Annotated in this window: 57 protein-coding genes, 4 tRNA genes and 1 riboswitch; of the genes, 20 read left to right on the forward strand and 41 right to left on the reverse strand. The window is 38.9% G+C overall.

The features are described 5' to 3' along the window. Nucleotides 1-38: 38 nt before the first annotated feature. On the forward strand, nucleotides 39-917 hold the full coding sequence (locus EV200_RS14325) for a cupin-like domain-containing protein (protein ID WP_132533786.1): 879 nt from the start codon (nucleotides 39-41) through the stop codon (nucleotides 915-917). A gap of 71 nt (nucleotides 918-988) precedes the next feature. After that, nucleotides 989-1,603 carry a sugar O-acetyltransferase gene (locus EV200_RS14330; protein ID WP_132533788.1) on the forward strand — a complete coding sequence of 205 codons (615 nt, stop codon included), beginning with the start codon at nucleotides 989-991 and terminating at the stop codon, nucleotides 1,601-1,603. Nucleotides 1,604-2,021: 418 nt separating this feature from the next. On the opposite strand, the gene EV200_RS14335 is transcribed toward EV200_RS14330, so the two are convergent. Next, nucleotides 2,022-2,450, reverse strand: a complete 429-nt coding sequence (locus EV200_RS14335; protein WP_132533790.1) for a YybH family protein — start codon at nucleotides 2,448-2,450, stop codon at nucleotides 2,022-2,024. A gap of 84 nt (nucleotides 2,451-2,534) precedes the next feature. Between EV200_RS14335 and EV200_RS14340 the strand changes: the two genes are divergently transcribed. Next, nucleotides 2,535-3,401 carry a carbohydrate kinase family protein gene (locus EV200_RS14340; protein ID WP_132533792.1) on the forward strand — a complete coding sequence of 289 codons (867 nt, stop codon included), beginning with the start codon at nucleotides 2,535-2,537 and terminating at the stop codon, nucleotides 3,399-3,401. A gap of 78 nt (nucleotides 3,402-3,479) precedes the next feature. On the opposite strand, the gene EV200_RS14345 is transcribed toward EV200_RS14340, so the two are convergent. Beyond that, nucleotides 3,480-4,433, reverse strand: coding sequence for a Smr/MutS family protein (locus EV200_RS14345; RefSeq protein WP_132533794.1), 954 nt, complete (start codon nucleotides 4,431-4,433; stop codon nucleotides 3,480-3,482). A 130-nt stretch (nucleotides 4,434-4,563) separates the two neighbouring features. Continuing rightward, on the reverse strand, nucleotides 4,564-5,484 hold the full coding sequence (gene rsgA, locus EV200_RS14350; RefSeq protein ID WP_132533796.1) for a ribosome small subunit-dependent GTPase A: 921 nt from the start codon (nucleotides 5,482-5,484) through the stop codon (nucleotides 4,564-4,566). 116 nt (nucleotides 5,485-5,600) lie between these two features. Here rsgA and EV200_RS14355 point away from each other — a divergent pair, with 116 nt between their 5' ends. After that, a complete protein-coding gene (locus EV200_RS14355) occupies nucleotides 5,601-6,050 on the forward strand; it encodes a GyrI-like domain-containing protein (protein ID WP_132533798.1) in 450 nt (149 codons plus the stop codon). 4 nt (nucleotides 6,051-6,054) lie between these two features. On the opposite strand, the gene EV200_RS14360 is transcribed toward EV200_RS14355, so the two are convergent. Continuing rightward, nucleotides 6,055-6,390 carry a hypothetical protein gene (locus EV200_RS14360; RefSeq protein WP_132533800.1) on the reverse strand — a complete coding sequence of 112 codons (336 nt, stop codon included), beginning with the start codon at nucleotides 6,388-6,390 and terminating at the stop codon, nucleotides 6,055-6,057. A gap of 539 nt (nucleotides 6,391-6,929) precedes the next feature. On the opposite strand from EV200_RS14360, the gene thrA reads away from it, so the two are divergent. The 4 genes from thrA to EV200_RS14380 all read left to right on the forward strand — a co-directional run bounded on the left by thrA (nucleotide 6,930) and on the right by EV200_RS14380 (nucleotide 12,508). Next, the gene (thrA, locus tag EV200_RS14365; RefSeq protein WP_132533802.1) at nucleotides 6,930-9,380 is read left to right on the forward strand and encodes a bifunctional aspartate kinase/homoserine dehydrogenase I; all 2,451 of its coding nucleotides are present in this window, start codon (nucleotides 6,930-6,932) and stop codon (nucleotides 9,378-9,380) included. A 91-nt stretch (nucleotides 9,381-9,471) separates the two neighbouring features. Next, complete coding sequence (locus tag EV200_RS14370) at nucleotides 9,472-10,404, forward strand: homoserine kinase (RefSeq protein ID WP_132533804.1); 933 nt, start codon at nucleotides 9,472-9,474, stop codon at nucleotides 10,402-10,404. Between the two features lie 88 nt (nucleotides 10,405-10,492). Next, nucleotides 10,493-11,800: a threonine synthase gene (gene thrC, locus EV200_RS14375; protein ID WP_132533806.1), complete on the forward strand. Its 1,308-nt coding sequence runs from the start codon at nucleotides 10,493-10,495 to the stop codon at nucleotides 11,798-11,800. Nucleotides 11,801-11,965: 165 nt separating this feature from the next. Next, complete coding sequence (locus EV200_RS14380; RefSeq protein ID WP_132533808.1) at nucleotides 11,966-12,508, forward strand: REP-associated tyrosine transposase; 543 nt, start codon at nucleotides 11,966-11,968, stop codon at nucleotides 12,506-12,508. Nucleotides 12,509-12,583: 75 nt separating this feature from the next. Here the strand turns inward: EV200_RS14380 and EV200_RS14385 are convergent, their stop codons facing one another. The 8 genes from EV200_RS14385 to murQ form a co-directional block, all read right to left on the reverse strand. Next, complete coding sequence (locus EV200_RS14385; RefSeq protein ID WP_132533810.1) at nucleotides 12,584-14,008, reverse strand: sugar MFS transporter; 1,425 nt, start codon at nucleotides 14,006-14,008, stop codon at nucleotides 12,584-12,586. A gap of 332 nt (nucleotides 14,009-14,340) precedes the next feature. Next, nucleotides 14,341-14,760 carry a tail fiber domain-containing protein gene (locus tag EV200_RS14390; RefSeq protein ID WP_132533812.1) on the reverse strand — a complete coding sequence of 140 codons (420 nt, stop codon included), beginning with the start codon at nucleotides 14,758-14,760 and terminating at the stop codon, nucleotides 14,341-14,343. 79 nt (nucleotides 14,761-14,839) lie between these two features. Further along, the gene (locus EV200_RS14395; protein ID WP_132533814.1) at nucleotides 14,840-15,142 is read right to left on the reverse strand and encodes a hypothetical protein; all 303 of its coding nucleotides are present in this window, start codon (nucleotides 15,140-15,142) and stop codon (nucleotides 14,840-14,842) included. Nucleotides 15,143-15,228: 86 nt separating this feature from the next. Beyond that, nucleotides 15,229-16,182: a methylenetetrahydrofolate reductase gene (locus EV200_RS14400; protein ID WP_132533816.1), complete on the reverse strand. Its 954-nt coding sequence runs from the start codon at nucleotides 16,180-16,182 to the stop codon at nucleotides 15,229-15,231. A gap of 151 nt (nucleotides 16,183-16,333) precedes the next feature. Then, nucleotides 16,334-20,050, reverse strand: coding sequence for a methionine synthase (gene metH / locus EV200_RS14405; protein ID WP_132533818.1), 3,717 nt, complete (start codon nucleotides 20,048-20,050; stop codon nucleotides 16,334-16,336). A 173-nt stretch (nucleotides 20,051-20,223) separates the two neighbouring features. Beyond that, nucleotides 20,224-20,327: riboswitch (SAM riboswitch) on the reverse strand. Nucleotides 20,328-20,481: 154 nt separating this feature from the next. Next, nucleotides 20,482-21,219, reverse strand: coding sequence for a Bax inhibitor-1/YccA family protein (locus tag EV200_RS14410; RefSeq protein WP_132533820.1), 738 nt, complete (start codon nucleotides 21,217-21,219; stop codon nucleotides 20,482-20,484). 39 nt (nucleotides 21,220-21,258) lie between these two features. Beyond that, complete coding sequence (locus EV200_RS14415; protein ID WP_132533822.1) at nucleotides 21,259-21,825, reverse strand: hypothetical protein; 567 nt, start codon at nucleotides 21,823-21,825, stop codon at nucleotides 21,259-21,261. 199 nt (nucleotides 21,826-22,024) lie between these two features. After that, on the reverse strand, nucleotides 22,025-22,831 hold the full coding sequence (gene murQ, locus EV200_RS14420; RefSeq protein ID WP_132533824.1) for an N-acetylmuramic acid 6-phosphate etherase: 807 nt from the start codon (nucleotides 22,829-22,831) through the stop codon (nucleotides 22,025-22,027). Nucleotides 22,832-23,019: 188 nt separating this feature from the next. Here murQ and EV200_RS14425 point away from each other — a divergent pair, with 188 nt between their 5' ends. Next, the gene (locus EV200_RS14425; protein WP_132533826.1) at nucleotides 23,020-24,627 is read left to right on the forward strand and encodes a S41 family peptidase; all 1,608 of its coding nucleotides are present in this window, start codon (nucleotides 23,020-23,022) and stop codon (nucleotides 24,625-24,627) included. Between the two features lie 18 nt (nucleotides 24,628-24,645). Here EV200_RS14425 and EV200_RS22110 read toward each other — a convergent pair whose 3' ends face one another. The 4 genes from EV200_RS22110 to era all read right to left on the reverse strand — a co-directional run bounded on the left by EV200_RS22110 (nucleotide 24,646) and on the right by era (nucleotide 27,598). Further along, entirely contained in the window at nucleotides 24,646-24,936 is a 291-nt protein-coding gene (locus tag EV200_RS22110; RefSeq protein WP_208864555.1) for a GNAT family N-acetyltransferase, read from the reverse strand. A 17-nt stretch (nucleotides 24,937-24,953) separates the two neighbouring features. After that, the gene (locus tag EV200_RS21900) at nucleotides 24,954-25,154 is read right to left on the reverse strand and encodes a hypothetical protein (RefSeq protein ID WP_208864552.1); all 201 of its coding nucleotides are present in this window, start codon (nucleotides 25,152-25,154) and stop codon (nucleotides 24,954-24,956) included. A gap of 115 nt (nucleotides 25,155-25,269) precedes the next feature. Next, nucleotides 25,270-26,571: a ribosome biogenesis GTPase Der gene (gene der / locus EV200_RS14435; protein ID WP_132533828.1), complete on the reverse strand. Its 1,302-nt coding sequence runs from the start codon at nucleotides 26,569-26,571 to the stop codon at nucleotides 25,270-25,272. A 130-nt stretch (nucleotides 26,572-26,701) separates the two neighbouring features. Further along, complete coding sequence (gene era, locus EV200_RS14440; protein WP_029287490.1) at nucleotides 26,702-27,598, reverse strand: GTPase Era; 897 nt, start codon at nucleotides 27,596-27,598, stop codon at nucleotides 26,702-26,704. Between the two features lie 113 nt (nucleotides 27,599-27,711). On the opposite strand from era, the gene EV200_RS14445 reads away from it, so the two are divergent. From EV200_RS14445 to EV200_RS14470, 6 genes are all read left to right on the forward strand, one after another. Beyond that, a tRNA-Met gene (locus EV200_RS14445) sits at nucleotides 27,712-27,787 on the forward strand. An 83-nt stretch (nucleotides 27,788-27,870) separates the two neighbouring features. Beyond that, nucleotides 27,871-27,942 (forward strand) — tRNA-Glu (locus EV200_RS14450). A gap of 653 nt (nucleotides 27,943-28,595) precedes the next feature. After that, nucleotides 28,596-28,671, forward strand: a tRNA-Met gene (locus EV200_RS14455). Between the two features lie 83 nt (nucleotides 28,672-28,754). Then, nucleotides 28,755-28,826: transfer RNA gene (locus tag EV200_RS14460), tRNA-Glu, on the forward strand. 982 nt (nucleotides 28,827-29,808) lie between these two features. Then, the gene (locus EV200_RS14465) at nucleotides 29,809-33,513 is read left to right on the forward strand and encodes a YobI family P-loop NTPase (protein WP_132533830.1); all 3,705 of its coding nucleotides are present in this window, start codon (nucleotides 29,809-29,811) and stop codon (nucleotides 33,511-33,513) included. 26 nt (nucleotides 33,514-33,539) lie between these two features. Further along, on the forward strand, nucleotides 33,540-35,000 hold the full coding sequence (locus EV200_RS14470) for an RES family NAD+ phosphorylase (protein WP_132533832.1): 1,461 nt from the start codon (nucleotides 33,540-33,542) through the stop codon (nucleotides 34,998-35,000). 686 nt (nucleotides 35,001-35,686) lie between these two features. On the opposite strand, the gene EV200_RS14475 is transcribed toward EV200_RS14470, so the two are convergent. The 17 genes from EV200_RS14475 to EV200_RS14555 all read right to left on the reverse strand — a co-directional run bounded on the left by EV200_RS14475 (nucleotide 35,687) and on the right by EV200_RS14555 (nucleotide 44,486). Further along, on the reverse strand, nucleotides 35,687-36,541 hold the full coding sequence (locus EV200_RS14475; RefSeq protein ID WP_132533834.1) for a GH25 family lysozyme: 855 nt from the start codon (nucleotides 36,539-36,541) through the stop codon (nucleotides 35,687-35,689). 53 nt (nucleotides 36,542-36,594) lie between these two features. After that, complete coding sequence (locus EV200_RS14480) at nucleotides 36,595-37,359, reverse strand: hypothetical protein (protein WP_132533836.1); 765 nt, start codon at nucleotides 37,357-37,359, stop codon at nucleotides 36,595-36,597. Nucleotides 37,360-37,458: 99 nt separating this feature from the next. Next, nucleotides 37,459-38,166 carry a hypothetical protein gene (locus EV200_RS14485; protein WP_132533838.1) on the reverse strand — a complete coding sequence of 236 codons (708 nt, stop codon included), beginning with the start codon at nucleotides 38,164-38,166 and terminating at the stop codon, nucleotides 37,459-37,461. Nucleotides 38,167-38,291: 125 nt separating this feature from the next. Further along, nucleotides 38,292-38,966 carry a hypothetical protein gene (locus EV200_RS14490; protein WP_132533840.1) on the reverse strand — a complete coding sequence of 225 codons (675 nt, stop codon included), beginning with the start codon at nucleotides 38,964-38,966 and terminating at the stop codon, nucleotides 38,292-38,294. Nucleotides 38,967-38,977: 11 nt separating this feature from the next. Beyond that, nucleotides 38,978-39,202, reverse strand: coding sequence for a DUF2158 domain-containing protein (locus tag EV200_RS14495; protein WP_132533842.1), 225 nt, complete (start codon nucleotides 39,200-39,202; stop codon nucleotides 38,978-38,980). Nucleotides 39,203-39,235: 33 nt separating this feature from the next. Further along, nucleotides 39,236-39,646, reverse strand: a complete 411-nt coding sequence (locus EV200_RS14500; RefSeq protein ID WP_132533844.1) for a hypothetical protein — start codon at nucleotides 39,644-39,646, stop codon at nucleotides 39,236-39,238. 99 nt (nucleotides 39,647-39,745) lie between these two features. Further along, nucleotides 39,746-40,015 (reverse strand): RebB family R body protein, encoded by a 270-nt coding sequence (locus EV200_RS14505; protein ID WP_029287502.1) that lies wholly within the window; start codon nucleotides 40,013-40,015, stop codon nucleotides 39,746-39,748. Between the two features lie 36 nt (nucleotides 40,016-40,051). Continuing rightward, the gene (locus EV200_RS14510; protein WP_197285555.1) at nucleotides 40,052-40,297 is read right to left on the reverse strand and encodes a RebB family R body protein; all 246 of its coding nucleotides are present in this window, start codon (nucleotides 40,295-40,297) and stop codon (nucleotides 40,052-40,054) included. Between the two features lie 65 nt (nucleotides 40,298-40,362). Beyond that, the gene (locus EV200_RS14515) at nucleotides 40,363-40,629 is read right to left on the reverse strand and encodes a RebB family R body protein (RefSeq protein ID WP_029287505.1); all 267 of its coding nucleotides are present in this window, start codon (nucleotides 40,627-40,629) and stop codon (nucleotides 40,363-40,365) included. Nucleotides 40,630-40,659: 30 nt separating this feature from the next. Continuing rightward, complete coding sequence (locus tag EV200_RS14520; RefSeq protein WP_029287508.1) at nucleotides 40,660-40,926, reverse strand: RebB family R body protein; 267 nt, start codon at nucleotides 40,924-40,926, stop codon at nucleotides 40,660-40,662. A gap of 40 nt (nucleotides 40,927-40,966) precedes the next feature. Then, a complete protein-coding gene (locus EV200_RS14525; protein ID WP_132533846.1) occupies nucleotides 40,967-41,233 on the reverse strand; it encodes a RebB family R body protein in 267 nt (88 codons plus the stop codon). A gap of 28 nt (nucleotides 41,234-41,261) precedes the next feature. Next, the gene (locus EV200_RS14530) at nucleotides 41,262-41,486 is read right to left on the reverse strand and encodes a RebB family R body protein (RefSeq protein ID WP_029287512.1); all 225 of its coding nucleotides are present in this window, start codon (nucleotides 41,484-41,486) and stop codon (nucleotides 41,262-41,264) included. 26 nt (nucleotides 41,487-41,512) lie between these two features. Beyond that, nucleotides 41,513-41,959 (reverse strand): RebB family R body protein, encoded by a 447-nt coding sequence (locus tag EV200_RS14535; protein WP_132533848.1) that lies wholly within the window; start codon nucleotides 41,957-41,959, stop codon nucleotides 41,513-41,515. A gap of 7 nt (nucleotides 41,960-41,966) precedes the next feature. Further along, complete coding sequence (locus EV200_RS14540; protein ID WP_132533850.1) at nucleotides 41,967-42,995, reverse strand: hypothetical protein; 1,029 nt, start codon at nucleotides 42,993-42,995, stop codon at nucleotides 41,967-41,969. A gap of 25 nt (nucleotides 42,996-43,020) precedes the next feature. Then, nucleotides 43,021-43,347, reverse strand: a complete 327-nt coding sequence (locus tag EV200_RS14545) for a hypothetical protein (RefSeq protein WP_132533852.1) — start codon at nucleotides 43,345-43,347, stop codon at nucleotides 43,021-43,023. Between the two features lie 72 nt (nucleotides 43,348-43,419). Then, nucleotides 43,420-43,575, reverse strand: coding sequence for a RebB family R body protein (locus EV200_RS14550; RefSeq protein ID WP_132533854.1), 156 nt, complete (start codon nucleotides 43,573-43,575; stop codon nucleotides 43,420-43,422). A gap of 62 nt (nucleotides 43,576-43,637) precedes the next feature. Then, nucleotides 43,638-44,486, reverse strand: coding sequence for a helix-turn-helix domain-containing protein (locus EV200_RS14555; protein WP_132533856.1), 849 nt, complete (start codon nucleotides 44,484-44,486; stop codon nucleotides 43,638-43,640). A gap of 359 nt (nucleotides 44,487-44,845) precedes the next feature. Here EV200_RS14555 and EV200_RS14560 point away from each other — a divergent pair, with 359 nt between their 5' ends. From EV200_RS14560 to EV200_RS14575, 4 genes are all read left to right on the forward strand, one after another. Continuing rightward, nucleotides 44,846-45,646, forward strand: a complete 801-nt coding sequence (locus EV200_RS14560; RefSeq protein ID WP_132533858.1) for a hypothetical protein — start codon at nucleotides 44,846-44,848, stop codon at nucleotides 45,644-45,646. A 175-nt stretch (nucleotides 45,647-45,821) separates the two neighbouring features. Next, a complete protein-coding gene (locus tag EV200_RS14565; protein ID WP_132533860.1) occupies nucleotides 45,822-46,391 on the forward strand; it encodes a hypothetical protein in 570 nt (189 codons plus the stop codon). Then, nucleotides 46,355-47,161 carry a sensor histidine kinase gene (locus EV200_RS14570; protein ID WP_132533862.1) on the forward strand — a complete coding sequence of 269 codons (807 nt, stop codon included), beginning with the start codon at nucleotides 46,355-46,357 and terminating at the stop codon, nucleotides 47,159-47,161. Before EV200_RS14565 ends, EV200_RS14570 begins: the two co-directional genes overlap by 37 nt. After that, complete coding sequence (locus EV200_RS14575; protein ID WP_132533864.1) at nucleotides 47,142-47,837, forward strand: response regulator transcription factor; 696 nt, start codon at nucleotides 47,142-47,144, stop codon at nucleotides 47,835-47,837. Before EV200_RS14570 ends, EV200_RS14575 begins: the two co-directional genes overlap by 20 nt. Nucleotides 47,838-48,443: 606 nt before the next feature. On the opposite strand, the gene EV200_RS14580 is transcribed toward EV200_RS14575, so the two are convergent. The 8 genes from EV200_RS14580 to EV200_RS14615 form a co-directional block, all read right to left on the reverse strand. Next, complete coding sequence (locus EV200_RS14580) at nucleotides 48,444-49,607, reverse strand: AMP-binding protein (RefSeq protein ID WP_132533866.1); 1,164 nt, start codon at nucleotides 49,605-49,607, stop codon at nucleotides 48,444-48,446. Next, nucleotides 49,604-50,533 carry a glycosyltransferase family 2 protein gene (locus EV200_RS14585; protein ID WP_132533868.1) on the reverse strand — a complete coding sequence of 310 codons (930 nt, stop codon included), beginning with the start codon at nucleotides 50,531-50,533 and terminating at the stop codon, nucleotides 49,604-49,606. Before EV200_RS14585 ends, EV200_RS14580 begins: the two co-directional genes overlap by 4 nt. 1 nt (nucleotide 50,534) lies before the next feature. After that, complete coding sequence (locus EV200_RS14590) at nucleotides 50,535-51,776, reverse strand: hypothetical protein (protein WP_132533870.1); 1,242 nt, start codon at nucleotides 51,774-51,776, stop codon at nucleotides 50,535-50,537. A 2-nt stretch (nucleotides 51,777-51,778) separates the two neighbouring features. After that, nucleotides 51,779-52,606 (reverse strand): class II glutamine amidotransferase domain-containing protein, encoded by an 828-nt coding sequence (locus tag EV200_RS14595; RefSeq protein ID WP_132533872.1) that lies wholly within the window; start codon nucleotides 52,604-52,606, stop codon nucleotides 51,779-51,781. A gap of 449 nt (nucleotides 52,607-53,055) precedes the next feature. Beyond that, a complete protein-coding gene (locus EV200_RS14600; RefSeq protein WP_132533874.1) occupies nucleotides 53,056-54,186 on the reverse strand; it encodes a TIGR03364 family FAD-dependent oxidoreductase in 1,131 nt (376 codons plus the stop codon). Continuing rightward, nucleotides 54,183-55,496, reverse strand: a complete 1,314-nt coding sequence (locus EV200_RS14605) for a DUF5690 family protein (RefSeq protein ID WP_132533876.1) — start codon at nucleotides 55,494-55,496, stop codon at nucleotides 54,183-54,185. The genes EV200_RS14600 and EV200_RS14605 overlap by 4 nt, the downstream gene beginning before the upstream one ends. A gap of 5 nt (nucleotides 55,497-55,501) precedes the next feature. After that, complete coding sequence (locus tag EV200_RS14610) at nucleotides 55,502-56,188, reverse strand: HAD-IA family hydrolase (RefSeq protein ID WP_132533878.1); 687 nt, start codon at nucleotides 56,186-56,188, stop codon at nucleotides 55,502-55,504. Nucleotides 56,189-56,265: 77 nt separating this feature from the next. Further along, on the reverse strand, nucleotides 56,266-56,844 hold the full coding sequence (locus EV200_RS14615) for a helix-turn-helix domain-containing protein (RefSeq protein ID WP_132533880.1): 579 nt from the start codon (nucleotides 56,842-56,844) through the stop codon (nucleotides 56,266-56,268). 147 nt (nucleotides 56,845-56,991) lie between these two features. On the opposite strand from EV200_RS14615, the gene EV200_RS14620 reads away from it, so the two are divergent. Further along, nucleotides 56,992-57,573 (forward strand): HD domain-containing protein, encoded by a 582-nt coding sequence (locus tag EV200_RS14620; protein WP_229676845.1) that lies wholly within the window; start codon nucleotides 56,992-56,994, stop codon nucleotides 57,571-57,573. Nucleotides 57,574-57,671: the final 98 nt, after the last annotated feature.

Consider the following 57,671-nt stretch of genomic DNA (forward strand, 5'->3'; position numbering starts at 1 on the left):
ATTTTTGTTGTTCGGCACAAATATCCGATTTTAAACGCATGAGTTTCATTCTAAAACCTGTTGATATCGTGGAGAGCATAACTCCTGAAGATTTCAAAAAAAATTATTTGAAAACGAAACGTCCGCTTGTCATTAAAGGCCTTACCAAAGACTGGCCGGCAAGAGAAAAATGGACGACAGAATACTTAAAAGAAATTGGTGGGGAACTTGAAGTTCCATTGTACGACAACTCCAAAGCAGATCCGTCTAAACCGATAAATGCGGCAACTGCCCATATGAAGTTTGGTGATTACCTTGATTTAATAAAACGTGAACCAACAGAATTAAGGATCTTTTTCTTTAATTTATTTAAGAAAGTTCCCAGCTTAATCAACGATATAAAAATTCCGAAAGATTTAATGGGTGGTTTTATAGAAAGCATGCCTGCAATGTTTTTTGGTGGATCAAATTCGGTTACCTTTTTACATTACGACATTGATTTACCTCATATTTTCCACACCCATTTTGGTGGTAGAAAGCACATTGTGCTTTTCGATAATAAATGGAAAGACAGATTGTATTGCCTGCCGAATGCCACTTATGCTTTAGAAGATTATCAGGTAGATAATCCTGATTTTGAAAAATTTCCTGCTTTAAAAGGAATTGAAGGCTACGAAGTATTCTTAGAGCACGGCGACACCTTATTTATGCCAACCGGAATGTGGCATTGGATGAAATATCTTGATGGTTCATTCTCTTTAAGCTTACGTGCATGGGATCAATCCATTACCCGGAAAGTAGCCAGTGTTTGGAGCTTATTTACGCATGGCGCTATTGATAGTTTAATTAAAATGACTTTCAAAGAGAAATACGCCAATTGGAGAGAGAAAAAAGCCGTAAAGATTGCTGAACGTGCTTTAGCCAAAGGCAGGCCATAACATATTAATAAATGCATTTCAGCGGGGCGTCGGTTACGATTAGCCCCGTATTTTTTTTAAAAATAAATTTTATGGATATCAACCTACTAATCGAGAAACAAAAAATGCTGGCAGGTAAAGCTTACCAGGCTGGCGATGGAGAATTATCAAAAGAAAGATTAAGGGCCCGGGAGGTTGTATTTGAATTTAATAACCTTGCTCCGAAGTTTGTTAAGCAGCGTAAAGAGTTGATCAAAAAGCTCTTTGGTAAAACAGAGCGGATGTTTTACATCGAACCTCCATTCCGTTGTGATTATGGTTACAACATAGAAATTGGCGATAATTTTTATGCAAACTTTAATCTGGTTATTTTAGATTGCGCCAAGGTATCCATCGGGAACAGTGTTTTTATTGCGCCCAACGTAGCCATTTATACTGCCGGGCATCCTTTACATGCGCATCTCCGAGATCAGGAATATGAGTGGGCACAAGAAATTTCCATTGGAAACAGTGTTTGGATTGGCGGAAATGTAGTGATTAATCCAGGCGTGAAAATTGGCTCAAACGTAGTTATTGGTTCAGGAAGTATTGTTACCCGTGATATTCCTGATAACGTTTTCGCAGCTGGAAACCCTTGCAGGATAATCCGCCAACTTACCGATGAGGATAAGGATTATTATTATAAAGATTTTAAGCTTGGAGAATAGTTTTTAACCCAATAAGTTACCTTAGATCGTCATTTCGACTGAAGTGGAGAAATCTTTGTAACGGGATGAGCTTTGTGTTCAAATATGATCCAATATAAATAAATATTTATCACAGAACGTCATTTGCAGCAAAGCAGAAAATGATGTTTAATAGTTCAAAGATTTCTCCATTACGCTGCGCTCCAGTCGAAATGACGATGTATCGCTTAAACGTCATTTCGACCGAAGTGGAGAAATCCTTGTAACAGAATTAGAATATTGTTCAATAAGCTCTCTGTTCAGCTGCAATCTATTGAAGCAATAACTTATCATTGAACATCTTTTCGAGCAACGCGGAGAAATGATGTTATATTATTTCAAAGATTTCTCCATTACGCCGCGCTCCAGTCGAAATGACGATAAACACGATATTTATTTTTTAGCTTGAATGATCTACAAAGATTTTCCACTCCCCATTCAACTTCTTAAATAATAAGGTAAAATATCCTTGTGGTTCGTCCTTTTCTCTTTTTAAATGCCAGCTTCCCAACACGAATGCGACATCCTGATTTAAAAAATCTACCTTTTTAATTCCGAAGGTAAGCGTACCCATCCCCGCTTTACCTGAATAAGTTTTCTTATAATTATCCAATGTTTTTTGCCAGCCATAAGTGGGCCCGCTACTTCCAACAAAAAGCAAGCTATCACTTTTAACATAGCCTTGCATAAAAGTTTCCAAATTACCTTTATTCCACTCCGTTCGTTGTTTTTCCAACACATCAAGAATAGCTTGTTTATCTTTTGGCGACTGTGCAAATGCACTTACCGAGCATATTAGTAGCGTAATTAATATTTTTATCTTCATCATTTTCTGGTCTTATGGTAAAGATATGAAACAAATTATTCCGTTCCATGTATAAAAACTGTTTCTTTACATCACAAATAATCAGGCATGAAAAAAACAGTAATTTCAATAGGCGAAATTTTGTGGGATGTTTTTCCAGAGGGGAAAAAAGCAGGTGGCTCAAGTATGAATGTGGCTTTAAATCTTCACAAGCAAGGGATCAACAGTAAATTCATCAGTGCGGTTGGAGATGATGAATCAGGAAAAGAATTGATTGAATTTTTAAAAGCTCAAAACTTCGAATCAGATTTAATTCAAATCAATGACCTCCCAACCAGTACTGTTGAAGTAAAACTTGATGAATCTCATCAGGCGACTTACACCATTGTAGAACCTGTGGCCTGGGATGCAATAAACCTAAACGACCATGCGCTTGAAGCGGTAAAACAAGGAGATGCCTTTGTTTACTGCAGCTTAACATGTCGAAATGAAAAAAGCAAAGACACCATTCTGGCTTTACTGAAACAGGCTAAACTCAAGATCTTCGACATTAATCTTCGTCCGCCGTTTTATACCATAGAAACCTTAAAAACCTTATTAGGCGAGGCTAATATTTTAAAGGTAAATGAACACGAATTGGTTTATCTGAAAGATGAACTGGCTTTAACAGGCAATACAGATGAACAATTATTAAAGCAACTCAGCCTCAACTTCAATATTGAAATTATTTGCTTAACCGTAGGTGAGAAAGGTGCATACGTACTTCAGGATGGTCATTTATATCATCACAAAGGCTACCAGGTTGAAGTTGCAGACACAGTTGGTGCCGGCGATTCATTCTTAGCTACCTTTATTTCTAGCTATCTCAACGGCTACCCAATTAATACAGTTTTAGACAGGGCCTGCAAAGTTGGTGCCTTTGTCGCCTCGCAACATGGAGCAAACCCTGACTATGGAGATGAGGTTTTCAGTTAACATTTTTAAGTTTGCAATTTTCAGTATTAAGTTCATAGGTAACAAATGAACCAATGACTATTGAACTAATGAACCGATTTATTTAAAAACTACTTCAGTTGCACCGTAGCCGAACTTTTCCTTCCTGGCATCCATATATGTTTTGATGTGCGGGTTTTTGCTTATCAGCTTATGAATTTTATCCCTTAGCGTTCCATTTCCTGACCCATGAATAAAAATCATTTTGTCGAAATGGTGTACGATAGCGGCATCAAGGGAGTTTTGAAAATGATTTATCTGAATCTGAAGAATTTCATCTGGTTCTAAAAAGTGGTGATCATCCCTTAACTTTTCGATATGAAGATCAATTTCTTTAGCCGGGGCATCTACTGTTTTCTTTTCTGCAGGCGATTTAAAAAAACTTTCCCTTAACTTTTGGGCATCGATAGTTATAGGCACCAAATCATCCAGACGAATTAACCAGCCTTTATTTTTAGCCATTGGTAATTCCTTTTGTTCGGAAGAAAAATCTTTCGCCCTGAATTTCTTACGGATCACCAAGGGATCAACTGGCTTTGCATCCGTCTTACCAGAAATTAAAATCTGGAAGGTAAATTCTGGCCATAAATCAAGGTCTGCTAATGAAGCAGAATATACCAATGCAGATTGATAAGCTTCAATAATGCCATGAAAGGCACCAGTATATTTCTCTTTCCTTTCAGTGGTCAAACTCATCAGAAGAACACTGGATGATTGATTTTGCAAATGAAAGTGAACCACGTTACCAGCCTTGTTATCCGTGGCAACAGCAACGTAAATTCCATTTTCAATTTTACTGATTGTTGGAACACTTACCTGAATAGGCTTAGGTGCATCCTGTTCCTCTGCAGTTATACCGTGGCCATGTACAGAGGTTAAATTACTGATGGCTACAGGAATTTCAAAACCATCCTCATCCGTTACCCCCAATGTTTGTGCATCAATTATCTTCGTAACATAACCCTCACGTTTTTCATCAACAAAACGAACAAAATCTCCTAATTTGAATTTCATATTTACCCCCAACCCCCTGAAGGGGGCTTTTGACTTTCTATAGTTTAAACAAAACGTTATTATTTCTTTTTTACTTTACGCCCTGCCTATCCACCTTGCCTTTCAACTCCCCCTTCAGGGTGTTGGGGGGCTAATGCCGCGTATCGTTACCATGATAAATACTCAGGTAACTTTCATATCTTGAAATGGCAATTTCATCATTATTCACAGCTTCGATTACAGCACAACCCGGCTCATTCACATGGCGACAGTTATTGAAACGGCATTGGTGGGAAGTTTTAAAAATCTCCCTGAAGAAATGCCCTAATTCTTCCTTTTCGATATCGATTACGCCAAGCTCTCGAATGCCAGGAGTGTCTACAATAAAACCGCCCTGAGGCAATTCAAACATTTCTGCAAAGGTTGTGGTATGCTGTCCTTTATCGCTCCAATCAGAAACTTCACCTGTACGTAAATCCCGGTCAGGCAAAAGCGCATTGATTAAACTTGATTTCCCTACTCCTGAGTGACCAGATATTAAGGTGATTTTATCAGTAATTAATTCCTGAATAATTGGAATATTGATGCCCTTCAAAGCAGAAACTTCATAAGTAGCATAGCCTATATTTTCATAAATATCTTTAAACTCCTGAAGAATCTCGAGGCCTTCTTTACTGAATAGATCTAATTTATTAAATACGAGAACAGTGGGCACATCATAAGCTTCGGCAGTTACCAAAAACCGATCAATAAATCCTAAGGAAGTTCTTGGTGAGGCTAGTGTAACGACCAAAATAGCCATATCTAGGTTGGCGGCCAATATCTGGGCTTGTTTACTCAGGTTAATTGATTTACGGATAATATAGTTTTTCCGAGGTAAAAGTTCATCAATAATTCCTTGATTGCTGTCACGCTCGAGATCAAACTTCACACGGTCACCAACGGCAATTGGGTTCGTGGTTTTGATTCCCTTCATCCTGAACTTACCCACAATACGACAGTCGTAACGTTCGCCATTATCGCCTAACACACTGTACCAGCTCCCTGTAGATTTTATAACTAATCCTTGCATACTTTGATGCAAAGGTAAGCATAAGGGATGGGAAAATGGATAATCGAGGCTTATGCATTTTCTAAAAATAGAAGCTAAAAGTTATTCAACAAACAATATCTTCGTTTAAAATCTAAATGATGGAAAACTTCAAGATAATCGGGATATCGGTTCAAACAACTAATCAAAACAATCAGGCTGCTGCAGATTTAGGGCAGCTCTGGGCCAGGTTTTACCAAGAAGAAATAGGCAAACTAATCCCCAGCAAAGAATCTGATGATGTTTATGCCATCTATACTGATTATGAAAGTGATTATACCGGAAAATACACCACCATTATCGGCCATCGGGTAAGTACTTTGGATATTATCCCTGATGGTTTAACAGGACGGGAAGTTAAAAACGAAAAACTGTTAAGGTATATTGCCAAAGGCGAAATGCCCAATGCCGTTGTAGAAACCTGGAAAGAAATCTGGGCCAATGATATTGCCTTATACCGCACTTATCATGCTGATTTTGAAGTTTATGGCAAAAAATCTCAGCAAGGTGTAGATTCGGAAGTAGAGATTTATATTGGCGTGAGGTAGTTAATTATAACTTTTCCAAATATGGCTTTAGCCGCTTAAATTCTCCTCTTGCAAACTTTTTCATGATCCTGATGGTCACAACACCGTAAGCTCCCCTGATACCATAAATTGCGGCTTCTGCATCATTCTTTGTTACATTTATTGCTTCAATTGTATTTGGATTAATTGCTTTTGTATATTCCTTCTTTAAAACAAAAGTTTTATTCCTGAATACCATAATCCATAGCGGCATCTGACCCATCGGAGTTACCCCGCATTTGAGTGTTATTTTAGTATTGTTTTGTGAATAGACATTAGCACAAAAGGCCATCAGAATTAAAACTGTAATAAAGAATTTCATGCGGTTTGTTTCAATGATGATTCTAAATCATTCAAGATTCCATAAGTATTTGCCGTATTAATATATAACCTAAACTTTTAAACTACAAATTACCGAATGATGCCAGGAACACATATAACATGAATGGTAAAGCAACACATCATAATAATCGTTGATGAACATTAAAATTTAAGCATTAAAATCCAACTTAGTTTCCAGTTCAAAAAATGCCTTTATTTCATCCACTTAAACGTTTTATTAAAAATTCAGAAAGAAAATTTAAAAAACATTTGCATTTTAAAAAAATAATCTTCTACTTTACGGTGTACAAAGTACACGAAGAAGACATGAATTTTACATCATCAATTATTACAACGATTATTATTACCATCGGGATAAACCAGCGGGGCTAATTTGTTGTAAATTGAATTAACATAAAAAACACAGAAAGCGTCCCGACAAAAATCGGGACGCTTTTTTTTTTAAACCCAAACCATTTAAACTGTACTCAACCAAAATAATTAACAAGCAAAGGTGCAGTTTAGCTAAAACCAGAACTAATGAAAGTACTCAAATTCGGTGGCACATCCGTAGGTTCGGCCGAGAACATTAAAACGCTACTTAATATAGTAGCCAAAGAAAAATTACAAAGCAATCCGGTAGTTGTATTATCGGCAATGAGTGGTGTAACCAACCTGCTTACTGATATGGCAGAGCGGGCTGAACGCGGAGAAGATTATGATGCTTCTTTAAAAGAAATAGAAGCGAAACATTTTGCGGTGATCCGTTCGCTTTTACCAGCAGCAGCGCAAAACCCGGTATTTACCCGTTTAAAGATCTTCTTTAATGAATTGGAAGATTTATTACAAGCGGTTAGCAATTTGCGAGAATTGAGTTTGCAAACCAAAGATCAGATTCTGAGTTATGGCGAACGTTGTTCTTCATTTATGATTGCACATATTGCTGCTCAAAATATCAGCAATGCAGTTTACGTAAACGGTGCAGAGTTAATTAAAACCGACAGTAATTTCGGGCAGGCTAAGGTAGACACCGATTTAACAGAGATATTAATCAATGATTTCTATCAGAACAATAAGGAAAAGGTACTTTTTGTTACCGGATTCATTGCCAGCAATGCAGCAGGAAGAGTAACCACTTTAGGCCGTGGCGGTTCTGATTATACGGCTGCAGTTTGGGGCTCAGCTTTAAATGCTGAAGAAATTGAAATCTGGACTGATGTAAACGGCATGATGACTGCTGATCCTCGTATTGTTAAAAAAGCATTCTCGCTACCAGAACTGAGTTATACTGAAGCAATGGAATTGAGTTATTTTGGCGCAAAGGTGATTTATCCGCCAACGATGATTCCTGCTTTCATGAAGAAAATTCCTATTGTTATTAAAAATACCTTCGAGCCTGATTTCGGTGGAACTTATATTAAAAGTGATGTCAAAACATCCAGCCTTCCTATAAAAGGCATTTCATCTATTGATCACATCAGCATCATCAACCTTACGGGAAGCGGTATGGTTGGAAAAGCTGGCTTTAGTGGACGATTATTTTCCTTGCTTTCCCGAGAACAGATTAATGTGGTGTTGATTACCCAATCTTCATCAGAACATAGTATCACTTTTGCTGTTAAACCAACTGATGCCGGACAAGCAATTGCTTTAATTAAAAAAGAGTTTGAACTGGAATTAGATGCCAATAAACTGGCTTTACCAGAGGTGGAAAACAACCTGGCAGTTTTGGCCATTGTAGGTGAAAACATGAAACATACGCCAGGAATGAGTGGACGTTTATTTGGTGCTTTAGGCCGTAACGGAATCAACGTGAGGGCAATTGCACAAGGGTCTTCAGAATACAATATTTCTGTAATCATCAGTGCCGCTGATTTATCTAAAGCAGTTAATGCCGTTCACGATGCCTTTTTTACAGATTTAAAAAGAACGCTGAATATCTTCTGCCTCGGAACTGGAAATATCGGCAAAACGCTGTTTAACCAGCTGAAAGAACAAATGCCTTTTCTTGCCGAGAATAATGATTTACAGGTAAAAGTAACCGGCATTTGTAATACCCGTAAAATGGTGTTTAATGCAGATGGTTTATCGCTGGAAAATTGGGAAACCGTTTTAAATGAAAATGGCGAACAGGCAGATCTGGCTGGCTTCGTTGCTAAAATGAAGGCGATGAATTTGCCAAACTGTGTATTTGTAGATAATACCGCAGCAGAAACACCTATTGAATTTTATCAGGGTGTTTTTGAAAGTAGCATTTCTGTAGTTACCTGCAATAAGAAAGGAAATTCTGCAGATTTCGCCCAATACAAATCATTTAAAGATACTGCCCGTAAGTTTGGCGTAGATTTTTATTATGAAACAAACGTTGGTGCAGGCTTACCAATCATCCGGACGCTAAAAGAATTGATGATGAGTGGCGATAAAGTAGCACGTATTGAAGCCATATTATCGGGTACAATCTCTTACATCTTTAATAATTTTAAAGATGAGGCTGGTTTTTATGAAACTGTTAAAGAAGCACAGAAGTTAGGTTATACTGAGCCCGATCCAAGGGATGATTTGAATGGAAAAGATTTTATGCGTAAAATGTTAATTCTTGCCCGTGATGCAGGTTATCCATTAGAAGCAGCCGATGTAAAAATTGATAATATTTTACCTGAGGCTTGTCTAAATGCTACATCTGTAGAAGATTTTTATGCTGAATTACAAAAGAACGCAGCCTATTTTGAAGATTTAAAAAATCAGGCGGCCAACACTGGGAAGGTTTTACGTTACATCGGAAAACTGGAAGATGGAAATGTTGAAATCAGTTTGCAGATGGTAGATGACAGTCACCCTTTCTACATGCTTTCCGGAAGCGATAATATCATTTCGTTCACCACAGATCGGTATAAATCCCGTCCATTAGTGGTGAAAGGTCCGGGAGCTGGCGCAGAAGTGACCGCAGCAGGGGTTTTTGCAGATATTATAAATGTGGGTTCAGTAAACTAGCAGAAATTTAGTTGATTATTAACAAAAAATAAATTCAAGTGATTGCAAGTTTTGACTCAGATCTTGATAATCACTAGCTGATTCATTAAAAATGAAAGATAGTATAAAAGTTTTCGCTCCCGCCACTGTAGCCAATGTTGTTTGTGGTTTCGACGTATTGGGTTTCGCTGTAAATCAACCTGGAGATGAAGTTGAAATGCGTCTAACTAATACTCCAGGTGTAGTAATCAAAAGTATTAGCGGTGATGATGGACGTTTACCATTGGATGCTGCAAAAAATACTGTAAGTGCCAGTGTGCAACATTACCTGCAACATGTAAACCGTTTAGATGTTGGTGTTGAAATTGAATTGCACAAAAAAATGCCCATTGGTAGTGGGTTGGGCTCTAGCTCAGCCAGTACTGTTGCTGGTTTATATGCCATCAATAAATTAATGGGTGATTTGCTAACTGCAAAAGAACTGGTTCCTTTTGCCATGAAGGGTGAAGAACTTGCCTGCGGCTATGGCCATGCAGATAATGTTGCACCAGCCATTTTGGGTGGCTTTGTTTTGATTAGAAGTTACGAGCCTCTTGATGTAATTTCATTGCCAACCCCAGCCGGAATGTATGCCGCAATTGTTTATCCGGAGGTTGATGTTCCAACAAAAGATGCCCGTCAGATGATTCGCAGTAAGGTACTTTTAAAAGATGCCGTAACCCAATGGGGAAATGTAGCAGGTTTAGTGAGTGGCTTATTTATGAATGATTTTGACTTAATCGGTCGCAGTATGAAGGATGTTCTTGTTGAGCCTACCCGCTCCATTCTAATCCCTGGATTCGAAGAAATGAGAGCCATTGCAATGGAAAATGGTGCAATAGGTTTTGGCATTTCGGGTTCTGGTCCTTCTGTATTTGCTTTAACAAAAGATGAAGAAACCGCAAAGAAAATCACCAAAGCACAACAACAATATCTACATAAAATTAACATCAATAGCAAAGCCTACGTTTCTTCGGTTAATGCCGAGGGGCCAAGAGTATTGTGAACGAAGAATGAAAAGGATTAGAAGATTACTTCAGCAACCTAGCAACCATACAACTTACCAGCTCATCGACCACACAACTTAACCAACCATGATATTATATTCAACCAATAATAAAGATTTACGTGTTTCCTTTAAAGAAGCTGTTTTTAATAGCATGCCTAAGGATAAAGGTTTATACATGCCCGTAGAAATACCAACATTAGATGCAGATTTTATTCAAAATATTGAGCAATATTCTTTACCAGAGATTGCTTACAAAGTTGCCTCTACCCTACTAAAGGATGAAATTCCAGCCGAAGATTTAAAGGCTTTAATTGAAGACGCCATTAATTTTGATGCACCTGCGGTAAAACTTGATGATCAAACCTTTGTGTTGGAACTTTTCCATGGTCCATCATTAGCTTTTAAAGATTTTGGTGCCCGTTTTATGAGCCGGATAATGGCCTATTTTCTGAAAGATGGCGAACAGCTATTGGATGTTTTAGTGGCTACCTCTGGCGATACTGGCGGCGCAGTAGCTTTAGGCTTTTTAGGCGTACCCAATACCAGAGTGACTATTCTTTATCCAGAGGGAAAAGTGAGTCCGATACAAGAGCTACAACTGACCACAAATGGAAACAACATCAGGGCTATTGAAGTAAAAGGTACTTTTGATGATTGCCAAGCTTTGGTTAAACAAGCCTTTGCTGATCCGGAACTCAATAGTAAATTCAGATTAACTTCTGCCAACTCCATTAATATTTCAAGGTTAATTCCACAAACCTTTTATTATTTCAATACTTATGCACAATTGAAAAAACAAGGTATCCAAGATGTGATCTTTTCTGTTCCAAGTGGAAATTTTGGCAATATTGGCGCAGGCTTACTGGCTTACAAACTTGGTTTGCCCGTAAAACAATTTATCGCAGCAACTAACATCAATGATACCGTTCCCCGTTTTCTGGAAAGTGGGATCTATCAAACGCGACCATCTTCACAAACCTATTCTAATGCCATGGATGTGGGTGCCCCAAGTAACTGGATTCGCATCATGGATTTATTTAATCAGGATGTAGATACCTTGAAAAAAGTGGTTACTTCTTATCGTTTTAATGATGAGGAAACGCTCGAAGGCATTAAAGATCTAGATGAGAGACTAAATTATGTTGCTTGTCCCCACACTGCGATTGCTTATTTAGCTGTTGAAAAATATAGAAAAGAAAATCCAGCAGAAAATAGTGCTGCCGTATTCTTATCTACTGCTCATGCCTGTAAGTTTCCTGATATTTTCCCTGCAGATATTGCTGCTAAAATTGATATCCCTGAACAGGTTACGGCTTTGGAAAGTCTCCCTAAGCATGCCGATCAATTGGAGGCAGATTTTGATGGATTTAAAAAATATTTATTGAATAACTAATTCTTAGTTGGTCGGGATTTATAATCCCAATCTATTTTCATTAAGTTTTATAAAACTTAAAAAGTGGATTTGAAATCCACAGTGTTATAAGTCCGGAAAAAATTTCCGGACTAGCCCATCTAAAGAAAAGTTTTAAATCCTTTAATCAATATCTTATATTTATTAATGGGTTTCAAATATAAGGTAGCCGATGATAACGGCATTTATTTCATTACAACTACGGTTGTCAATTGGATTGATGTTTTCACCAGAAAAGAACTTGCAGAAGTAGTCATAGAAAGTCTTAAATACTGCCAGAAAGATAAAGGATTAATTATTTACGCATGGTGTTTAATGCCTAGTCATTTACACATGATGGTCAGTGCTGATGAAGGAAATAAACTTCCGGATATTATACGTGACTTCAAAAAATTTACCTCCCGAAAAATTACATCAACGATTAAAGACATCAATGAAAACAGAGATTGGATGCTTAACAAATTTTCATTTGCTGCCAAAATTCATGCTAAAAGCGACGAATTTAAGTTTTGGCAAGATGGCTACCATCCAATCTCCGTAGAAACCAATCTTTTTAAAGAACAAAAACTAGATTATATTCATAACAATCCTGTGAAAGCAGGAATTGTATATGAACCAGAACATTATATTTATAGCTCTGCTATTAACTATAGTAACGGAATGGGCCTGATTGAAGTTGTTTATTTATAGGCTTAATATAAGAAAGTCCGGAAAAAACTCCCGGACTTTCTTATAAATATTTAGATTTATAGGCTTTCAGCAACATTAATGTCCGCCCTTAACACTAGTCTGCTCAATTCCTTTAAGGTGTTTTGTACAATAAATACCAAAGTATAAAATAAACAAATAACAAACCAAAGGAAGGATAAAAGAGTGATGCACCCCGATCTGATCTGCAACAGCTCCCTGAACCAATGGTAGAACTGCTCCACCAAGAATTGCCATGACCAATAATGAAGATCCCTGACTTGTATAAACACCTAATTTCGCAATCGACAGTGTGTAGATGTTAGAAAACATAATGGAGTTGAAAATTCCAATCCCTAAAACACTATACATGGCCAGTTCGCCTTTATTTACCATCACTGAAATTAAAAGCAGTACATTAATGGTAGAGAAGATTGCCAAAGTTCTTGCTGGAGCTGATTTACCCACCAGGAATCCAATAAAGTTTAATCCAATAAAAACAAGAAAGAAACTGATCTGTGCGAAGGTTAAATCTACAATGCTAAAAATTAGGGCAAAAACTAATATTGCCGTACCTAACATATATATAATTTTTTTCGCCTGACTTAATGAATGGTTTAGAGAGATGGAACCTACAAATCGCCCAATCATTGCGCCACCCCAGTATAGCGATAAATAATTTTTACTGATTGCTTCCTCTAATCCACTGATTTCCGGTAGATGTAAGAAACTGATGATAAAACTACCAACAGCAACCTCAGCACCAACGTAACAAAAAAGCGCAACGATACCTCTGGTTAAATGTGGAAATTTTAAAACCCCTAAACCTTTGGCTTGCTCTTCCTCTTCAGGCTTAAATGAAGGTAATTTTACATAGAAAATTAATAAACCTACCAGAAGTAATATGCCTGCGAAGATTAAATAGGGAATTCTTGTGGCGGAAGCACTGAAGCTCCCATCAGACGCAGAAAAGAATTCAAAGATAAGGTGACCACCTAAAATCGGTGCAATAGTGGTCCCAAAGGCATTAAAAGCTTGTGTTAAATTTAATCTGCTTGAAGCACTATCTTCTGGACCTAACAACGAAACATAGGCATTTGCAGTAATCTGCAATACGGTAAAACCAAGCCCTAAAACAAATAATGCACCCAAAAATAAGGGATAGATAGAATAAGTTGCCGCCGGGAAAAAGAGTGCACAACCTATAGCAGCAAGCACAATTCCAAAGAGTATTCCTTTCTTATATCCCACTTTATTAATGGGATCACCTTTGACGTATGAAATTAAAAAATAAATTAATGAGCCAACAAAATATGCGCCGAAGAAGCTGAACTGTACCAGCATTGATTCAAAAAAAGTCAGACTAAAAAGCTTCTTTAAGTAGGGAATCAGAATATCGTTCATGCAGGTGATAAATCCCCACATAAAAAACAAAAGGGTAATGGTAATGAGCGGAACGGTGTAATTAGATTTTGGTTTCGTTTCTGAAAATTTGGTGTCCATTGTGTATATAAAAATTAAACAACTTAAAATCCAGACACAATTGTAGTATGTCCAATTTTAATTGACCAAAGAAACGGTTTTTTCGGTTTTTAGAGCGGTGTATCATATAAAAGTTATAACAGTCATCAAGACGCATATTATTCACCAGAAGACATCAAACAAACTATATATCAATGCCTTAAAGTAAAACGATTTATGAATAGTACTTTGCAGATAAAAAAGGTAGATTTAAAATATGACTTTCATATTTCATACAATAAGAGGTATTTGAAAATATAGACGTTAACAAAACAAGAAAGGCTGGATTTTGGATCCAGCCTTTTACTCATTTTTTACTTTGCACTTCGAGATTTTAATGATTGGATCTCCTGTCTTAATGCCTCAATCTGCAGTTGCTGGTCTTTTATACTACCAACAAGCAGGGGGATTAAACTTTCATAGTCGACTTTGGTTATCGTAGCAGATCTATAAGCATTTTTACCTGCCGCATAATCTTTAGCCTGAACAGTTACCAATTCAGGAACATTTGTTTTGGCATCCGCTCCAATAAAACCATATTGTGGTCTTGCAGATATTTTTAATTTTTCAGCCCAGGTTTTATCGTAGTTAAAACTAACTGGTTGAAGTTTTGAAACCAGTTCAAGAGAATTATTAACTGGCTTTACATTATCTTGTGTTACTTCCTGTGCACGGATTTGTGATGATGCGACAATTAAGAATGCCGCAAATGAAAATGAAATTGCTCGTTTCATATGATTATAAATTTAGATTAAAAGAAAATTGCCACAACGCAAGAAAGCGATGCTGATTGAAAACTAGAGTATGGTACAATTATGCTAATGGTGGTGGAGTCAATACCTCGGGAAAGTAGGTCATTTTAAAAGAATGATCAGGAATAAGGAGTTTCTTATCGGTCACAAAAAACAATCCAGCTTGTGGATCGGAATAAAAATGATTCGCTAAATATTCAGATTCTATCTTTTTTTCCTCTTTTTCTGTAGCATCATCATTAACAGATGAATACTCTATTTCAGCAGTTGAATACCTTAAATACGATACTGCATTGCTTACTTTGAGAAATAAAGTAGCAGCTATGCAGATGATTAGTAGATATTTAAAACTGATTAAATTCATTGCTACAAATATAAGTTGTACAATCTGTTTAACAATTTATTGGCGTTAAAGTTCTGTCAGAATTTTGTTAACCAAACAGTAGTTATTTAAAAAATTGCTTTTGCAATCTGCTTCGTTTGCTCTGGTCTACCCATGGTATAAAAATGCAATACCGGTGCACCAAAGTCCATCAATTCTTTACACTGCTTAATCATCGCTTCCGTTCCAATTTCTTTTGCTTCAGCATTGCTCTTTGCATGCGACAAGGCATCAGTTAATTCATCTGGCAGGTCTATATGGAAAATTTTAGGTAATACGTTTAGTTGCGTTAAAGTACTAATAGGCTTTAAACCTGGGATAATTGGCACATTGATATCGTTTTCTCTACATTTTTTCACGAAATCAAAGTACTTCTGGTTATCAAAAAACATTTGAGTTACAATAAATTCTGCCCCCATATCTACCTTTTTTTTCAGGTATTTAAAATCAGCATTTAAGTTTGGTGCTTCAAAATGTTTTTCCGGATATCCGGCAACGCCAATGCAAAAATCACTCTTGAAAGTCTCAATATCTTCATGCAAAAATTTGCCTTCATTGTGGTTTTTTATATGCTGAATGAGATCTGTAGCGTAACAATGGCCACCTTTTGTAGGGATGAAAGAATGATCGGCAGCACGGGCATCACCACGTAATGCCAAAACATTATCAATACCTAAAAACTGCAGATCGATTAACGCATTTTCGGTTTCTTCCTTAGTAAAACCACCACAAATTAAATGTGGTACTGCATCAATTTTATACTTATGAATAATTGCCGCACAAATGGCAATGGTACCAGGTCGTTTTCGGTAAGATACTTTTTGCAGCAATCCATTATCCTGCTCCTTGTAAATATAATCTTCCCTTAAGGAGGTAACATCAATAAAAGGAGGATTAAATTCCAGCAAGGGATCAATAGCATCATAAATCCATTGGATACTCTGGCCTTTAATTGGCGGTAGCAATTCGAAAGAGAATAAGGTTTTACCCTTAGCATTTTTAATGTGGTCTACAATTTTCATTTTAGGTTGAAGGTTGCGGGTTAAAAGTTTAGATGCTTATTTAACCAGCTTTTGATAATAATTTATAAATCCATTTATAATTTTCGTGTGGTTTCCAGTTTCATTAATGTGGCCTTTAATACACCACACCAATAACCTGCAACCTGCAACTTTAATAAGCCAAATTCGGACTTAACCATCTTTCCACTTCTTCTATTGACATATTTTTACGTTGCGCATAATCTTCAATCTGGTCTTTGGTAATCTTTCCTAATCCAAAATACCTGGATTCAGGATGTGCAAAATAAAATCCACTTACCGCAGCTGTTGGATACATCGCATAACTTTCAGTTAAACGCAAGCCGATTTGATTTTCAGCATCTAATAACTCAAATAAAGTACCCTTTTCGGTATGTTCCGGACAGGCAGGATAACCTGGTGCCGGACGAATACCTGCATATTCTTCTTTAATTAATTCGGTATTACTTAAATTTTCATCCTTGGCATAACCCCAATATTCTTTTCGTACACGCTCATGCATCCGTTCTGCAAAGGCTTCGGCCAAACGATCGGCCAGCGCTTTCGCCATGATGCTGTTATAATCGTCATGATTGGATTCAAATTCCTCTACCAAGGCATCAATTCCAATACCCGTAGTTACAGCGAAACCGCCAAAATAATCCTGAATACCACTTTCTTTTGGTGCAATAAAATCTGATAAGGCATAATAGGGTTGCCCATCAACTTTTTCTGCCTGCTGGCGAAGGGTATGTATGGTAATTAGTTCTGAGTCTTGAGTCGCTAATCTTGAGTCGTCATTCTGACTTCCCACTCCGGACTTCGGACTCCGGACTTCTAGTTCGATATCGTCTCCAACCGCATTAGCCGGCCAGAAACCAATCACGCCCCGAGCAGTCAGTAATTTTTCATCCAGAATTCGTTTTAATAACTTTTGTGCATCATCGAAAAGCTTTTTGGCTTCATCACCAACATTTTTATCATCGAATATTTTAGGATAGCTTCCACGTAATTCCCAGGTATGGAAAAATGGCGTCCAGTCGATGTAAGGAACCAATTCTTCTAATGGATAATTATCAAACACCCTTGTTCCGGTAAATTCCGGTGCAGGAAGATCTGACTTAAAATCTATTTTAAACTTATTTTCACGTGCTTGTTCCAGTGTTTTAAAGCGCTTGTCAGAGCGTTTATTTAAATGTGCTTCACGAGCTTTTTCATACTCTGCCTTAATACCAGCAACATAATCATCCTTTGTTTCCGGATTCATTAAAGTGCTGCAAACCGTTACACTTCGTGAAGCATCCAATACATGGATTGCCGGACCAGAATAGTTGGGTGCTACTTTAACTGCGGCATGAATCCGCGATGTTGTCGCCCCGCCAATAATTAAAGGAATAGTAAAGTTTTCACGTTCCATTTCTTTGGCAAAGTGAACCATTTCATCAAGTGATGGTGTAATTAGCCCACTTAAACCAATAATATCAGCATTTATTTCTTTGGCTTTTTTAATGATTTCCTGTGCAGGAACCATTACGCCCATATCTACAATTTCGAAGTTGTTACAAGCCAAAACCACACCTACAATGTTCTTACCAATATCATGAACATCGCCTTTTACAGTTGCCATCAACACTCTTCCGGCAGATGAGCTTTGATTTTGATCGGGATTATCTAGCTTCTCCTGCTCAATGAATGGCAGTAAATAAGCTACTGCCTTTTTCATTACCCTTGCCGATTTCACTACCTGAGGCAGGAACATCTTCCCTGCTCCGAACAGATCCCCAACAATGTTCATCCCATCCATTAAAGGCCCTTCAATTACCTGAATTGGGCGGGCATATTTCTGGCGTGCTTCTTCTACATCATCATCCAGGTATTCTACTATTCCCTTTACCAAAGAATGAGATAACCTTTCCTCAACAGGTCCTTTTCTCCACTCTTCATCCTTTACGATTTCTTTACCTTTCGATTTTACGGTATCGGCATACTCCACCAAACGCTCGGTAGCATCTTCTCTCCTGTTCAGGAGTACATCTTCTACCCTTTCTAAAAGCTCTGGTGGAATTTCCTGGTAAACTTCAAGCATTCCTGCATTTACAATTCCCATATCCAAACCCGCCTGAATGGCATGATAAAGAAAAGCAGAGTGCATCGCTTCGCGAACGGTATTGTTCCCCCTGAACGAGAAGGAAATATTAGAAACCCCACCACTTACTTTTGCGTGTGGCAGATTTTCTTTAATCCAGCGGGTAGCATTAATAAAATCGACAGCATAATTATTATGCTCTTCTAATCCGGTGGCTACCGTTAAAATATTCGGGTCGAAAATAATATCTTCTGCCGGGAACCCAATTTCATTTACTAAAATATCGTAACTTCTTTTACAGATTTCTTTTCTCCGCTCGTAATTATCGGCCTGTCCTTGCTCATCAAAGGCCATTACCACAACCGCAGCACCGTATTGGATGATTTTACGGGCACTTTCCCTAAATTTATCTTCTCCTTCTTTTAAGGAAATAGAGTTCACAATTCCCTTCCCCTGCAAACATTTTAACCCATTTTCAATTACCGACCATTTAGATGAATCGACCATGATGGGCAATTTCGCAATGTCAGGCTCTGAAGCAATCAGGTTTAGAAATTTGGTCATGGCCGCTTCTGAATCAAGCATCCCTTCATCCATGTTCACATCGATCACCTGCGCACCACCTTCAACCTGTTGCAAGGCTACAGCAAGGGCAGCTTCATAATCTCCACCTAAAATTAATTTTGAAAATTTGGGCGAACCAGTAATATTAGTCCTTTCACCAATGTTTACGAAGATACTTTCTGGCGTGATGGTAACCGGCTCTAAACCACTCAGACGCATATAAGGTGGAATAATCGGGATTTTTCTCGGAGATGCTTTTCTGGCATTCGCTGCAATACAGCCGATATGTTCTGGCGTTGTACCACAACAACCACCCACAATATTTACAAAACCAGAGGCAATAAAATCATCTACCAAATGTGCTGTTTCATGGGGTTGCTCATCATAAGCACCAAATTCATTTGGTAAGCCTGCATTTGGATAAGCAGAAACATAACATCCTGCTTTTGCGGCCAGTTCTTCAATGTGCGGACGCATTTCTTTTGCACCTAAAGCACAATTGAAACCAATACTTAATGGCTTTGCATGCATCACGGAGTTTAAAAAAGCTTCCGCCGTTTGTCCAGATAACGTTCTACCCGAAGCATCGGTAATGGTACCAGAAATCATGATTTCCAGTTTACGCCCGATTACTTCTTCATATTTTTTAATGGCCACAATGGCCACCTTTGCATTTAAGGTATCGAAAATGGTTTCAATAAGCAGTACATCTGATCCACCATCGACCAAACCACGCACCTGCTCATAATAAGCGGCTTCCAATTCATCAAAATAAACTGCCCTGTAACCAGGATCATTTACATTTGGCGACATAGAAAGGGTTCTGTTGGTTGGGCCAATGGCACCTGCAACAAAACATTTACGATCGGGGTGAGCCGCCATAAATTCATCCGCAGCTTCTTTTGCTACCCTTGCACCTTCATAACTCATTTCGTAGGACAGATCTTCCATCTGGTAATCAGCCATGGAAATTCTTTGTGTACTGAAGGTATTGGTCTCGATGATATCAGCTCCTGCGCTTAAATATTCGAGATGGATGGCTTTAATAATATCCGGACGGGTGATGTTGAGCAAATCATTATTTCCTTTTACATCGCAGGGGTGATCTTTAAAACGTTCACCTCTAAAATCCTCTTCCGTTAAAGTATAACGCTGAATCATTGTGCCCATCGCACCATCAATCACCAAAATACGTTTTTCTAATTCTTCTCTTATGCTCATTGTTATTTAATAGCAAGTAGCTAGTATCGGGTATCAAGATATGCTTGATAAACGACCTAACCCCAGATATAAGCAAAAAGTATAGACAAATCTTTCTTGATACTTGCTACTTTATACCTGATACTTAAAAAAAAGGCTTATTCAAAAAGTTGGCACATGGATAGTACTTCCTTAACTTATCTTTCTCCCGGCTAACCGAGATTAGAATGTAGCACCTTGTTGGCACAGGTTGCTAAGACTTCGTTGGGTCTAATCCCTCCGTCTTTCTTAATAAGCATACAAAAATGCAACAAAGCAACATCATTTCCAAAATTTATCACCTTGCTGCCAAATAAAATTACAAAGGCCATGCAAAATGCACAGCCTTTAAAATAATATTTTGTTATTAACCTGAAGTCAATGAAATTCAATGATCACGCTTTTGCACTAAATTATCTTCTGCCTCCAAATAAACGCAAAAGTGATAGAAATAAGTTAATGAATGTGATATAAAGTGATAAGGCACCCATTATTGCTAATTTTTTGCTGTCGGCCACTGCTATTTCACTACCGCTTTCATCTAAACCTTCACCAATTCTTTTAATTTCCTGAACCTTGTAAGCGGTAAGTGCTGTAAAAATAGCCACACCAACAAAGCCTAAAATATAGTTCAAAGTTTCGCTGCCGATAAAGAAATTGATCAGACTAACTATAACTAAGCCAATTACACCAGCCATCAGAATGGGTCCGAATTTACTTAAATCAACATCTGTTGTGTATCCCATAATGGCCATAACAGCAAAAATAACTGCTGCTGCAACGAAGCAAATGGCGATAGATACAGAAGTGTAGATTAAAAGAATAAAACCTAACATAACACCTGTTAACAAAGAATAGAGTAGAAAAATCCCCACTAATGCAGGAAAGGATAATCTTTGCATGGCGGCGCCCATCAGCATAACTAAACCAAGTGGTGCAAAAATGGCGATGTATCCTAATACGGTAAATCCTTTTTCACCGACTAAGTATGATAAAATTCCTGGCGAATTTGCCAATACAAATGCAGAAACGCTTGATATTAACAGCGCAACGAACATCCATAAGAATACGCTGGCAAAGAATTTTTTAGACACCGAGTTTTCCTGTACGAAAACACTGTTGCCTTGATATTGATAATTTTGTTGTTCCATTTTTATTTGTGTATTTAAATGATTATTAAAAATAATACTTTAATTCAGTCTTTTTGTCAGCATTTCTTCAACTTTCTTAAAGAACTGTAACGGTTTTAATGTACGCCAGGGCAGGTTATCAAAAGCACCGCCAAAGTTGATGTAATAATCAATATTGTTATCTTTAAATTCCCTGATCACATGTTCCTGAAAGTTTACCCCAACAATCCAGCCATCTTCCACTTCCTGAAACCATTCTTCATAATAACTGTCATCTGAAGAATGAAAATTAAGCACATTTTCGCCAATTAAAATGAATTTGTTAATTCCTTCATCCATCATCAGCTCCAGAATATCGCGCTTAAGCAACATGATATCATTGTTAATGGCATCGTTCCACTCTCCAATAAATTCAATAATGGCATAGCTGTGATCATAATCAGCATACAATACCTTCATGTATAATGTATTAGAACCAAACTCATCCCACTGTGGGTGAAGCAGAAAATTATAGATTTGCTTATCAAAGTATAGCTCAGAATATTCGGTATTATAAAATGGCGAACGCTCATCTTCTGCCGAGATATAATCATCTCTCCACTGGTAATACGGCTCTATCTCGTGCATATTTTTTTAATTATTGAATGAGAGAATTTTGAATGAGTTAATGAATGTTGAGTGAGTGAATAATTGAATGAATGTATAAGTTTAAAATCTATGAATTACCTAATACCAGCGCTAAATTCAATCATTCTTTCATTCTGTTATTCTCCAATTCTATCATTCTCTAACCCAATCCTTCTATCCTTATCACCTTCAGTCATTTCTAATGTTGTCCGGCCTCTACAGCTTTTCTAACACTTCCATGTTGTGTTAATAAGTCTGCGGCTTCATCATAAGCGATATTTAATTCATCGGCCACCATTTGTGTGCCGCGATCTACCAGCTTATGATTAGTTAACTGCATATCTACCATTTTGTTTCCCACCACACGGCCCAATTGAACCATCACGGTGGTACTCAGCATATTTAAAACCAATTTTTGTGCAGTACCAGATTTCATGCGTGTTGAACCCGTAATAAATTCCGGCCCAACCACCACTTCTACAGGAAAGTCAGATGCTGCAGCAATTGGTCCGCCTGCATTACAAACAATACAACCCGTTAAAATGCCATGTTTACGGGCGGTGCTCAAACCACCTACTACATATGGTGTAGTACCCGATGCAGCTAAACCAACCAGGCAGTCTTTCTCATTGATATCGAATTCCTCTAAATCCTTCCAGGCCTGTACGGCATCATCTTCTGCAAATTCTACGGCTTTTCTGATGGCTGTATCGCCACCAGCGATGATTCCAACTACCCAATCAAAAGGAACGCCATAGGTTGGCGGACACTCAGATGCATCTACAACGCCTAAACGGCCACTGGTGCCAGCACCAATATAAAAAAGACGACCACCTTTTTTCATTCTTTCGGCAACAGCCGAAGTCAATTTTTCAATCTGAGGCAAAGATTTTTCAACAGCAAAGGCAACAGTTTTATCTTCATTATTGATCCCCTGCAAAACTTCCATTACCGACATCTGATCAATGTGGCTATAGTTTGATTCTTGCTCGGTAACTCTATTCATAAATATATTTTTGATAAAATTCGGTAAATTCTTTCTAAAATCTACCCTAAAAAATTAAAAATATAGATCGCCCCATCAAAGCCCGTCTGTTGAACTGTTAATTTATGTGAAATATTATAAACAAAAGACAAGAAATTGCAGTTAAAACTAGATCAACCCGCTTATTTTCATAAATTTGTATAACGCCAATGAAAAAGAATACCCGAAAAAACATACTGATTGCCATAAGCTATTCTTTAATTTTGATAGCAGGCATGTATTTGGGTATTAAGTTCATTAAAGATCAAGGGTTTGGCGTAATCAGAAGGCCCCAGCTGGCCAGCAATAGTGACGAAAAACTGGAAGAAATCCTGCATATCATCAATAAAAATTATGTGGATGATATCAACACTGATTCATTGCAAAACTTACCTATTGATAGTGTGCTTCACCAGTTGGACCCACACAGTGTTTACTTGCCGCCAACCGACGCTCAGGACATGACCGATAACTTGGAAGGGAACTTTGAAGGTGTGGGCATTGAATATTATATGCTTAACGATACCATGATGGTTACCGGCGTGGTGAAGGATGGACCAGCTTACCAGGCGGGCATTAAATTAGGTGATAAAATTCTGGCTATTGATACCACTACGGTAAGTGGTAGAAATTTACCCAAAGAACAATTAACAGGAAGATTCAGAGGAAAAGCAGGAAGTGGTGTTGGCGTAACTTTGTTGCGCAGTGGCACACAGGTTCAAAGCCGCTTAATGGTTACCCGTGGCAAGGTAAATATTAGCAGTATCGATGCTTCTTACATGATCAACCCAGAAACTGGCTATGTTAGGATTAGCAAGTTTGGCGCTAACACGGATAGTGATTTTGCAATTGCAGCCGCAAACCTGAAAGCGAAGGGCATGAGAAAGCTGATTTTGGATTTACGCGACAACGGTGGTGGTTATTTTTCAGCAGCTACGGGTTTAGCCGATCAGTTTCTACCCGAAAATAAATTAATTGTTTACACCCAGGGCAAACATGAGCCGCGAACCGATTATTATTCTACTGGAACAGGTGCATTTCAGAATGGCAAATTGGCCATATTAATTAATGAAAATACAGCATCGGCAAGTGAAATCGTTGCAGGAGCCATTCAAGATCTCGGCCGTGGAATCATTGTTGGCCGCCGGTCTTTCGGTAAAGGACTTGTACAGGAGCAATTTGCCTTTGGAGATGGTTCTGCACTAAACTTAACCATTGCCAGGTATTATACACCTTCCGGACGTAGTATTCAGAAATCATATAAAAAAGGGTATGACGCTTACAAACATGAACTTGATGAACGCATGATTGACGGAGAGTTAACTGGCGATCATACTTCCTTTCAAGATTCAATAGAAAAAAGTGAAGGCGTAAATCTTCAGCAGCACAAGCGAGCTAAAACCGTCGGCGGAATTCAGCCTGATATATTTGTAAAGCTGGATACCACTGGATACAATAAGTTTTATGCTAGTCTGGTGAGCAAAAAAGTATTGTCAGATTATGTATTTAATGTATTAACCAGTCGTTATAATGCCAGCTTTGTAGAACAGAACATTAACTATTTCAATTTAGGAGATAACGACTTCAAAGATTTTATTGGTTACCTGCAACGCAAAAATGTAACGATAGATCGCATGCAGCTTTACGGATCAAAACCAGTTATATTGAATGATCTAAAAGCACTATTATGCCGCTACTACTTGGGTGATGTTGGCTATTACCGTTCTATAAATCAAACCGATAATGCGGTGAAACAGGCGTTGGCCAATCTTCAATAATTAAAAGCCCCGCTCCTATTAAATTTTGATTTCAAATAAGCTCAGGCTTATTCCCTCATAATGCTTTGGTAAACCATATGTTTTTTCCATTGTAACTACACCAACATAATTAAAGCCGCAGTTGGTATAATACTCCAATAGCTTTTTATTATCTGCCCAGATATCCATTCGGATAAACTTAAGGTGATTTTCTGTGGCAAATGCCCTGGCCCAGGTGATAATCTGTTTAACAAAGGAAAGGCCTCTAAAATCTGGATGCGTAACGATCCGATGAATGTAGATTGCATCATGATCGCGATCGCCCCAAATAAGTTGATCGTTAAAGGTTACCGCAAAAACACAAGCAACTTCATCATTAACAAAATTTTATACTGGCGATTTTCTGCTATTTCAGTTCCCACCAATTCTTTACTGAAACCTTGCCAATGTTTATTGAAAACTTTTTTCTGATGGGCAACAGCCATTTCATAGAAATCAAAAATCATATCCAGATCTGATGGCTGGCTGTTGGCTACTTGGATTTGCATGCTGCAAAGGTAAATAGATTCTTCTTTTGGTGATCAGCAAAATGCTTAAATTTAAATAGTCATCGGATGAATATTAACATAGCATGTATGTTCATCCGATGACTATTCTTTCACCCTATTTTTGTCTGAAGAAAATCTGAATCGGTGCACCAGAAAAATCAAAATGCTCTCTCAATTTATTTTCAATAAAACGTTTGTACGGATCTTTAATATACTGAGGCAGGTTACAGAAGAATGCAAACATGGGTGATGTTCCGTTGATTTGCGTAATGTATTTAATCTTAATGTGCTTTCCTTTTAACGCTGGCGGTGGAAATTTCTCAATCAATGGCAACATTACATCATTTAATTTTGATGTAGGAATTTTCTTACTTCTGTTTTTAGCTACCTCTAAAGCAACTTCAATAGCTTTAAAAATTCTTTGTTTATTTAATACAGATGTAAATACAATGGGCACATCTGTAAATGGACGAACACGCTCATGAATCTGCTCTTCAAAAGCCTTCATCGTTTGTGTGTTTTTCTCAATCAAATCCCATTTATTCACTAAAATGACAATACCTTTTTTATTCTTTTCTGCTAAGTGGAAAATGTTGATATCCTGACTCTCGATTCCTTCCTGTGCATCGATCATCAATACCACCACGTCAGCTTCTTCCAAAGCCTTAATGGTACGCATTACTGAATAAAATTCCAGATTCTCTTTAACCTTCGTTTTCTTACGTAAACCTGCAGTATCAATCAACATAAATTCATGACCAAATTGGTTGTAATGAATTTTGATTGAATCGCGGGTGGTACCAGCATTAGCCGTTACAATGTTTCTTTCTTTACCAATCAGTGCATTAACCAAAGATGATTTACCTACATTCGGGCGACCAGCAATGGTAATTTTTGGCAATTGATTTTCTTCTTCTGGAATATCTTCAAAATGTTTAACCACATCATCCAATAATTCTCCGGTGCCAGAACCAGTCATGGATGAAAGGGGATAAATTTCACCCAATCCAAAACCGTAAAAAGTACTGATTTCACTATATAATGCAGTGTTGTCTACTTTATTGGCACACACAAAAACTGGTTTATTACTGCGGCGAAGTACCTGGGCAATATCATCATCTAAATCAGTGATCCCCGTGGTTACATCTACCATAAAAACCAAAACACTGGCTTCTTCAATGGCGATCATTACTTGCTCGCGGATAGCAGCTTCATATACATCTTCAGAGTTAGCCACATAACCACCAGTATCAATTACGGTAAATTGACGGTCTGTCCACTCCCCTACGCCATAATGCCTGTCGCGGGTTACACCGCTTACGTCATCTACAATGGCTTTACGACTTTCAGTTAATCTATTAAAAAGGGTGCTTTTGCCTACGTTTGGCCTGCCTACGATGGCGATAATATTACTCATGGGTGTTCTATTGATAGTTAATGGCTTATAGTTAACGGTCGTGGCGCTTAAGCAAGCTGCTTAAACTATTTGGCTATCAGCCATTGACTATCAACTACTAACCGTAGTATTTCGGGCTGCAAAGGTACGGTTAATTATCGTAACCAAAGCTTTTTAAGTAGTTCTTTTTACTTCTCCAATCTGGAATCACTTTAACAAACAGTTCCAGAAACACCTTTGAATCTAAAAATTTCTCAATTTCTATCCGTGCTTCTGTACCCACTTTTTTCAGCATGCTGCCACCAGTACCAATGAGGATATTTTTTTGAGAATCGCGTTCAACCACAATTTCAGCACTAATCCTCACCATCTGTCCTTTGCCATTTTTAAGCTCTTCATGTTTAAAACTCTTCACAATCACCTCTGTGCTATAAGGAATTTCTTTTTGATAATTCAGGAAGATTTTTTCCCGAATAATTTCCGAAACGAAGAAACGCTCAGAACGATCTGTTAAATCTTCTTTATCATAATATGGCGGATGCTCTGGTAACATTTCTAAAACGCGCTCCAATAAGCCATCAACGTTATGCTTATGCAAAGCCGATATGGCATAAATGGAAACAGGATTTAACTTTTCCTGCCAGTAAGCAATTTTCTCATCAACCTGCTCCTGTAATGCTTTATCTATTTTATTAATCAGTACAATGGTTGGAATATCTCTGTTCAGGATTTTATCAAGCACATCGTCTTCATCATGCGTTTCATTGATATCTGTTACAAATAAAAGTACATCGGCATCGGTTAAAGAACCATTTACAAAGCTCATCATACTCTCCTGCAAGCTGTATTTTGGTTTAATGATACCCGGGGTATCAGAAAAAACGATCTGATATTCTTCCTCATTTACGATCCCCAGAATACGATGTCTTGTGGTTTGCGCTTTAGGAGTAATAATGCTAAGTCGCTCGCCTACAAGCACATTCATGAGGGTAGATTTACCTACATTTGGTTTACCTATTATACTAACAAAACCTGCTTTATGCGCCATTAAAATATTTTTTAAAAAAAATTTGCAGCACAAAGAAACGAATTATATCTTTGCATTCCAATTCGGAAACAGAGTTAAGGATTTAATTCAAAGAAAAAACGAGTTGTATATAATGCGGGGTGGAGCAGTTGGTAGCTCGTCGGGCTCATAACCCGAAGGTCGCACGTTCGAGTCGTGTCCCCGCTACCAAAATGCAGTCTGAAGTTGTCAGTACCAAGTCCAAAGTCATCAGACTCCAGACTAAGAACTAAAGACTCAGGACTTATTTTAATGGCCCGTTCGTCTAGGGGTGAGGACGCCAGATTTTCATTCTGGAAACAGGGGTTCGATTCCCCTACGGGCTACACTAATTACAGAAAGTTGATTTAAAGCGATACCGCTGACGATCAACTTTTTTTAGTTAAAGGCATCTTGAGTTTGAGAATTTTATCTTTTGATATCTATCCCATTAATTTAACGAATATAGCATCAAGCTATTTTATATTTACTGAAAACTCCGAAATTTTAATAGACCTGAAGATGATGGATGCTTCAATCAATAGACATCTTTAGAAACAGAGAAATTATATTTTTTACCCAGTAAAGCAATAATCTATTTTGTAGTGCCTGATTTACCCACATCTTCAATTTTGATGCGGGTAAACAGGGCTTGCAATCAACATAACTAACCAAAAATTATAATAGACTGTGATATTAATTTAAATGAATAAAAGAGCAAATATTATTATTTAGACTAATTATAAACAAAGGAACAAATTGATGATCATTATTCCAAATATTTTGAGGCAAAATTGATTTTAGATCTAAGGATAAGCATACAAAATACTGATAATCAATCATAAAATCATTCCTTGAAAGTTCTTCAAAGATTCAGATTTTAAAAGACTGAAAATACCTATCAAAAATATTTTAAATTTTCTTTGTAGATGATTTGCAAGTATCAAAACAATTCATACCTTTGCACTCCTTCAAACAAAGAAAATTTGAAGATATAGAGTGCGGGGTGGAGCAGTTGGTAGCTCGTCGGGCTCATAACCCGAAGGTCGCACGTTCGAGTCGTGTCCCCGCTACCAAAAGGTAGTCTAAAGTCGTCAGTACCAAGTCCAAAGTCATCAGACTTCAGACTAAGAACTAAAGACTCAGGACTTATTTTAATGGCCCGTTCGTCTAGGGGTGAGGACGCCAGATTTTCATTCTGGAAACAGGGGTTCGATTCCCCTACGGGCTACTGGAAAGCGCTGAACAACAGTTAATTACGACTGAATCAGCGCTTTTTTTATACTATCGATCTTTATTTTACATCAACATTTATTGTACTAAGCTTAAGAACTCCTATCCACACATCAATGGATAATGATCTATTTAGCGCAGACAGGTTTATTTCTGAATCCTTTCGTTTATTCAATCATTAATTATGAAAGTTGTTCAGGCTTATCTAACTTATTCCTCGTCTTCATAATATTCTGAGTTCATTTCGGGATTAGGTGTGTATTTCGGTGAAAGTGACCCCTCTGTTTCGGGCCAAACTGGCCACCAAATTGATTACCGGATGATGCACATCTAAGTTCCTTTCCCTCTGAACAAATATACACTTCGGATCCAAATCCATCTTACTGCCGGATTTATCCTCAATTCAGATCTTTCTAGCGATCAAAATCCATTCGCAGGTACTGGAACGCGTAAAAAAACGCCATATCCCCTTCAAAACAGCGAAGTGACCGTAGTCCATCCCTAATAGTAGATATGCTCCCAGGAGCCTTTATTTTATGCAGAAATTGAAAAATTATTCTCGAAAGCCAGTTGCGAAAAAAGCTGATCGAAAGATCAGAACGGCCAGTTTGCCCCGAAACAGGTGGTCACTTTAAAGCGAAATGGGATGACAGTTTAAATGCGGAACGGCTGGCCATTTTTGCCAAAATGCCCAGATTATGCTCATAAAACATAATAAAATCGATTAAAGGGCTTAAAAAAGACAAAAAATGGATAAAAAGAAACAGCTCTTCAATCCGCTTATCAGCCCAGCATTAATAAATAGTAGCCAATTCTGGGATGTCTTTCCATGTCGAAATATTTGAGAGATTTAAACCTCCTAATAAATTTGACATTAATGAGCAATTAATCTTTCCCCTTGTATTAAAGTAACATTTGAAGGTTTTCTAAACATTTGAAAAATCCTTAGCTTAGGAGAATCTATTACTTAACACTCCATAATGCCTAATACAAGAGAAATCATCCTTTCCGCATTGGAATGGTTAACAAAAAAACTAACGGTTCAATCAAGTGCATCCGGAAAAGTCGCTCTAAAGACCACTGATCTTCTAGAGGACCTTACCCCTAGGGTTGACCCTGTAAGCACTAAAAACTATTGCGATGCAATTCATTGGGCATTGCAAAGGCCCAACGTGTTAAATATTGCGCTTTCCGGACCGTATGGATCAGGCAAGAGTACTATTTTAAGTTCTTTGCAGGCAAATGATAAGGGCCATAAATTTTTGTATATCTCCCTTGCCTCTTTTAAGGATACTTCGCTGGTTCAGGATAGCTCCATTATCGGGCCCCGCTTACCGGGGGAGACTAGAAGGGAATTTATGGAAGAGCAGCAACTGATCCATGAGATTCATAAGCAGATCGAGTTAAGTATTTTGCAGCAAATGCTATACAAAGTGTCAGGGAGTGAACTACCTCAATCCAGATTCAAAAGGATTATTAGCCTCTCGGGTAAGATGATGTGGGCACAGGCAGTATACATACTTTTCTTTTTAATGAGCGCGGTGTTTCTGTTCAACAAGACATTTAGGGACGATCTCTACCATTGGAAACACATGTCGTTCATCTTGGAGGTGCTATTACTGGTGGCGACGATGATCATCTTTTCAGCTGGGGTAATTTATATTGGCAGAGCAATTATCAATTTTCTATATACATCTAAGTTTAGCAAGATTAATCTCACCAGCGGCGAGATCGAGATCTCCAAGGATATTGATGGTTCTGTATTGAATAAGTACCTAGATGAGATTATTTACTTTTTTGAAAAGACAAAGTATGATGTAGTGATCATTGAGGATCTGGACCGCTTTAACGATCCAGAAATCTTTACTAAGCTCCGGGAGATCAATATGATGATCAACAATTCTGAGCAAATCCATCCGATGAGGGTCAAGTTTATCTATGCCATCAAGGATGACATCTTCCAGGACAAGAATCGAACAAAATTCTTCGATTTTATTATTCCTGTCATTCCACATTTAACAGCTGCGAACTCGCTAGATGTATTGCTGCCTAAGATGGCCAAACTAAACCTTAATCCACCATTTAACCAAAAATTCCTATATGACATCATGCTCTTTGTGGATGATATGAGGATACTGATCAATACCTATAATGAATTTGTACTTTATCAGCACAATCTAAAGCATCCTGAAAATCAATTAGTCCCTGAAAAACTATTTGGTATAATGGTCTATAAGAATCTTTTTCCCAATGACTTCGCCAAGCTCCATATTCGCGAGGGTGATATTCCTAATACCTTTGATCGAAAGGCATCTTACATTATAGAGCAATCCAAAATACTTGATGCTGAAATGCTAGAGATCGAGGAGCAATTGGAGAAGAATGGGCTTGAAAAACTTCAAAATCTAGCAGAGCTTCGCAAGGTGTTCATCATGGCATTAATCAGTACCTTTCCAACGGCACTGGCAATAGAGGTATCAGGCAGGAAAACATTTACTGAACTTCAACAAGAAACCGTATTCGATGAGCTTAGGCTAATCCCAAATATTCACTATTATACTAGGACATTAAACGATACCCAAACTCCATCAAAGATAAGCTTTGCTGAGGTTGAGCGAAAAGCAGATGCCGGTGATTATGTACAGCGTCGACAGATAATCATTTCCTCCGCTCAGGATAATCAAGGGAAGCTGAGAAATAGGCGCGATGAGATTGCCCAAATGTTAAAGCGGATCAACAGTGCTCCCTTAAAATCCTTGTTTAAGGATAACAAAAAAGCGCATGAGTTCTTTCCAACATTAGTTAAAAAGCCAATCCTACGCTATCTGATCAGTGGTGGGTATATCGATGAGATGTATGAAATCTATATTTCCCATTTTTACAATAAAAGTTTAACTGCAACCGATCTTGTATTTCTCAAGAAACTAAAAAACCTCGAGAAATCTAATTATGCCTATAGTATTCAGAAACCAGTCGAGCTTTTACACCGAATGGCCGACGAGGATTTTTTGCTAGAGGAAGCGCTCAACTTTAAATTGCTTGATTTTCTAATCCAGAATAAAGCTACCTACTCCATCCCCTATAATAACATTTTTAAATTGTTGGCAGATGATAGCACGACTAGCTTGGAATTTACTAGGGGCTATCTCTCTATAACAAAAAATATTACTGGTTTCATTGAAAAGATTACCACAGCATATCCTAAGTTTTGGTGGACCGTAAGAAGCCTAACTAAGTATGGCGTTGATCAACAATTGTTAATCATGACTACTATGATCAAACACTGTGATATGAACACCATCCACGCACAAAATACAGACGAATCAATTAAGCATTATTTGCAGGGAGATACAACAGACTTTATTCTTCAGTTTCCAAACAAAAAAGACCATCATAGGGTAATGAATACAGTCAGAAACCTCAATGTACATTTCCAACATATGACTTCTGCTGCATTCTCTTCTCCACTATTTAAGAGTATTTATGAACAAAAGTTTTTTACTGTCTCATACGATATGATTAAACTAATGTTCAGATTTTGTGTTGGGAAGAACCCTATTGCTATGGAGGAGTTTGAGAATGCAAACCTCACTACAATTAAAAAGTATAATTGCCAGCCACTTTTTGAACATATTGAATACCATTTGGACTTATATGTTTCCTTGGTTTCTCTAGAGATGGAGAATAACAAGAATGAATCTGTAGAAATCATTAAAATGATGCTTTCTAAGCTTAAAAATGAAGAGAATAGGCTCAAAGTAATTGAGCATCAAAAAACGACATTACCCTCTTTCAAGGATATAGATGTTTCGCTCTGGTCAACACTAGTAGAAAACAATAAAATTCTTTCAAAATGGAAGAATATAGAGCAATATTACGTCGAAAAAGGAGGACTGGATCAGGAAATGATAATGTACATCAATAAAACCAAAACCTCTATGCTTTTATGGGTGGACGACATTGACATCACTATTAATTCTAAAGCCCACGAATTACTTCTTTCAATAATAAATGAACCAAAAATAACGGATACAGCTTTCACCATGTTAATTGGGAAAATAAGATATAAATTTGAAGCAGAAGATATATTCAGTTCAGCGCCAGAGGCCCACCTACGAATGCTAATTGATAATGGCAACATTGTGCTAAACAGTTTCAATTTTAATGCATTATCGACTTTTGAAAATGATCTAAAAATAGCATTGGTCAAGAAGAATTTCAGTAGCTTTTCTAAACAGTCCGAAATATTTTCACTAGTTAGTCAGGAATGGGTAAGATTAATCCAGTTAAAGCCAACTAATACTCAAAAGGAAAAAATCATATCGATGATTCCCATTTCAAGTATAACCGGATACTTTCTAGCTAACCAACTAACCAAGTTATTATTAGCAAAGAATGGGAAGCGTACCGAATTTGATTTTATTGTCAAGTTATTCGGTTTCGGCAATAATCCTATGGATAAAGTTAAATTATTGAACCTTTATGGAGAAAATTATTCAAAAGAACAATTAAGAGAACTTTTACTAGCAATGGGCGGGAAATACGAAAAAATTAGTCCGGGTTCATTCCCCAGGCTAGATGCCAATCCAGACCATAAAAGGATGCTTTCTCTATTATATGACAAAAAACTTGTGAAAGAATTTCCATTAAGAAACAACAAATTTGTTGTATTACCTGCCAAATAATTAATGAATAACTAATAAGAGAAATCATGATTGAGGGTAACCATGTTTGCCATAAATGTATCAGCGATGAGTTTTTATCCACTGAGGTAAAAAAAATGGGAAAGTCTAGATTGTGTAGCTATTGCCAACATAAACGCAAAGGTTATACATTAGAGGAAGTTTCGGATCGGGTTGAAAAGGCGTTTTTCGAACATTATGAACGGACGCCAGAAGAACCGTCAGAATACCAGTATTGGATGCAGCATGCCGATAAGGAGTCGAACTATCATTGGTATCGCGAGGGCGAGCTAGTGGTAGATATCCTTGAAAATGACTTAGGTTTTGAAGCAAAGCTTGCCAATGATATTAGTGAGAATTTAAGAGACCGATACGCTAATTACGGATCAGATGAAATGTATGAGGAGACCGAATTTGGTTCCGAGAGTCATTACGAATCAGCTGGCATAAGTGATAGGGAATGGCAAGTACAGCAGGATGCATTTGATCGGTCATTACGAGCAGAAGCGCGGTATTTTAATGAGCCGTTAAGGCAGTATCTTCAACAGATTTTTGAGGGAATTGACGAATTAAAGACCTACGGGCGAAAAACTGTTATTACGGAGGCTGGGCCTGGTCGGGAAATTACAGGACTGTTTCGTGCAAGGGTATTTCAAAATGAAAATCAATTATTGGAAGCATTAAGTAAGCCTGATCAGCACCTAGGATCACCCCCCTCAAGGTTTGCTATGGGTGGAAGAATGAACGCAAGGGGCATCTCTGTATTTTACGGAGCATCTAATCCTAACACAGCCCTAGCAGAGGTCCGTCCACCCGTTGGCAGTTTGGTTGCAGTAGCAAGCTTTATATTACTCAGACCAGTTAGGCTACTGAATTTACCTATACTGGCTGAGCACCATGCCTCGGGCAGTGTCTTTGACCCCAATTATTTGGGAAGGAAACAAAAAAGTCTTTTTTTAAGGAACCTCAGCCAAAAGCTTATTGTTCCAGTGATGCCTGATCAAGAGGATTTTGATTACCTGCCTACTCAGGCATTGGCCGATTTTCTCTCCTCCCACCCAATACTAAGCCTCGACGGCATTGTTTTTCCATCTGTACAAACTGAGGGAAAAGGTGGCAATATAGTTTTATTCCATAAGGCAGCAAGAATTTCAGCTATAGAACTCCAAAATGGTGATTCCATTAGGGCTTCAGCAAGAGATTATGATGAGGATGACGAATATGAATCATACAGCGTACTTGAGGTTAAGGGCAACAAAATTCCTGTGCCAAAGCCGATGACCCACCTGAGGGACAATACTGGTCAGTACCATTTCGATAAAAAAATTGAACCTATTCAGGATGATCGAATCGAAACACTAAGTGTAAATTATAAATCAATGCAGGTACATCGGATTAAGGGGATAGAAATCCTCAAAGAATCGTTTGATGTGAGTCATCGGGTGGCAAAACCTGTAGTCATCAAAGAGTCTAATGTGAGAGATTTTTAAGCTTACATTTAAGACTTGGTAATTTTGATTTTGAACATTCAGTATAGCCGTTGATTTTTTTAAATAATCTTCCGTAGTCATATATGGAAGCTGACACCTAGATCAAGTCTAATAGATTTATTAGGATTATCGACAATAACTGCTATTTATGTTTATCAAAACAGTCCACTGTATATAGAAATCATAGATTTTGATAAACCTCATAAACATTCAAAACAAGGAAATTAAATTCTAGTTGATAAAATAAGTATTAATTCATTTTTGTTTTATAAATTTCTTACTTCTAATAAAGAACCTATTCATAATAGTAGTGACACTCGTTTCCCCTATTACATCCCCCACTCGTTATTATCTAGCAGGTTCATGCGAGAAAGCGATAGGAAATAAGAATTTAACTAGCCCCCTACGGGCTACATTAATCAATGTCAAAACCTGCAAATCAAACATTTGCAGGTTTTTTTTATTAATATCAAAAACCTGCCTTATTCATCTCTGATTGTAAAGTGTCACCTCGGTGGCATGGGCAGAATAATCGGTTTTTGCTTCATCCATCAAACTCAGCGCATCTACCTTAATGGATGCAATCTAACGATAAGCAAAACGGTCGAAATTCGACATCATTGGGCTGCACGCTGTGCTGATTAAAACTTACGAGCCAGCAACAAGCTTTTTTTTCATACCTGTAACTATTGGGTGATAAGTGCCATCACTTTTAAAGCGGCCTTGTCGCCGTTAAAAAGATCCAGGTCTACCTGACCGGCCACGCCCGTTACCGCCCCGCCTCCAGAATATTGCCAGATGCGATAGTCCTGCCATGAACCAAATAATCCCGGCGGGTTAGATTGATAAGATGGCACCCATAACGGGTAATTTGGAAAAGAAACGCCGTTAAAATATTCAGCCCAGAACGATTTTGCGGTATAGATCATCGGTGTGCGACCAGTTGCAGATGAAAGTTGGCTGAGGCAGTCCTGAATCAGCTGCACGCAGGCGTTCTTATTGTTCAGGATGTACTGGTTCATGGCCTGGCTCTGCCCATCATTAGATCCGACCTGCCATTCGATATCCAGCACCGGCGGTAAAGTGCCCGGGACAGTGAAATCAACGCCGCAGGATAAAAAGTTCTGCATCTGCGTGGCGGCAGAATCCTGAAAGGTTAAAAAATGATAGGCACCAAATATCAGTCCCTGCTGCCTGATGGTTGCCATATACTGCGCCAGTGTAGGGTCTTTAAAGCCTGCACCCTGACTGGCTTTGCAATAAATAAACTGGATATGCGGCGATAACTGACTCCAGTTGATGTTGCCGGTAAAATGGCTGATGTCCATGCCTTGCGGCACCAGCTCATCCAGCACGGCCCAGGTGGCCGGCCCGGCAACGCCGTCGGCACTTAACTGATGGTCCTTTTGAAATTGTGTAACGGCGGCCTGGGTACCCGGGCCAAAGTTACCATCGATAGAGAGTGAATAATGGAGAAACGAGAGTGCTCTTTGCAGCATAAAAACCTCGCTGCCTGATGAGCCGATTGAAAGTGTTTGCATAAGATAAGATTTAGATGAATGAATATATTAAGTTTTAACGGGTATTGCAACAGCTATCCGTAAAATGCATTACCTCCGCTGCTTGTATGAACGGGAGGAGTTTGTACAGCCGCGGGGGGCTGATATGGATGGATTGCAGGTGCTGGCGCGGCCGCGGGTGTGTAATTAGGAACGCCGGTTTTTGGTGTGCCCTCAGCCTCGTTTTCTCTTGATCGGATAGCCACAAATATGGCACTGCTAATGCCCATTAACATAAGTAAAGTATCGCTTAACTCTGGCAAACCACAGCCTGTTTTAATTTCTCCTATTTTGTAAAGGTAAATACTTACGCCTACCATGGTCCATACAACGTGCTGAAACCGGTGAATGCTGATGCCTAAATCATCTGATAATATATCCGTAAAGAAGCCTAGCGAGGGCGTATTCTGATGTCTTGGTCGCTGATCTTTTATTTCGCGTTTATCGATGATTTTGGACGTGACCGCAGTACATGAAAAAATCCCCAATAGCACCAGTGCCGTTTGATTTATTTCAGTTTCGGAACAATCGCCCTTAAACAGTGAAAGGTACAGATAGGAACAGGATATGACCACAGTCCACAATCCCAACTGTACCTTTTCTAAACTGTAAGGAGACGTAATATTTTTCGGTGACTTACTCAAGTTAATGCTATCAGGTCTGATAAATCCGTCATCATTTTCAACATCTTCGCGAAGCAATAATGTATATTTCCCAAGTAAGACAAACGAAAGGATAATGGTTAATATACCGGCTATGGCCAGCAATGATTCCGAATTGGCAAAAGTTACGAATAGCATTTTCAGATACATTAAATTTGCTTATATAATTGTTTTATTGATGATAGTTGGCTTATGGTTTAAAAGAATTTCCAGATGAACTTTTATCGATGTGACATATTACTGCCCATTAGCCACTATATTACTGAGCAGGTCAACATGTGCCTGATTAAGATCGCTTAAGGGAGTGCAAATATTTCCAAAATCAGCGTAGCGCTGATTAAATCTGAACTGCAAAGTTGGCTGCACGCCTGATGGTTGTGGAAATGTTTCAATACAAACGAAGTTATTATTCAGGAGTGGCACTTCTATCCACCAATGTGTTTCATTGGGCCCATAAGGTATTCCGTCTTCCCCTGCATCGTCATAATGCATCACCATTATATAATTAGCTGACTGGCCTGCTTCAATATACCCCAGTGCGGTGCTGATATTGTTACATACCCAAGTCATGGCCTCTTCCCGGAATTGTCTCCAGATTGTCCAGTCGCCCTGATTATGTGGAGCATATGGGTCAAACTCCATAATATACTGATGCCCCTGTATTAGGGTTTGCAGAATTTGCTCTTGCGACCAATAAGAAGCCGGATCAGGATTGATACCCAATAATATGGTGTCAAAAGCATTCGCAGGCCTGTGAATAATGGTTGGCGTGTTTTGCTGGTTATAGTTAATGTTATCTAATAAACCAAAAAGTGCCCATTTCCAACAGGAAACGTTGTCTGGCGTAAACCCATCTGGCAAATTAGCGAGTTGTATAGTAGCCCCGGGGCTTGCCTGTACATAATTATTTAAGGCATTAATAATAGCCTGAGTTAGTTGTGGCATAAGGTTATCTTTTAAGGCATTGTATAAATTTGCTGCATGTGCCCCACTACTTTTATTTATTTTTATAATAGTGGTACCTGTTGTTTAATTTCAACATGTTGTAAAAAGACTAGTCAAAATGATTATCATTTAAACAGATTACTTGGCCCTTGCGGAGAGCCGAACATTGACGTAGCATACTGAAAAGTTGGTGTAGGCAAAGGGTTTGGTGTACCAAAAATATTCATTGGAAGTGTTGGCAAGGTGTTTTGTAGAAATCCGTCAACACTTGTACTTTCATTACGATATGGAAATGGATAAACCAAACAGGTAGCACCCCATTTTTGCCATAAAATTTCAAACCCTTTCTCTTTAATAGCCTTTTCAACATACTCAGGAGAAATACATATGCCAACGGCAATTCTGCGGCCTAGCACACCACATCCTTTCAGTTTTTCAACATCACGGCTTAGGCCAGGACTAAAATTTTGCCGGTTTTCCAGGGATTCACACTTTAATTCTACCAATAATATTTCCAAAGTACCGTTGTCAAAAATCATATCTGCTTTTTGACCTAACTTTGCAAAACCCGGACTTAGCATCGTTTTATTATTATTCTGTAACAAACTGGCAGTTACGTTGCCTGATACCGCTTCGCGTAAAAAGCCTCTAGGCTGGAATTCCATATTCTTTATATATAGAGATAAATCGGTTTGAGCCCAAGGTTCCCAACCCCCTCTAAGCTCAGCGAGTGATGTGAAATCTTTGCCTCTTGCGTCACACCATTTGGTGACAATATCATAAAAGGTGTAATAATTCATAGTTGTCTTGTTTAATGTTGGCTTCCGAATGGCGACTTGCCGCCAGGCCCTCCCGGGGTCAGTACAGTTGTTTTGGTCAGTACCATTGGCGAAACTGTTATGTGATCAAATTTATTAGCATAGTCATCGTACCAAACACACTTTACAATGCCCTGAGCAACGTTTGAAACAGTCATTACTGGCCCGCCTGAAATGAGTTTGACCACATCGCCCTGATTAAATATTGTTTGTGCCATTTCTTTGCTTTTTAGTAATTTTCAGCTGATTTATTATTGCGCATTTGTAGTGCTGCCTGTGTTATTCAATGCACTTTCCGCATTTTTTACACTTTGCTGAGCAGCCAGCATGGCCGCATCAACATTGGTGTTTACCGTGTTTATGGCTTGCTGAATAGGGTTGATTACGGGTGGTGCCACCGGTGTAACAGCTGCTGCGGCTTGAGGCTGTGCCTGGTCATTAACCATTTGCAAACTACTTGCGGCGAGTGCCTGGAAACTACTATCAACCTGCGATTGCATCGCTTGTATAGCCTGTTGTTGAATGGTGGCAATCTGCGATTTAAGATCGCTGATTTGTTGCTGCATGACCTGATGAGGCGACATTGATGGTGCCGCGGCTGGCTGATTATCGGGCACAACTGGTGTACCCCCTATATTAGGAGAATCGCTTTGCTGTTGCATAGTAATGTTTTTTAAGTGATTGGAATGAGGACAGCACCTGTTTATGGTGCCGCCCCCTTTAACCATTTCCGTTCCTTTTGGATCCGGTGTAAAGACGGCTTAAGAGCCGAAAATTTGTTTGGTACCCACGGCATCAGATGCCGTATCGATTGAATACAACATGGTTACACCCATAGTAGTAGCGGCCTGTGCGGTAATGTTACTTTGTTGTTGACTGCTGGTGGCGTTGTGTGCTGCATTAGCCAATGCCTGTGCGGTGGCCTGGTACAGGTTGCCCATTGCAATTGCAGGAGCATCACCCAATACTTTGGTGTTTGCCTGGGTTACAGAGTCGGTGATCTGATCGTTTACTGAAGTTGGAAAAGCCATGATAAAGTTGTTTTAAATGATTAATTCGTTTTGGTTTTATTGCCCAAGTACTTTACCCGGAGCATAGATTTTTTTGGTACCCACGGCATCAGAAGCGGTGTCGATAGAATACAGGGTGGTTACGCCCATGGTGGTTGCCGCCTGCGCCGTAATATTACTTTGCTGCTGACTGCTGGTGGCATTGTGTGCCGCATTGGCCAAAGCCTGCGAGGTAGCCTGGAAAAAATTGCCCATCGCGATAGCTGCCGCATCACCCAATACTTTGGTGTTGGCCTGGGTCACCGAATCGGTGATCTGACTGTTTACTGCTGTTGGAAAAGCCATAACTGTTTAGATTTAAGGTTAAATTATTGATAAATCATATGGGTGCCCACGGCATCTGATGAAGTATCGATCGAATAAAGGGTGGTCACTGCCGAGGTGGTAGAAGCCTGCGAGGTCATATTGGTTTGCTGCTGACTGCTGGTAGCATTATGCGCCGCATTGGATAATGCCTGTGAGGTAGCCATAAAGAGATTGCCCATTGCCATGGCCGGCGCATCGCCCAGTACCTTGGTGTTGACTTCGGATACCGAATCGGTGATCTGACTGTTTACTGCTGTTGGAAAAGCCATAACGGTTTAGTTTTAAGGTTAAAAACTGGATTACTGATAAATTTTACGGGTACCTACCGCATCAGATGAAGTATCTATCGAATACAGGGTGGTAATGCCCGATGTGGTGGCCGCCTGTGCCGTAATGTTGGTTTGCTGCTGACTGCTGGTGGCATTGTGTGCCGCATTGGATAATGCCTGCGAGGTAGCCATAAAAAGGTTACCCATTGCCATTGCCGGCGAATCACCCAAAACCTTGGTGTTAACTTGCGATACAGAGTCGGTGATCTGGTCGTTTACTGCTGTTGGAAAAGCCATTTTTGTTTGAATTTAAGTGTGAATTTATGGTTGATTATTTTTAAGCGAATATCTGTTTCGTACCTACCGCATCAGAAGCGGTGTCTATTGAATACAAAGTAGTTACACCCATGGTGGTTGCCGCCTGCGCCGTAATATTACTTTGCTGCTGACTGGTTGTGGCATTATGTGCTGCGTTTGCCAGTGCCTGTGCGGTTGCCTGAAAAAGATTGGCCATTGCGCTCGCCGGAGCAACGCCTAATACCTGTGTGTTTGCCTGGGTCACCGAATCGGTGATCTGACTGTTTACTGCTGTTGGAAAAGCCATAATTGTTGTTTTTTATTGTTATTAATGATTAAATTTTGATGGAATATATAAGTGCCACACCCTGGGCAGTTACCGCCTGCCCCAGAATATTGGCCTGCTGCTGTGCTACCGTTGCATTATGGGCCGCATTGGCCAAAGCCTGTGCTGTTGCCTGATAAAAATTGCCGATAGCAATAGACGGCGCACTGCCAATAACCTCAAGGCTTGATTCGGTGATGGAATCGGTTACCTGACTATTTACTGTTTCTGCCATTTTAGGGTTAAGCTTATCTTAAAATCTTAATTGCTGGAATGGTTAGGATCAGCAGATGTTCCGCTTTCGGATGCTGTTGATGTGTTTGTTGTTGCTCCCGTTGTCAGCGCCCCGGGCGTTGCTTGCGGTGATGTTGACGGATCAGTGCCCGCTGCAGGAGTTGGCACAGTAGCCGGAGGAGACGTTGGTGTTTCTCCACCAGTGCTGGCAGCTGACGGGCCTGGTGCAGGCGGTGGTGCAGGTGCAGGAGGTTTCGCTCCCATCACAGATAGTATACGTGCGCAGGTAGATGTAGTGGTTGCCGAATTAAGCATTTGCGCATTATGCTGTGCTGTGACCGCGTTATGCATGGCCATGCCTATGGTTTCGGCCATTACATTATTCAACATCGCTATTGATTGCGAGTCAGCGTTACCCTTGAGCAGTTGCTGCACATCTGTTACCGAAGAAAGAATATAATCATTTGCCATCATTTAATATTTAATTTAGGTGAGTAATCTTGGTATCTGGCAGCAGGTACACTGTACCGTCACTATCAACGCCAACATCTGCAATGCCCTGGCCGGATTGAAATTTGAATGAAGCAGTGGCACCATTCTGAGATAAGTTATTGGCCGTTACCGGCGTAAAGCTGATGAGGTTCTTCACGGCAGCAAGGTAATTGTTGATCGTCATGGTCAAGCCACCTGCAGCGAGGTCGTTAAAGGCAATATTTTGTATCAGGTTAAGCATTGCAGAACTGGCCGTAGTATAACCAACAAAATTATTTGCCCTTGCCAACTCCTGAACGGATTGCGCCAGGTTTCCGCCCTCGGCTGTCATATCTGCTGAAGGTGTGAATAAATAGGGCTGCACCGCTGCTTCAAGCTGCGCATACAGGGCCTGTATTTCGCTGTTTTGAGTTTGAGGGATCAGGTTGTCGCCCAACAAGTTTTGTTGTGCATGCTGAAAGAAAAGCGACAGGTTAACAAAATCAGATACAGTTGCCGCGTTTGTGTTTGCAAATGCAGCCGATTGTGCCTGCAATTCAGGGCTGACATCGGCTTGTGTCGTAACAAAACCAGTGAGTATCAGCATTTCTTCGAAGGAGATAACCTGAAAAAGATCCGGACGCTTTTGAACGAGCTGGGCAATTATATCGCCCGTTTTAGCCATATCTCCATAACTGATCATGTTATTTTGCTGTAACAATACGGCCAGGTTAGACTCATTGTCATTTGCACTGCGTTGAATCGCAGCCAGTTGGGCAATATCAGATTCCGGTAAAGACAGTATTTTATCAATAGCCGCCCTGAACGTATTGAAACGGATATAGCTATCGCCTATTAAGCCGTTTTGTATCATTTTAAGCAGCTGATTTTCGCTGGCAGCATTGATGCCGGTGAGGTTTGTATCTGCCATACACGAGCTTAACCACTTCTGCCCTCCGGTGATCATAGAAAGTACCGCTTGCGATTTAGTGCTTAGCCCGCCAATAGAATGGAGTTGTTGTCCGTTGAGATAAATCATCTGATCTTAGATTTGGTTAAAAACTTTATTTTGATGAAAAGCCATTCAGTATCGTTGCAGCGTTTTGCCCCACCACCAGAAAGTTGGCAGCAGCAGTAGTGGCCAAAGCCTGGGCGGCAGTTACAATCGGTGTATATTGTACAGCATCAGCCGGCACTGCGAGCATTTGCGCCATGGCAACGCCAATGGCGGTAGAACTGATGGTATTGACGTTTCTAAGATTATCAACCGCATCCTGTACAGCGAGTGCTGTGGATTGAGCAATTGATTGAAAGGCCTTAACTGTCCCTTCGTCTTGCATAATTTGCGGGGTAATGCTACCGTCTGATGTTGTTAAACTTGTATTAGGCATAATAATTTATTTTAATTGTGCTATCCGTTTACCCGGTGATGATTAAGCCAGCTAAAGCTATAATAATGAAAATCAGCTTTTGCCTGGGCTTTCCAGTATTTGTTTGCAGCAAACAGACAGGCAGGCCGTGGCGATCAGTTGTCCGCTTCGCTGATTGGTATTGGCATTGTGCATGGCGATCCCCATAGATACGGCCATGCTTTGAAATATGATCTGTAAAGAATCCATGTCTTATTATTTATTACAAATTTAATCACTATAAACATACTTGACTTGTATAAAAAAGGCAATCATTTAACAATTTTATCTGTCAACTTTTCTTTCAGCCATGATACTGGCATTTCATCCTTATTTGTCTGCTTAAATGATGATGGGAATGTTCCAAAAACAGTTTTAAAACAACGGCAAAAATGCGAATGATCGAAAAAACCGGCAGTTAATGCAACTGCTGTAATCGTGCCCGAACTGCCAAGTAATTCAGAAGCGTACTGTAACCTTAAATCCCGTACAAACCTGGCCGGCGTGATGGGATACAATGTTTTTAATTTACGGTTTAAAGTTGAAGGAGTGATGTTTAATAACTTTGCAAGCTGAGGCATCGATTCTACATGATGAAAATTTTCTGCTAAAGCATAGTCAAGAAGCCTTTGCAGCCATTGATGCTGCATGGCATGGTTTAATAAAATTTTAGCTTCGAACATATTTATAGGTATTTTCCAACAGGTTGCTGAATGCTGGTGAACATTTTGGCTTTCTCGGTATTTAGACGGACTTATTTTGTATACTTTTATAAAACTTCTGCAAAAGTTGGCCTGAGATTGAAAACCTGTCAGCCATGCAATACTTTTTTTTTGTTCATTGCTTTTTAACAGTAAATAACAGGCCATACCCAAGCGGTAATGAAGTATAAGTTTAGCGGGTGTATGCCCGGTAAGTTCAAATACCTTCCGGGTTAACGGTGATGCGGTCGTATTCATTAACATGGCCAGTTCAGCCACGCAGAAATTTACATCCTGGTAATGTGATTTCATACAGTTTTTTATCGAATCGATAAACTCCTGTCGCGTTTGTACCGTTATCGTAGCCATGGAAGCAATCGGAGAAAGACGTTTTGAGCGTGTCGCAAGATTTAAATTCATGAGTGCGGTTAATGAATTGATATAACTGATATTCTATATATCAAAGAAAGGTTATCATTAAACCCTTTTAAAGAGCGTAAACATGTGTTTTTGTAAATGAGGGTTAAACCTTAACCACCAAGGGTTTGCCCCTGGTAGTCGTTTCAGAATTGTTTCTGTAAAATTTAGGAGACAATACCTTGATTCCTTATTGCACAGCATATTTATCTATATATGAAGACGCTTATGCAACGACAAATTTGTATTTTCGATAATTATTGGAGGAGTATGATTTAATGTAACAATGCCTGCAGCCATTCCCATAAAACGATTATCACATAAAAATAAATTTTCATTTACCTGTTTTTATTATTTACATAATGAACAATCACCATTACCAGTCCAATACTGCGGGCTTAGAAGAATTTTATACTATTTCGGAGCTCCAGTTTCTCGAATACACGCTTGATTGGACCAAACAGGTCTCGGGTACTGAAATGTCATGGAAAGTTTTTACCGATGAGGATAGCAGTATTGAACAAATATTGGTACAGGTTTACTTTAACGATGCCACCATACAAAGTTTGTTATCTTGTGTTGGGGTTAAGCACATTCACGCAAGATTTGCGATCGTTCATGACTATCATCCTTATAAAATCAAGTTACCCACTTTTACGATCATACTATATGCCACTGATCACCTGGGGCAAAGGTGTTCGGCTTATCATATCGGTAAGCCACAGTATCATGACACCATTACTGTGGCGAGCAGTAAGCCCTTGGAAGGTGTAGGGAACTTTATTTCGAGCCGACTCGCACAGGAATGGATAAGCGAATGGAAAACGGTATGTGATAATCCAAAAGCACCAGCATTGTTAAACGAGATGTTTCTGACAAACTATGGATACCTTACCGGGTATAACTACATCATGTCGGACTTTATGTATTCGTTATTCCCACCAGGAACGCGCAAAGAGTGTTATGATGTGGTTATACTGCCCGTCATACATAAACATGTTGCTGATCACCTCAATACACAGCCAACCTGGAACCGTACCTTCGGACTGGTTTTGGCTGGCGTTCAACTCATCGCAAAGGGTAGAACGGGAAATGAGGATGAAGAGATAAATTCCTTTTACGATCTTTCTCTTCCAACACCACCTACCCACGGTGCATTTTAATATCGGGAATACTTAAATATTCTGGTAATCTACGTACAAAGCAACTGCTGGAATAAAATTTTGAATAAAGATCCAATGATGCATTTTTATGAATGGTGCTTCTCAAACCTTTTTAATCTATTCCTCTGTTGTGGTAATTGTACCGTTTTTATTCGCTGTTATACGATTTAAAAAAATGGAACAGGCATGGCGGTCTCTGGCATTATTAATTTTTTTTGATTTCTTAGTAGAAGTCATTAGCCATGTTTTATACTTTTTGGAAATCAGCAATCATTTTTTGTGGCCAATTTTTATACTGATTGAATTTACACTGCTGGCCAGGATTTATAAATCCGAGTTTAAAAAAATGGCAATTGGACGTTTCATACCTATTGTAACACTATTATTTATCACTTATGTAATTGCTGACTGGTTGATGGCACCCAAAGACGACCTGAGTGCTATTCCTCATTTTATTGAAGGAGTACTGATATTGTTGCTAGTGCTGTGTTATTACTATAAAAACCTAAGTTCACTTATAGAGACACAGTTGGAACGTCAACCTATGTTTTGGTTATCCACCGGTCTATTTATTTATTTCTCGGCCAATTCGGTGATCTTCATTTTCAGTAATTATATTCAAATGTTATCACTGCAATTCTTTAATCTCATCTGGTTTACCCATTCCATATTTAATATACTTTTATACATTTTTTATACTTTAACGGTGTGTCTGATCCCAAAGAAACTGAATTACAACATCTGATATTTGGAAGTATTTTGGTCATGCTACTGCTAGCTGTTGCGATCATTACATTTTTCATTGTATATCAAAAACGGCTGCTTAAAGAGCAAAGGCGTCTACAAAAAGTGAAAGATGACTACCAAAGACAATTACTTGGTTTCAGCATTAGTATTCAGGAAAAAGAACGGGTAAGGATAGGGCAAGATATGCACGACGAAATAGGATCCGCCCTTTCGGCTATTAAAATGCTCGTAAATCAGCTTCCATACACCGATGTTGAAAGCCATCAGTTGATTTCGGGTATTAAAAATGGATTGAGCAATACCATAAGTGATGTAAGAACGATTGCGAACAACCTGTTCCCGTCTGTATTGGCAAAATTCGGATTAGCTGATGCATTACATCACCACGTAAAGGTATTATCTGCAAGCAATACCTTAAAGATTGACATGATGATAGATGCAAAATTTGAGCTTAACTATGAATATGAACTAGCCATATATCGTATTATGCAGGAGTTAATCAACAATGTCATCAATCATGCAAATGCAAAAAACCTTTTAATCATATTGAATCAAACCACTGAGTGTATATTAGCTACCGTTAAAGATGATGGCTGTGGTTTTGATGCTGAAATAATAGAAGATTTAATACAGACGGGGATAGGTATTAAGAGTATCCAAACACGGGTAGCAGCAATGCAAGCTTCTTTAAAAATAACCTCCAAAAAAGACGCCGGTACATTAATTGAAATACATATTCCTTTAAACGATGGAAAAGATCAAAAATAGGCTAACCAACCAACCTTCAAACCGAATTAAAATAGGTATAGTTGATGATCACAAACTGTTTAGACATGGATTAATGCAAATTTTAGGAAAAATTAAACACTTCGAACCTATTTTTGAAGTAGATAGTTATCCGCAATTAGTAAGAGAATTGGAACTGCAAGCGCCCGATATTATCCTGATGGATATTGAAATGCCTGGAACAGACGGAATAGACGGATGTAAACTAATCATAGAAAAATTTCCCGAAATAAAAATAATTGCCATATCCATGCATACCGCGGATAATTTTATTTTTTATATGATGAAAGCCGGTGCACGGAGTTATTTGCCTAAAGATATAGATGAAGAAATATTATATAAAGCCATTGAAACAGTGCATGCAAATGGATTCTATTTTACCGATGCTGTTGCCGCTGCCATGTTAAACGGCGTTAAAGATAATTATAGCAGAAGGTCGACTTCAAAGCATGGTGAGAGCCCACTTACCAAAAGAGAGCTTGAAGTATTGACACTCATTTGTAATGGCTTAACTACGGTAGAAATTGCACAGAAATTATTCATCAGTGTAAAAACTGTGGAGGGTCATCGCAAAAATTTATTGGAAAAATCAGGTATGTCCAATTCAGTGAGCCTGGCAGTATATGCCGTTAAAAGCGGAATTCTCAATGAACGATAATAATAAAACAAAAAACCTCAACCGTTCCAAGTTAACGCTTTTGTTGCGGAATGGAGAGAAAATTCGTCAGATAGCTACTTGTTAGCCAAAAACTAATACTGATAAAATATCGACAAAAAGCATGTTTCGGCATTTTATGGATTAACTGAATAGAACAAAATGTAATCGGTCGACAGTCTGTCACTCGCAATATTGGTTGCCGGAATATATCAGCTTGTTTTACATGTTAAAAATAATGGTTTCACTTTTTGTGGAATTGACCTGAACAGTAGCCATACAAAAAACGAAATTACTAAAACTATGCATCAAATCATTCAGTGGTCTTTTGATTCAAGGAATTAAGATAAACACATTCATTTCAATCACCATCATTTTAACGCATATTTGGGTGTAGTTTAGCGTGGAGCCTATTGGAGTCCTAGTGAAGTCCTAAGGCAGGATAGTTGCATTTTAATGCATGTTTAGTTTAATATTATAACCTGGTAGATGTATTTTTTTAAGGTTTGATAAATAGCCAGAAACTTACTACCTAATTTAATGTTTCCTATATCAATTAGATTTTAATCATACCACAATATTAAAGGAGTCTTAATATTTTAATAAAAATCAAACCCGATTATCAACAATCATCGGTGTCTTACCAGTAGTTTCATTCGTATAAAGTTGGAGATCGGCACCCGCTAAAACCGCTAAATTTTTAACTTCATAACCAAATATTTCATAGAGTTGTTGGAGCTTTATTTCAACGTATTCTTCCTTTTCCATATTTGTTAAATCGGTTATTAACAAAAACTTCAATATGGTATGCCCTTCATGTGGCATGATTTGGATTTGAAACCTTTCCACATCTGCCAAAACCACATTAAAATCATCCAGCTCATAATTGCACTCATTAAACATAAACGAGCGGCTTTCCCTTCCCTTTAATTCAAGATAAGGTATTCCATCAATTTCAACCCATCTCCCAATATCACCCGTATTATACCTGAAAATAGGAAAGCGCTTTCGGAACAAATTACTCACCAGCAGGCTCCCATAGCCGTCCGCATCTGGCATATGTACTTCAACCACCAAACCATCAATCACCCTGAATAAAGAAGGAGATCGGCTATAGTCACACCAGGCCCAGATTCCTGTTTCTGCCGAGCCATACAGCGAATAAATTTGCCGGGTACCGAAAATCTTTTCAAAAACATCAACATGCGATGCTGGCAAAAACTCACCCCCAAATAAAAGATTTTCTATGGATAAACTGAGTTGATTTTTTTTAAGATATAATGCAAAGAGAAATAACTTGGAAGGCGTACCCAATAATAAATTAGGTTTAAAATTTTGAGCCATATGATAGGCATCTTCATAAGGTAAGCTGGCGCTGGCCACCAAAGTAGTTGCACTACATCTTTCCAGGAGGTCATCCATAATTGCAGCAGTGCGATACATATCCATGTAGCCAAACATATTCAGCGCAATGGTTTTCGGTATAAATACTCCAGCCTGTTTTAACGCGGCAGACAATACGGCTCGTTGTTCCAGGTTTTCGGCAATATCAACAGGAAATACCAGTGGCTTTTGGGTAGATCCACCAGAACGCACTAAATAAACACCACTGCTCTCCCGATGTAAATCAAAGTGATCATTTAACTGACTGATCAATTCTTTTTTACCCATCAGCAGGGCATTTTGATAATCGTCATGATCCTGGTAGTAGGATTTGAAAAGTTCCGACTGCCGGACAATCTGATAGTACTGTTGAAGAAAGTTATCGATCATGATCTAACATTCATTTTAAGGAGCAGATAACCCAGGTATGGTGTCAAAAAACGCCGATGATGCCACATGAAGTACACTTTTTGATGATTAGAGGTCAAATTTTGTAAGGCATGTTTGTACCAGCGTTCACCAATCATCCCCATTAATAAACGGTCATGCTTATCCTTACTATTGATGTACCTTGAAATAACTGGTGGAAGCTCAATCTGCTTAAAATGAGAATAGTGTTTTCTAGATAAGCTGCCTGGTACTTCATTCACATACAGGTAACCACCCGTTTGCAATGCGATTTTGCCTGGCTCACTGTTCAGGATTCCTTTTAGCACCCGGTACCAGAAATCAATTCCTTCGTTTAATTGTGCTTCAGCAATGTACTGGTGGGCAGCAATCCATTTTCTTTTGGTGATCACATTACTCCCCACGCCCATAATGAAGTGTGGCGAGCTTACAGCCCTTAATGGATCTTTGATTAGATAAAGATCAGTCGCAATCGGTTCCAGGTATTTTCTTAAGGATTCCAGATTGGGGTATATTTCCCCGCAGGGCATAAAAGTGATATCAAGCACCATAAAATCAAGTTGATGCTTGTTGAATGCTTCTGCCGCAATTTCAAGCAAGCTCGGGTGATATTCATCATCTGCATCAAGAAAGCTAATCAGATCACAACTGCTGGCAGCAAAACCAATATTACGTGCATTGCCCGGGCCTCTATTTTCACTTAATTCAATCACTTGTATCCTGCAATGTCCAAATTCAGCTGCATGATTACGCAAAAATTCATGAGTAATGGAAAGGCTGTGATCCGTACTGGCATCGTCAACAATAATCAACTCCTCCGGCATTTTGTGCTGACGGAGGAGTGAATGAAGCGTTTGAGCAATATAACTTGCTTTATTAAATAAGGGGATGATAACGGTATGCGTCATGTTACGATTCAGACATCATGGCCGGGAAGATTACTCCCCTACCCTGGTGAACGTTAACCACATGCTCTGCCGAACCACGGAACAAGCCCGGGCCAAAAGATTGATCATTATAACACAATAACATGCCTACCAGGTTGATTAGCGAATCCTCAGAACCATTGACATGCTTAAACCAGCGTTGTGGTACATACTCCTGTACCATATATTCCGGCCATTGTTTGGCAATAATATCAGTCCACAGAGAAGCTTCGCATTCACTTTTCACATACATGTCAATCCCGCGGCCACCACTATTGCGTTTTAACACCCAGTTTAATGGCGAGTGACTTACCTCTGCTCGTTTTTCTGAAGTATGCAAGGCATAAGTTGGAATCAAAAAAGATCGTAAAAAAAGGTATTCCTCTTCAGAAAGATAACTCCTCATGATCACCTCATTGTACAAAACAGCCAGTATGCGTTTGTCATGAACCAGAATCAGGGTGCGCACATCATTAAAGTAGTTCCCTTTGCTGATGATGAGTTTCAATACTTCAGGATCAAAATTGCGTAGTTCTTCCCGATCCATTTCCAGAATAAACTGACTCACAGGCTTACCGTTTAACATGACTTCACCATTCTGATGAGTGAATTGCGCCGGACTTGCAGAAACATAATCCAAACCACGCTTACCAAATTCATTTAACAGGTAAAATACCTCAGTGCCTTTTTCTTTTTCATGTACCAGCACAATGGGCTCCCTACTATTAAACCGATTGAAAATAGTTTCAATGAAATCTTGTTGAGCAGGAACAGCTTCCAGTGATGGTAAACCTATTGTTTCATTCTCCTTAGTAATCACATTCAGGTAATAGCTGATCATCCATCCGTTAATGGGATACCTGGCCCCTATTTCACAAATTTTGATTCCGCCATCTTCCGCCTGTAAAAAATCAGGCCGATACATACCCACCTCATAAGGTTGTGCTTGTGCCATGCTGAGTATGCGGTTTAAATCCTCATCGAAGTTATAGATGGAACGGATATTCTCATCTTCAAAATAGGCATTTACAACATTGGTTAATGCTTTGTTTAACACCCGACATAACTTTTCCATTCTGGCGATTTCCTTCCGCTCCACCACAACAGGTACCGGCGAAAAAGAATCTGCACCGTTGCAGGGAATTTCGCCCAGATATTTCAATAGCAATTCATTCAGCACATCCTTACTACAGATGGTATGTTCTTCTATAAGCTCACCCGTCATCGTTATTGGAATTCTTCAGCCATAACCGGATCTAAACCCGCACTAATAATTTCCATTACCGATGCTTTTTTACTTAAATAATCGGCAACAATTTCGCTAAGGTCGTAATCAGCCAGGTTTACATTCATGGCCTTTACATAATGATTGATGGCATTAACGGCATAAAAGAAATGGTTTTTTTCTGTAGGCCCACAGTGTACGGTAATCCATGCCAAAGTATGTTTTAAGGTATCTTTATCAAAACCATAGTCATCTTCTAGCCAGCGTGTAAACTTAGGCAGGATAAACTCTACTTCACCATGTGTATAAATTTCATGCACCAATGTGGTTAAAAGACCAATTAACAGATCTTTGTTGCGCAATGAATTTTGGTCTTTCCAATATTTAAAGGCCCGGGCGCTTGGATCAAGATATTGTCTTAACAACCAACCATCATCGCCACAAGTATTAGTCGCCATGGTATAAAAGAGATCAGAATGCAATACTCTTCCCACAACAGCTAGATCTTCATCTACAATTCTGTTCAGGTTTGCTACCGATCTGAACAATTGTGCTTCATCCGGCACGAATGTATTTTTATGGATCAGCATCGTCATGCGATTACTTAATCCGGCAACAGTAACTGCACTATTGTTGGTTTGGCTCCAGCTATGGAAAAAAGGCTTAAGCTGATCTCTGTCATGAGGGATTGCTGTTAGCTTGGTGAAACTTTTTTCTACTGTAGCAAAGTGTTCTGCCTGTTGCGGAAAGTACGCTAAAAGTTGGTGCTTTAATGGCGATTCTTCCATTCCTTCGAGCACCGGAAGGATAATTGATAGTAAATTTTTCACAATTGATTGAGTTAAATTAGAATTTAAAAAATAGATAACTATATAATTAGAGGATCTTATTTTATCTAAAAAGCAATAAACCTAAAAAACGAAAAGTAGCTTATTATTGAAGTATGAAGCTATTGCTCTGATCAATAGCTGAAATCAAAAATAAATAACTGAGAAAATAGTAATTTAAGTGGCGTTGACGTAAAAGTGGCGTGTAAATACTACTGGAATTGATGAGGTGAGAGCGTGTTGCATTGAGTGGAGCGTTTAATTTGAGTTACAAACAGATTTGTTACACATATATACGAACTTTTTTGCAAATAAAAAAATATTTACAAAAAATGTAAGCAAAGTCAAGGTTTGAATGTATAGCTAGTTTTATAGATTTATTCTATTCAACTGGTAAGGCGATTTACAGAAATAAACATAATTAAGCTGAAAAGGGATCTTTTATTTAGTTGCTAACCAAATCTTTCACTGATGACCTGTTCGCACAATCCAAAAGATAAGGTCATGCCATTACCCCCCAGGCCATTAATGATGGTGATCCCAGCTTCTGGCTGGAGAATCAGTTCAGTTTCTCCGTTTTTCATTTTTGGATATATGCCATTCCAGGTTTGGACAATGCTATTATCTTTAAAATTAGTGAAGGTTTTAAGGTATTTGATAATCATCTGGTTGATGAAATCTTTATCGAAAGGATCATGAACAAGACCATATTCATGCGAATCGCCTATGGTAATTTCTCCTGTATGATTTTGGGCGGCCATCACATGGATTCCCCATTTAAGGTATTCCGCATATTCTTCTTCGTAACGTTTACGCAGGCTGGAAAGCGATGGTGTGGCATGAAACCCGGGATAATGAATCATACTTAAACTACCACAAAGTGCAGGCCCAATCCGCCAACCATTTGGCTGACTGATAATGCGTAACATTTGCAGTTTGCATTTGGTAATCTCCTGCTGGATAAAAAGCTCGGGATACAGAGTTTCAAATTCGGCACCACTGCAAATAAATATTTCATCTGCCTGCCAGCTTCGTGATCCTGATTTTACAGTTGAACTTTCTACCCGACTGATTGCAGTATTCCAATGAAAATCTACTGCATATTTTTCCTCCAGATAGCTGGCTATTTTACCAATGGCTACCCGGGCCTCTACAATCATTTCAGTACCACTCCACAAGGCACCTTTCAGTTCAGCTGGATTTACACCATCTGATTTAGCCAAAGTTTGCTTAGGTGTGAGCAATGAGCATTCGCGGTAGCCCTGATTCATTTCTACATATTCAGTCATCACGGCAAGTTCATCATCGCTATTGGCAATGTGTAAAGAACCCACCTCATCATGCCAGATATCAGCTTCTAGGCAAATCTGTTTCCAGATACTGCGAGATAACATTGCACGTTCAAAAAGTGGTCCGGTTGGCTGCCCTATCGGCCATACCATACCAAAGTTACGGATGGATGCGCCAACGGCACGTTCGTTACGTTCAAACACGGTTACTTTAAATCCCCTGATAGCAAGCGCCCGGGCTGTTGCCAAACCCACAATACCCGCTCCAATTACAATGGCTGATGGTTTATTCATATGGTAGAAAATTTTAATGATGTTGCCGCAGCGGTATTGCCTTTGCGTGCAGATTGGAAAAAATAAATTAAGGATAAGACTCCGCAAATGCTGCCAATTACGGCGACTAATATTACGCCCTCTTTAAAAAAGTTGCCCCAGCTAATGGCTGGCTTTCCGAATTCTTTTACAATTAATACACTTACGCTGGCCAGGTAACCAAGAGAATCGGCCAGGTACATCACAAAGCCCACGTTACTTTTATAATGGAATGTGGCGATCATGCGTTCGAAAAAAATAGCATTATAAGGCACATAACCCAGATAAAGCCCTAAACCAGCCATAGTCATCCAGGCTACGGGGCCAATCAGATGCAAACTGAACAATAGCGTAGATACCCCAATTAAAATACATCCGCCGATAATTAACAGGTGGATAATACTGAAGGCCCTTAAATTTCTTTTGATCAGAAAAAGCAAGCTCATGGCCACAAGTACAATGATAGAAATACGGCTATCTATTTTTGCATAAATGTTTTTATCGGTAATTCCCAGGCTATTCCAGATCTCCACTTCAAAATTATCGCGGATGTCACGCATAACGGTAAGCAACACATAAATCACTAAAGTCAGGATGATTCCAGGCAAAAACCGACTGATAAATTGTTTTCTTTCTGAAGCCGTCATGGGCTTACGCTCAGTGCGCATGAGCTGATCCTTTTCAGTCGGTGGCGGCATGAGTTCGAGCAGCAAGACAAAAAATATGATCGGGATTACAAATAATGCGCCTGTTAAAAACGGCATCATATATTCATTTACATGGTAGGAGTGCAGGAGCGTTTGACCAACTGTTTTTACGAAACCTGAACCAAAAATAAGGCTAATGGATAATACAGCGGCCATAAACTCGGTAGAACGGCGACCTTCCAGGTAACCAAATACCAGGCCCCATATTAAACCCAACGGGAAACCATTCACAAATAAAAACACCATATTGTATGGTGCCGGAACGAGCGCAAAGCCCAACAAAGCCAACCAGGAAATGCCTACAAGCAGGAGTATAGTGGCTCCCCGGCGCTTCCCCTTCAGTTCTGCAATAAAACGGATACCATAAAATTTGCTTAGCGTATAGCCCACAATCTGAAAAATGACCAGCCACACTTTATAATCTATATGAAGATATTGTTGGCCGGAATAAGTACCCGCAGCAAAGGCTTTGCGGAAGGCATACATAGATGAATAGGCACCAAAAGCAGCTAAAGCCGATATCACAGCAGTTAAGGCATAAGGCCAATTGGCTATTTTTGCCTTTAAAATTCTTGCTAAGCCCATAGCCCTTATTTATAAACGATGTTGAGCACATCAGCAATGTCATCAATAATATGCGTTGGATGATAGGGCTCCAGCTCAGCACGGGTAAATGCGCCAGTGGTTACTGCAATCACATATTTACAAGCCGCATTTTGTCCCTCTCGAATATCTACTTCGGTATCACCAACCTTCACCACTTCATCAGCTTCCGAAATATTGGCCAGTTGCCTTAATCGGTTAATCATACCCGGATTAGGGCGTCCTTCGGCTACTTCATCCGAACAAACCAAGTAGTCAAATACACCTTTCTCCCGCCATTCCAATCTTTTAATAATAACCTCGGCAATGTCTCTTGAAAAACCAGTATTGATGCCAATCTGAATACCTGCTTTTTTTAAGGCTAACAGGGTAGATTCTGCATTTGGTAAAGCTTCCAGAAAATCGGCTTGCTGATAATATTCAATCATCAAGCGCACGAAGGTTTCATGGATCTGATGAGTAAGTTCCGCCGTAATCTTTGACACATCAGCTTCATACAAGCGGAGCATTTTGGTAATCGCCACTATTTTTTTATACCCCATTAAAGGGTTAATAATGTGATCAGGAATATCATATCCATGCTGCTGCAAGGCATTTTTAAAAGTTTGCGTAACTTTATTTTCATCTTTGACCGTAGTACCGGCCATATCGAACACTATAAGTTTAATGGACATTGCTAAATCTTTTGTTTAGCAAAATTAAACTTAGTTTATTATTACAAAACTACCTTAATGTTAAGATAAATTTAATTTTAGCTGGTTTCTTCAAAGAAATAAATCACCAGCATACTCGCTTTTTCCTTTCCAGAATTTTTTGGGGTGTGTGGCATGCGGCCATCAAATAGCATTGAATCGCTTTGATTTAAACGATATACCTCATCTCCGAAATGATAGTCAATCGCACCATTTAAGATATATTTATACTCAAAGGCTTCAGTCTGTATTTGCGGTCTTTGGGCATCAGGTTCCAAATCCAGAATGACAATATCTATTGTAGATTTTTTAATGGATTGCGTAAATATCCGGTGGTAATTGAAGCCTGTGGCATCTTCCTTTTCAAAATGCTCATATTCTTCCTTTCTTCGGATCAAAAGCGGAAACTCCCTGCCATTGTATTTAATATCCTTAAAAAATACGTTTAAATCAATCTCTAAAGATTTAATAATATCAATTAGCACAATTAAGGATGGTACGGTACGGCTATTTTCAATCTGCGAAATTAATCCCTTACTTACATTCGCCCTGGAGGCCAGTTCCTGCACCGTAATATTCTTCTCACGTCGCCTGTCTTTAATACGGTTACTGATCTGTATCAGTACATCATCTTCCATTGATCTGATTTTTGTTAAAGGCGGAAATTAGAGAATAAATTTTAGCGAGACAAGGATTTTAGCATATTTTAAAGATAAGCAAGGAGATCACAAAAACTTAATTCTGACCTAACATGAATTACTTTTATTTGCATTTTTTTAGATCACATGATGGAAAAATCCTTAAATCCACAACTTATTGTTGATGAAGTGTTCGCTTTATATGAGGCACATGGAAATGATGATTATATTGGAGAACCTGTTTCCCAGCTCGAGCACATGTCTCAGGCAGCAAACCTGGCCCTTGCAGAAGGCTATGATGATGAAGTCGTACTCGCCGCATTTTTTCATGATATTGGACATTTATGCGCTGCTGGTTCAACAGTAGAAAGCATGGATGGAATGGGCAATGTAAATCATGAGCAGATCGGAGCAGATTACCTGCTGGCACGTGGTTTCTCCGCCCGTGTGGCCAAACTGGTAAAAGGACATGTGATTGCAAAACGCTATCTTACATACAAATACCCTGAATATTTTGATAAACTCTCTCCTGCAAGCCGCGTTACTTTAGGATTTCAGGGTGGACCAATGAACGCAATGGAAGCAGCAGCATTTGAAACCGACCCTGACCTTGACATCATTATCCGCATGCGGTTTTGGGATGATGAAGCTAAATTAACAGAGATACCAGTAAACAATATAAATCAGCTCAAAGCTATCGCTATAGCACATTTGAGCAATCATGAATAAGCACTATTGCCTTGATGTTAAATCATTTTAACTTAATTGTATTGATTTAGTTACCAAAACAGAAAACTGTTAATCATCAGTAAACATTTTTTTAAAGT

Origin of the sequence: Pedobacter psychrotolerans, from assembly GCF_004340665.1 — a bacterium.
GTDB classification, from domain to species: Bacteria; Bacteroidota; Bacteroidia; order Sphingobacteriales; family Sphingobacteriaceae; genus Pedobacter; species Pedobacter psychrotolerans.

Excerpts from the sequence above, each read along its gene's own strand:
- EV200_RS14325 (WP_132533786.1), top strand. The coding sequence starts at position 39 with ATGAGTTTCATTCTAAAACCTGTTGATATCGTGGAGAGCATAACTCCT.
- EV200_RS14330 (WP_132533788.1), top strand. The coding sequence starts at position 989 with ATGGATATCAACCTACTAATCGAGAAACAAAAAATGCTGGCAGGTAAA.
- EV200_RS14335 (WP_132533790.1), bottom strand. The coding sequence starts at position 2,450 with ATGATGAAGATAAAAATATTAATTACGCTACTAATATGCTCGGTAAGT.
- EV200_RS14340 (WP_132533792.1), top strand. The coding sequence starts at position 2,535 with ATGAAAAAAACAGTAATTTCAATAGGCGAAATTTTGTGGGATGTTTTT.
- EV200_RS14345 (WP_132533794.1), bottom strand. The coding sequence starts at position 4,433 with ATGAAATTCAAATTAGGAGATTTTGTTCGTTTTGTTGATGAAAAACGT.
- rsgA (WP_132533796.1), bottom strand. The coding sequence starts at position 5,484 with ATGCAAGGATTAGTTATAAAATCTACAGGGAGCTGGTACAGTGTGTTA.
- EV200_RS14355 (WP_132533798.1), top strand. The coding sequence starts at position 5,601 with ATGATGGAAAACTTCAAGATAATCGGGATATCGGTTCAAACAACTAAT.
- EV200_RS14360 (WP_132533800.1), bottom strand. The coding sequence starts at position 6,390 with ATGAAATTCTTTATTACAGTTTTAATTCTGATGGCCTTTTGTGCTAAT.
- thrA (WP_132533802.1), top strand. The coding sequence starts at position 6,930 with ATGAAAGTACTCAAATTCGGTGGCACATCCGTAGGTTCGGCCGAGAAC.
- EV200_RS14370 (WP_132533804.1), top strand. The coding sequence starts at position 9,472 with ATGAAAGATAGTATAAAAGTTTTCGCTCCCGCCACTGTAGCCAATGTT.
- thrC (WP_132533806.1), top strand. The coding sequence starts at position 10,493 with ATGATATTATATTCAACCAATAATAAAGATTTACGTGTTTCCTTTAAA.
- EV200_RS14380 (WP_132533808.1), top strand. The coding sequence starts at position 11,966 with ATGGGTTTCAAATATAAGGTAGCCGATGATAACGGCATTTATTTCATT.
- EV200_RS14385 (WP_132533810.1), bottom strand. The coding sequence starts at position 14,008 with ATGGACACCAAATTTTCAGAAACGAAACCAAAATCTAATTACACCGTT.
- EV200_RS14390 (WP_132533812.1), bottom strand. The coding sequence starts at position 14,760 with ATGAAACGAGCAATTTCATTTTCATTTGCGGCATTCTTAATTGTCGCA.
- EV200_RS14395 (WP_132533814.1), bottom strand. The coding sequence starts at position 15,142 with ATGAATTTAATCAGTTTTAAATATCTACTAATCATCTGCATAGCTGCT.
- EV200_RS14400 (WP_132533816.1), bottom strand. The coding sequence starts at position 16,182 with ATGAAAATTGTAGACCACATTAAAAATGCTAAGGGTAAAACCTTATTC.
- metH (WP_132533818.1), bottom strand. The coding sequence starts at position 20,050 with ATGAGCATAAGAGAAGAATTAGAAAAACGTATTTTGGTGATTGATGGT.
- EV200_RS14410 (WP_132533820.1), bottom strand. The coding sequence starts at position 21,219 with ATGGAACAACAAAATTATCAATATCAAGGCAACAGTGTTTTCGTACAG.
- EV200_RS14415 (WP_132533822.1), bottom strand. The coding sequence starts at position 21,825 with ATGCACGAGATAGAGCCGTATTACCAGTGGAGAGATGATTATATCTCG.
- murQ (WP_132533824.1), bottom strand. The coding sequence starts at position 22,831 with ATGAATAGAGTTACCGAGCAAGAATCAAACTATAGCCACATTGATCAG.
- EV200_RS14425 (WP_132533826.1), top strand. The coding sequence starts at position 23,020 with ATGAAAAAGAATACCCGAAAAAACATACTGATTGCCATAAGCTATTCT.
- EV200_RS21900 (WP_208864552.1), bottom strand. The coding sequence starts at position 25,154 with ATGCAAATCCAAGTAGCCAACAGCCAGCCATCAGATCTGGATATGATT.
- der (WP_132533828.1), bottom strand. The coding sequence starts at position 26,571 with ATGAGTAATATTATCGCCATCGTAGGCAGGCCAAACGTAGGCAAAAGC.
- era (WP_029287490.1), bottom strand. The coding sequence starts at position 27,598 with ATGGCGCATAAAGCAGGTTTTGTTAGTATAATAGGTAAACCAAATGTA.
- EV200_RS14465 (WP_132533830.1), top strand. The coding sequence starts at position 29,809 with ATGCCTAATACAAGAGAAATCATCCTTTCCGCATTGGAATGGTTAACA.
- EV200_RS14470 (WP_132533832.1), top strand. The coding sequence starts at position 33,540 with ATGATTGAGGGTAACCATGTTTGCCATAAATGTATCAGCGATGAGTTT.
- EV200_RS14475 (WP_132533834.1), bottom strand. The coding sequence starts at position 36,541 with ATGCAAACACTTTCAATCGGCTCATCAGGCAGCGAGGTTTTTATGCTG.
- EV200_RS14480 (WP_132533836.1), bottom strand. The coding sequence starts at position 37,359 with ATGCTATTCGTAACTTTTGCCAATTCGGAATCATTGCTGGCCATAGCC.
- EV200_RS14485 (WP_132533838.1), bottom strand. The coding sequence starts at position 38,166 with ATGCCACAACTAACTCAGGCTATTATTAATGCCTTAAATAATTATGTA.
- EV200_RS14490 (WP_132533840.1), bottom strand. The coding sequence starts at position 38,966 with ATGAATTATTACACCTTTTATGATATTGTCACCAAATGGTGTGACGCA.
- EV200_RS14495 (WP_132533842.1), bottom strand. The coding sequence starts at position 39,202 with ATGGCACAAACAATATTTAATCAGGGCGATGTGGTCAAACTCATTTCA.
- EV200_RS14500 (WP_132533844.1), bottom strand. The coding sequence starts at position 39,646 with ATGCAACAGCAAAGCGATTCTCCTAATATAGGGGGTACACCAGTTGTG.
- EV200_RS14505 (WP_029287502.1), bottom strand. The coding sequence starts at position 40,015 with ATGGCTTTTCCAACTTCAGTAAACGATCAGATCACCGACTCTGTAACC.
- EV200_RS14515 (WP_029287505.1), bottom strand. The coding sequence starts at position 40,629 with ATGGCTTTTCCAACAGCAGTAAACAGTCAGATCACCGATTCGGTATCC.
- EV200_RS14520 (WP_029287508.1), bottom strand. The coding sequence starts at position 40,926 with ATGGCTTTTCCAACAGCAGTAAACGACCAGATCACCGACTCTGTATCG.
- EV200_RS14525 (WP_132533846.1), bottom strand. The coding sequence starts at position 41,233 with ATGGCTTTTCCAACAGCAGTAAACAGTCAGATCACCGATTCGGTGACC.
- EV200_RS14530 (WP_029287512.1), bottom strand. The coding sequence starts at position 41,486 with ATGGCAGAAACAGTAAATAGTCAGGTAACCGATTCCATCACCGAATCA.
- EV200_RS14535 (WP_132533848.1), bottom strand. The coding sequence starts at position 41,959 with ATGATGGCAAATGATTATATTCTTTCTTCGGTAACAGATGTGCAGCAA.
- EV200_RS14540 (WP_132533850.1), bottom strand. The coding sequence starts at position 42,995 with ATGATTTATCTCAACGGACAACAACTCCATTCTATTGGCGGGCTAAGC.
- EV200_RS14545 (WP_132533852.1), bottom strand. The coding sequence starts at position 43,347 with ATGCCTAATACAAGTTTAACAACATCAGACGGTAGCATTACCCCGCAA.
- EV200_RS14550 (WP_132533854.1), bottom strand. The coding sequence starts at position 43,575 with ATGGATTCTTTACAGATCATATTTCAAAGCATGGCCGTATCTATGGGG.
- EV200_RS14555 (WP_132533856.1), bottom strand. The coding sequence starts at position 44,486 with ATGAATTTAAATCTTGCGACACGCTCAAAACGTCTTTCTCCGATTGCT.
- EV200_RS14560 (WP_132533858.1), top strand. The coding sequence starts at position 44,846 with ATGAACAATCACCATTACCAGTCCAATACTGCGGGCTTAGAAGAATTT.
- EV200_RS14565 (WP_132533860.1), top strand. The coding sequence starts at position 45,822 with ATGGAACAGGCATGGCGGTCTCTGGCATTATTAATTTTTTTTGATTTC.
- EV200_RS14575 (WP_132533864.1), top strand. The coding sequence starts at position 47,142 with ATGGAAAAGATCAAAAATAGGCTAACCAACCAACCTTCAAACCGAATT.
- EV200_RS14580 (WP_132533866.1), bottom strand. The coding sequence starts at position 49,607 with ATGATCGATAACTTTCTTCAACAGTACTATCAGATTGTCCGGCAGTCG.
- EV200_RS14585 (WP_132533868.1), bottom strand. The coding sequence starts at position 50,533 with ATGACGCATACCGTTATCATCCCCTTATTTAATAAAGCAAGTTATATT.
- EV200_RS14590 (WP_132533870.1), bottom strand. The coding sequence starts at position 51,776 with ATGACGGGTGAGCTTATAGAAGAACATACCATCTGTAGTAAGGATGTG.
- EV200_RS14600 (WP_132533874.1), bottom strand. The coding sequence starts at position 54,186 with ATGAATAAACCATCAGCCATTGTAATTGGAGCGGGTATTGTGGGTTTG.
- EV200_RS14605 (WP_132533876.1), bottom strand. The coding sequence starts at position 55,496 with ATGGGCTTAGCAAGAATTTTAAAGGCAAAAATAGCCAATTGGCCTTAT.
- EV200_RS14610 (WP_132533878.1), bottom strand. The coding sequence starts at position 56,188 with ATGTCCATTAAACTTATAGTGTTCGATATGGCCGGTACTACGGTCAAA.
- EV200_RS14615 (WP_132533880.1), bottom strand. The coding sequence starts at position 56,844 with ATGGAAGATGATGTACTGATACAGATCAGTAACCGTATTAAAGACAGG.
- EV200_RS14620 (WP_229676845.1), top strand. The coding sequence starts at position 56,992 with ATGATGGAAAAATCCTTAAATCCACAACTTATTGTTGATGAAGTGTTC.